At 60.1% G+C, this 57,671-nt stretch carries 45 protein-coding genes and 1 pseudogene (1 of these 46 running past the window's edge); 24 read left to right on the top strand and 22 right to left on the bottom strand.

Annotated elements, in window-relative coordinates; translation table 11 throughout:
- Nucleotides 1-311, top strand: a 311-nt coding sequence (locus NKJ32_RS05215; RefSeq protein WP_352826951.1) for a transposase, incomplete at its 5' end; no start/stop codon positions are given.
- Nucleotides 312-995: 684 nt separating this feature from the next.
- Here the strand turns inward: NKJ32_RS05215 and NKJ32_RS05220 are convergent.
- From NKJ32_RS05220 to NKJ32_RS05230, 3 genes and pseudogenes are all read right to left on the bottom strand, one after another.
- A pseudogene (locus tag NKJ32_RS05220) lies at nt 996-1,874 on the bottom strand (metallophosphoesterase); the annotation flags it as partial.
- 245 nt (nt 1,875-2,119) lie between these two features.
- Nucleotides 2,120-2,518, bottom strand: a complete 399-nt coding sequence (locus tag NKJ32_RS05225) for an ISAzo13-like element transposase-related protein (RefSeq protein ID WP_352569952.1) — start codon at nt 2,516-2,518, stop codon at nt 2,120-2,122.
- Nucleotides 2,519-2,868: 350 nt separating this feature from the next.
- A complete protein-coding gene (locus NKJ32_RS05230; RefSeq protein WP_352826954.1) occupies nt 2,869-4,425 on the bottom strand; it encodes a family 16 glycosylhydrolase in 1,557 nt (518 codons plus the stop codon).
- A gap of 1,511 nt (nt 4,426-5,936) precedes the next feature.
- On the opposite strand from NKJ32_RS05230, the gene NKJ32_RS05235 reads away from it, so the two are divergent.
- Complete coding sequence (locus NKJ32_RS05235; protein ID WP_352827123.1) at nt 5,937-6,764, top strand: class I SAM-dependent methyltransferase; 828 nt, start codon at nt 5,937-5,939, stop codon at nt 6,762-6,764.
- A gap of 128 nt (nt 6,765-6,892) precedes the next feature.
- Here NKJ32_RS05235 and NKJ32_RS05240 read toward each other — a convergent pair whose 3' ends face one another.
- Genes NKJ32_RS05240 through NKJ32_RS05260 form a run of 5 tightly spaced genes read right to left on the bottom strand, consistent with a single transcriptional unit; the run spans nt 6,893 to nt 12,371 of the window.
- Entirely contained in the window at nt 6,893-7,774 is an 882-nt protein-coding gene (locus tag NKJ32_RS05240) for an NAD-dependent epimerase/dehydratase family protein (RefSeq protein WP_352623047.1), read from the bottom strand.
- Nucleotides 7,775-7,780: 6 nt separating this feature from the next.
- Nucleotides 7,781-9,397: a Rossmann-fold NAD(P)-binding domain-containing protein gene (locus tag NKJ32_RS05245; protein ID WP_352786156.1), complete on the bottom strand. Its 1,617-nt coding sequence runs from the start codon at nt 9,395-9,397 to the stop codon at nt 7,781-7,783.
- Nucleotides 9,398-10,576, bottom strand: a complete 1,179-nt coding sequence (locus NKJ32_RS05250) for a glycosyltransferase family 2 protein (protein ID WP_352786158.1) — start codon at nt 10,574-10,576, stop codon at nt 9,398-9,400.
- Complete coding sequence (locus NKJ32_RS05255; RefSeq protein WP_352623050.1) at nt 10,564-11,085, bottom strand: glycosyltransferase family 2 protein; 522 nt, start codon at nt 11,083-11,085, stop codon at nt 10,564-10,566. The genes NKJ32_RS05250 and NKJ32_RS05255 overlap by 13 nt, the downstream gene beginning before the upstream one ends.
- Nucleotides 11,082-12,371, bottom strand: a complete 1,290-nt coding sequence (locus tag NKJ32_RS05260) for a glycoside hydrolase 5 family protein (protein WP_352826955.1) — start codon at nt 12,369-12,371, stop codon at nt 11,082-11,084. Before NKJ32_RS05260 ends, NKJ32_RS05255 begins: the two co-directional genes overlap by 4 nt.
- A gap of 333 nt (nt 12,372-12,704) precedes the next feature.
- Here NKJ32_RS05260 and NKJ32_RS05265 point away from each other — a divergent pair, with 333 nt between their 5' ends.
- The 11 genes from NKJ32_RS05265 to NKJ32_RS05315 all read left to right on the top strand — a co-directional run bounded on the left by NKJ32_RS05265 (nt 12,705) and on the right by NKJ32_RS05315 (nt 25,511).
- On the top strand, nt 12,705-14,384 hold the full coding sequence (locus tag NKJ32_RS05265) for a glucosamine inositolphosphorylceramide transferase family protein (protein ID WP_352826956.1): 1,680 nt from the start codon (nt 12,705-12,707) through the stop codon (nt 14,382-14,384).
- 689 nt (nt 14,385-15,073) lie between these two features.
- On the top strand, nt 15,074-15,892 hold the full coding sequence (locus NKJ32_RS05270; protein ID WP_352826957.1) for a glycosyltransferase family 2 protein: 819 nt from the start codon (nt 15,074-15,076) through the stop codon (nt 15,890-15,892).
- Complete coding sequence (locus NKJ32_RS05275) at nt 15,880-17,025, top strand: glycosyltransferase family 4 protein (protein ID WP_352826958.1); 1,146 nt, start codon at nt 15,880-15,882, stop codon at nt 17,023-17,025. The genes NKJ32_RS05270 and NKJ32_RS05275 overlap by 13 nt, the downstream gene beginning before the upstream one ends.
- Nucleotides 17,025-19,001 carry a putative glycosyltransferase family protein gene (locus NKJ32_RS05280; RefSeq protein ID WP_352826959.1) on the top strand — a complete coding sequence of 659 codons (1,977 nt, stop codon included), beginning with the start codon at nt 17,025-17,027 and terminating at the stop codon, nt 18,999-19,001. Before NKJ32_RS05275 ends, NKJ32_RS05280 begins: the two co-directional genes overlap by 1 nt.
- Nucleotides 19,002-19,101: 100 nt before the next feature.
- Nucleotides 19,102-19,746 carry a hypothetical protein gene (locus NKJ32_RS05285; protein WP_352826960.1) on the top strand — a complete coding sequence of 215 codons (645 nt, stop codon included), beginning with the start codon at nt 19,102-19,104 and terminating at the stop codon, nt 19,744-19,746.
- 14 nt (nt 19,747-19,760) lie between these two features.
- The gene (locus NKJ32_RS05290; protein WP_352826961.1) at nt 19,761-21,038 is read left to right on the top strand and encodes a glycosyltransferase family 4 protein; all 1,278 of its coding nucleotides are present in this window, start codon (nt 19,761-19,763) and stop codon (nt 21,036-21,038) included.
- Entirely contained in the window at nt 21,029-22,363 is a 1,335-nt protein-coding gene (locus NKJ32_RS05295) for a lipopolysaccharide biosynthesis protein (RefSeq protein ID WP_352591363.1), read from the top strand. Before NKJ32_RS05290 ends, NKJ32_RS05295 begins: the two co-directional genes overlap by 10 nt.
- 13 nt (nt 22,364-22,376) lie before the next feature.
- Entirely contained in the window at nt 22,377-22,667 is a 291-nt protein-coding gene (locus tag NKJ32_RS05300) for a hypothetical protein (protein WP_352591366.1), read from the top strand.
- Nucleotides 22,668-22,707: 40 nt separating this feature from the next.
- Nucleotides 22,708-23,889, top strand: a complete 1,182-nt coding sequence (locus tag NKJ32_RS05305; protein ID WP_352826962.1) for a GNAT family N-acetyltransferase — start codon at nt 22,708-22,710, stop codon at nt 23,887-23,889.
- An 89-nt stretch (nt 23,890-23,978) separates the two neighbouring features.
- Nucleotides 23,979-24,272 (top strand): hypothetical protein, encoded by a 294-nt coding sequence (locus tag NKJ32_RS05310; RefSeq protein ID WP_352826963.1) that lies wholly within the window; start codon nt 23,979-23,981, stop codon nt 24,270-24,272.
- 69 nt (nt 24,273-24,341) lie between these two features.
- A complete protein-coding gene (locus NKJ32_RS05315) occupies nt 24,342-25,511 on the top strand; it encodes an FAD-dependent oxidoreductase (RefSeq protein ID WP_352826964.1) in 1,170 nt (389 codons plus the stop codon).
- Nucleotides 25,512-25,638: 127 nt separating this feature from the next.
- On the opposite strand, the gene NKJ32_RS05320 is transcribed toward NKJ32_RS05315, so the two are convergent.
- A complete protein-coding gene (locus tag NKJ32_RS05320; RefSeq protein WP_352827125.1) occupies nt 25,639-25,911 on the bottom strand; it encodes a class I SAM-dependent methyltransferase in 273 nt (90 codons plus the stop codon).
- A gap of 465 nt (nt 25,912-26,376) precedes the next feature.
- Nucleotides 26,377-28,368, bottom strand: a complete 1,992-nt coding sequence (locus tag NKJ32_RS05325) for a polysaccharide biosynthesis/export family protein (protein ID WP_352826965.1) — start codon at nt 28,366-28,368, stop codon at nt 26,377-26,379.
- Between the two features lie 1,111 nt (nt 28,369-29,479).
- Here NKJ32_RS05325 and NKJ32_RS05330 point away from each other — a divergent pair.
- Nucleotides 29,480-30,298, top strand: a complete 819-nt coding sequence (locus NKJ32_RS05330; protein ID WP_352623056.1) for a LuxR C-terminal-related transcriptional regulator — start codon at nt 29,480-29,482, stop codon at nt 30,296-30,298.
- Nucleotides 30,299-30,634: 336 nt separating this feature from the next.
- Nucleotides 30,635-30,901, top strand: coding sequence for a hypothetical protein (locus NKJ32_RS05335; protein ID WP_352623057.1), 267 nt, complete (start codon nt 30,635-30,637; stop codon nt 30,899-30,901).
- A 114-nt stretch (nt 30,902-31,015) separates the two neighbouring features.
- On the opposite strand, the gene NKJ32_RS05340 is transcribed toward NKJ32_RS05335, so the two are convergent.
- The 4 genes from NKJ32_RS05340 to NKJ32_RS05355 all read right to left on the bottom strand — a co-directional run bounded on the left by NKJ32_RS05340 (nt 31,016) and on the right by NKJ32_RS05355 (nt 35,336).
- The gene (locus NKJ32_RS05340) at nt 31,016-31,774 is read right to left on the bottom strand and encodes a LuxR C-terminal-related transcriptional regulator (protein ID WP_352623058.1); all 759 of its coding nucleotides are present in this window, start codon (nt 31,772-31,774) and stop codon (nt 31,016-31,018) included.
- A gap of 550 nt (nt 31,775-32,324) precedes the next feature.
- Complete coding sequence (locus tag NKJ32_RS05345) at nt 32,325-32,981, bottom strand: Crp/Fnr family transcriptional regulator (protein WP_352623059.1); 657 nt, start codon at nt 32,979-32,981, stop codon at nt 32,325-32,327.
- A gap of 329 nt (nt 32,982-33,310) precedes the next feature.
- Complete coding sequence (locus NKJ32_RS05350) at nt 33,311-34,267, bottom strand: FAD-binding oxidoreductase (protein WP_352826967.1); 957 nt, start codon at nt 34,265-34,267, stop codon at nt 33,311-33,313.
- Nucleotides 34,268-34,478: 211 nt separating this feature from the next.
- Complete coding sequence (locus NKJ32_RS05355; RefSeq protein WP_352826968.1) at nt 34,479-35,336, bottom strand: LysR family transcriptional regulator; 858 nt, start codon at nt 35,334-35,336, stop codon at nt 34,479-34,481.
- Nucleotides 35,337-35,469: 133 nt separating this feature from the next.
- On the opposite strand from NKJ32_RS05355, the gene NKJ32_RS05360 reads away from it, so the two are divergent.
- From NKJ32_RS05360 to NKJ32_RS05385, 6 genes are all read left to right on the top strand, one after another.
- Nucleotides 35,470-36,552 carry an amidohydrolase family protein gene (locus NKJ32_RS05360; RefSeq protein ID WP_352591395.1) on the top strand — a complete coding sequence of 361 codons (1,083 nt, stop codon included), beginning with the start codon at nt 35,470-35,472 and terminating at the stop codon, nt 36,550-36,552.
- 11 nt (nt 36,553-36,563) lie between these two features.
- Nucleotides 36,564-36,917, top strand: a complete 354-nt coding sequence (locus NKJ32_RS05365) for a Rieske (2Fe-2S) protein (RefSeq protein ID WP_352591398.1) — start codon at nt 36,564-36,566, stop codon at nt 36,915-36,917.
- A 110-nt stretch (nt 36,918-37,027) separates the two neighbouring features.
- Nucleotides 37,028-38,635 carry an ABC transporter substrate-binding protein gene (locus tag NKJ32_RS05370; protein WP_352623061.1) on the top strand — a complete coding sequence of 536 codons (1,608 nt, stop codon included), beginning with the start codon at nt 37,028-37,030 and terminating at the stop codon, nt 38,633-38,635.
- A 100-nt stretch (nt 38,636-38,735) separates the two neighbouring features.
- The gene (locus tag NKJ32_RS05375; protein WP_352826970.1) at nt 38,736-39,782 is read left to right on the top strand and encodes an ABC transporter permease; all 1,047 of its coding nucleotides are present in this window, start codon (nt 38,736-38,738) and stop codon (nt 39,780-39,782) included.
- A complete protein-coding gene (locus tag NKJ32_RS05380) occupies nt 39,779-40,663 on the top strand; it encodes an ABC transporter permease (protein WP_352591408.1) in 885 nt (294 codons plus the stop codon). The genes NKJ32_RS05375 and NKJ32_RS05380 overlap by 4 nt, the downstream gene beginning before the upstream one ends.
- Complete coding sequence (locus NKJ32_RS05385) at nt 40,653-42,281, top strand: ABC transporter ATP-binding protein (RefSeq protein ID WP_352826972.1); 1,629 nt, start codon at nt 40,653-40,655, stop codon at nt 42,279-42,281. Before NKJ32_RS05380 ends, NKJ32_RS05385 begins: the two co-directional genes overlap by 11 nt.
- Nucleotides 42,282-42,487: 206 nt before the next feature.
- Here the strand turns inward: NKJ32_RS05385 and NKJ32_RS05390 are convergent, their stop codons facing one another.
- Nucleotides 42,488-43,528 (bottom strand): EscU/YscU/HrcU family type III secretion system export apparatus switch protein, encoded by a 1,041-nt coding sequence (locus tag NKJ32_RS05390; protein ID WP_352623064.1) that lies wholly within the window; start codon nt 43,526-43,528, stop codon nt 42,488-42,490.
- Between the two features lie 90 nt (nt 43,529-43,618).
- Between NKJ32_RS05390 and NKJ32_RS05395 the strand changes: the two genes are divergently transcribed.
- A complete protein-coding gene (locus NKJ32_RS05395) occupies nt 43,619-44,416 on the top strand; it encodes a tetratricopeptide repeat protein (protein ID WP_352826974.1) in 798 nt (265 codons plus the stop codon).
- An 83-nt stretch (nt 44,417-44,499) separates the two neighbouring features.
- Here NKJ32_RS05395 and NKJ32_RS05400 read toward each other — a convergent pair whose 3' ends face one another.
- From NKJ32_RS05400 to NKJ32_RS05430, 7 genes are all read right to left on the bottom strand, one after another.
- Entirely contained in the window at nt 44,500-44,949 is a 450-nt protein-coding gene (locus tag NKJ32_RS05400; RefSeq protein ID WP_352826976.1) for a hypothetical protein, read from the bottom strand.
- A 12-nt stretch (nt 44,950-44,961) separates the two neighbouring features.
- Nucleotides 44,962-46,320, bottom strand: a complete 1,359-nt coding sequence (locus NKJ32_RS05405; RefSeq protein ID WP_352591420.1) for a type II and III secretion system protein family protein — start codon at nt 46,318-46,320, stop codon at nt 44,962-44,964.
- Nucleotides 46,321-46,364: 44 nt separating this feature from the next.
- Nucleotides 46,365-48,533, bottom strand: coding sequence for a type III secretion system export apparatus subunit SctV (sctV, locus tag NKJ32_RS05410; RefSeq protein ID WP_352826978.1), 2,169 nt, complete (start codon nt 48,531-48,533; stop codon nt 46,365-46,367).
- The gene (locus tag NKJ32_RS05415) at nt 48,530-48,841 is read right to left on the bottom strand and encodes a tetratricopeptide repeat protein (protein ID WP_352826979.1); all 312 of its coding nucleotides are present in this window, start codon (nt 48,839-48,841) and stop codon (nt 48,530-48,532) included. The genes sctV and NKJ32_RS05415 overlap by 4 nt, the downstream gene beginning before the upstream one ends.
- A 25-nt stretch (nt 48,842-48,866) precedes the next feature.
- Nucleotides 48,867-49,298, bottom strand: coding sequence for a hypothetical protein (locus tag NKJ32_RS05420; RefSeq protein ID WP_352826980.1), 432 nt, complete (start codon nt 49,296-49,298; stop codon nt 48,867-48,869).
- Entirely contained in the window at nt 49,295-50,299 is a 1,005-nt protein-coding gene (locus NKJ32_RS05425) for a SctD/MshK family protein (protein ID WP_352826981.1), read from the bottom strand. Before NKJ32_RS05425 ends, NKJ32_RS05420 begins: the two co-directional genes overlap by 4 nt.
- 124 nt (nt 50,300-50,423) lie before the next feature.
- The gene (locus NKJ32_RS05430) at nt 50,424-50,606 is read right to left on the bottom strand and encodes a hypothetical protein (RefSeq protein ID WP_126092905.1); all 183 of its coding nucleotides are present in this window, start codon (nt 50,604-50,606) and stop codon (nt 50,424-50,426) included.
- A gap of 184 nt (nt 50,607-50,790) precedes the next feature.
- On the opposite strand from NKJ32_RS05430, the gene NKJ32_RS05435 reads away from it, so the two are divergent.
- Together NKJ32_RS05435 and NKJ32_RS05440 are read left to right on the top strand one after the other, a co-directional pair.
- Nucleotides 50,791-51,681, top strand: coding sequence for a MurR/RpiR family transcriptional regulator (locus NKJ32_RS05435; RefSeq protein WP_352826983.1), 891 nt, complete (start codon nt 50,791-50,793; stop codon nt 51,679-51,681).
- 76 nt (nt 51,682-51,757) lie between these two features.
- Nucleotides 51,758-57,671 carry the 5' portion of a LysM peptidoglycan-binding domain-containing protein gene (locus tag NKJ32_RS05440; protein WP_352826985.1) on the top strand. 2,003 nt of this gene lie beyond the right edge of the window, so the window shows 5,914 of its 7,917 coding nt (coding positions 1-5,914); its start codon is at nt 51,758-51,760; the stop codon falls past the right edge of the window.

Here is a 57,671-nt window from a genome sequence, read left to right on the forward strand (position 1 = left end):
AATGGCAGGCCAAATACCCGAAGCTGGTCAACTGGGTGGAAGATAACATCGAGGAGACGCTGAGCTTCTATCGGCTGCCGCTAGCCCACCACAAGCACATGAAGTCGACGAACATGCTGGAGCGGCTGAACCAGGAGATCAAGCGGCGCACCCTGGTCGTTCGCATCTTCCCCAACCCGCGGAGCTGTCTGCGGCTGGTTCGGGCATTGGCGGTGGAGATCCACGAGAACTGGCTCGAGGCGACCCGCTACCTCAACATGGATCATCTGCGCGAGCACAAGAAGGAGAGCCTGAGGGCCTTGGCCGCCTGAGCACCGTCATGTGTCCGTAAACACGGGGGCTGCGCGGCGGACACGCCGACGTCACCGCAATGCCACGCCATTTTGCAGAACTTGACGCACACAACTAGGCTCGGCTGAATGACAGCCCACCGCGGAACGCTGGATTTCAAAGAGGAATGTGTTCGGCGTGGTTCGGCCGACTATGTCCAGGATCACGGTTTTGATACGCTATTGCGTGCAACAGTCGTAGCATGCTGCCGGGCGCAGACCCCTTCAGGAATTTGAGTAGTCCTGAAACGCTGGTTCGCGCCGCCTCATCCAATAGGAGTATGCTCGCCGATGGCCCAAAGGAGATCTCGTGCAACCAGGGCCATTTGCATGCTCCAAGATGCGTTCTGCTCGGGCGCCAACAACAAGGATGGGGCTACAAGATGCCGTACCCATTCAGGTTTTCCCTTCCCCGAGAATGTGTCGAAGAAAGGTGTTTCGGAACGCCTGGCTCAGCTTCTTAAAGGCATTCTAGTGGATCGAGAGCTATCCGCCGACTCCGCCCGTCGGAGAAAGGGATGATAGACTGTGCCGCGTTCGTCTTGGATGCGATGGGAATACGGCATGTACACAACCATCAATACCCTCGTGCGAACGATCAACGGCGGACGGCAGGTCTCGTGATACAGCAGATGGTTCGTCTACAGGACGAGAGGACGTTTTCGGGCCGATATCGACGACCATGATCTCCGGCGACACGCCGAAGCGCACCGGCAGCCATGATACGCCCAAACCCCCGGATACGATCATGTGCCTCCCACCCTCGACGACATGCCCATAAGCGAAGCGCTGTCCGTAGGCTGACTTGATGATGGGGGGGCCAACGAATGGCAAGCGCACCTGTCCGCCATGTGTATGGCCGCATAACGTCAGGCTGACACGGTCAGGGACAGTAATGAAGATGTCCGGTTCATGCGCAAGGAGCAATATCGGATTGCCGTCGTTGGGTATTCCGGCCATTGTTCCAGGCAGATCGTCGACGCCCTTGTACACGCCGCGAGAAAACTGCATGGCCCACTGGTCGCCAAGACCCGCGAGCCAGAATGCTGGGCCATCCTGCTGACGGATAAGCGTGGCGGTGTTCTCGAGGACCGGAATGCCATTGTCGACGAGGGCTGCGCGGACACTATCGACACCGTGCCACCAGTCGTGGTTGCCGAGAATGGCGTGGCAGCCGAGTGGCGCCGAAAGTTTCGAAAGAGAATTCCCCCAAACAGTGTCGGGCACGATCCCGGTGGCATAGCGTGGCAGCACGCCCATCACGTAGTCGCCAAGGAGAAGGACGATGTCGGGCTGCAGGCTATTCGAAACACCAACGATCTCGTCGATCCTGGAAACCGGCATCCAAGGCTCGCAGGCATGGATGTCAGCGACCACGACGATGCGCAGGGGCTTGGCAGTGGTCGGCCAGCGCGGCGGAAGGAGCTTGTAGTGCGTGACACTCAGTCGAAACCGAGGCTCAATCGCGATGGCATAACTCGCCAGACCGAATGCCGCGAGCGACACGGCGCCAAAGAGCTTCAGGAATGAGCGCCGCGACGTCAGCACTTGTGTTTTCCAGCAGAACTAGGTTGGTACTAGAGATCGCTGCGTATTCAGCTGCGGCAGCCTGGACCACATCAACCGCGTGAGAGGCCTCGCTGGTCAATAGTTTCCCAAATTGGCGTCACCTGCAAGCATTGGTCTTTATTGCGCAGGGAAGGGAGCTCGGGCTAGGACCAGTCAACTGCTCCGAATTGCCACTGATCTCGGGCGGATGGTGCAGTTCCATTCCGGATGAATGCGTCGCCTTAGATGGCGAGCGCCTCCATCTCGACATCGTTCATTTGATCCCGTTTTTCGTCGGCCGCGGAATCGACCGCGCGCCCGCTTCGGGTCCGCTTGGTTGTCGTGACTGCGATCAGCTCGACCAGGGCCACGCGATTGAGGAGGCGCCGTCCGCGCCAGCTTTGCGTGATGCGGCAGAACAGGGGTGTTCGATGTTGCGCCACGTCGATATGCCCGTCGGATGGTGATGCAATGTGGAGCGCAAGGCCTGTCTCGCGAGTGAGTTGTTGCAGTTCGACCTTCCACAACCGGCTATGGTCATCCAGCTTCGAGCCGACCGCTTCCCGCCTTTGACCTATCGCCTCGACAAGATTGCGGCGCTCTCGAGTTGAAGCCGGAGGGCGAACTTTCGTCGGCTGCAAACCGGCTTCTTACCGCTCTCGCAGTGTTTCCTGCTTGTATCGCATCATTGGCGAGAGAAAGTAGCTGATGATGCTGCGCATGCCAGTTTGGGATGTTCATTCGGACCCGAAGCTTGGTAACTCCAGTCTCCTCGGTTCGGTCCGAATGGACAACCTGCGCAAAGCTCACAACTAGACTAGAGCGGTTCCATCCCGATGGCATCGGGATGGAACCCCATCTCTTTTGCTTGAGCAGATCATCGCCGAAAACCGGGCTCCCGCCTTTGGTACGCTGACTTCGGTTCGGCACCATGGCTTTGAGGTGCAGTTCATCCAGTCCTTATTTGGCCATGGCAGCCCCGCGTAGTCCTTCAGGTCACATAGAACGAGGCTGCGCTGAGCGACAGATGTGGGGAAAGGCTGGCGAACTGTATTTGAGATCCGCCGCCGGCCCCGTCACTGTCGAAAGAGAGCGCCCCGGTTGCACTGTCGTAGATGATGTGATCGGAGCTGTCATGCGCGGCGGCACCAATAAAGAAAGCTTTGGATGGAAGCCCTCCCGGCTGAAGCCCGGCAAAAACGGTATCGCTGAGATGGAACGTATCCTGGGAGCGCTTGAAGTCGGTGATCTTGTCGACATTACCGGCTCCAAGAGCAGTATTGAACGAGAAGGCATCGTGGCCTCCGTAGCCGGTCAAGACGTCGGCGCCGAGGCCGCCGTTAATGACATCGTTGCCGGCATTGCCCTGGATGGTCTGGGCGAACTCGTTGCCGGCGAGGGTCATTGCTTTCGTGCCTGACGCGTTATTGGTAGCGAGGAGCTCGATCTCCGAGCCGGCGGAAAGCGCATAGCTCACCGAGGCGAGCACACTGTCGTTGCCGCCGCCCACCGCCTCAACCACCTTCTCGTTGGCATTATCGACATAATAGGTGTCGTTGCCGCCATAGCCAATCATCGTGTGGCCGCTGGTTCCGTGTAATACATCGGCGTCGCTGGTGCCGTACAAGGTGCCATCGCTGGTGCTGACGGAAGAAGGAACCGTCCCGGTGCCAGACACGGGCTCGGTCCCGGTCGAGCCAGTGATTGGCGGAGTGACGTTAGGACCCGTCACCGTGTCACCGCTGCCTGCCTTCTGGTAAAGCTGAATCTGATCGACTTGCATCTGCATCGACGAAGGAGTCGAACCATCCAGAGCCGTATGCCATCCGGTCACGTTCGAATTCGCGACCCCATTGTTCATGATCAATTCCATCGGTTCATCCGGGATCGGCGCCTGTGCGCTGGTCACTTGCGCCATCTGATGCCCGTCGAGATACCAGGTGATCGATTGAGCGGGCACCCAGTTGATGCCGTACGTGTGGAAGCCGGCCGTGAGGTCGGTCCCCGTATCAATGCTGTTTCCTACCCACCCTGACGGCGAGTGGAGGTGCCAGGAGAACATCTGGTCCGCCGGCCCCGAACCGGTAAATCCGCCCTCCTGCATGTCGATCTCGAAATTGTCGCCGCTGCTGCCGGCGCCATGGCCGGGCAACAGCCAAAGGGCCGGCCATGCGCCATCGCCGCTTGGCGCCTTCATGCTGATCTGAAGGTAGCCGCCATTGAATTCGAAGTTGCCGTAGCTGCTGACCGCGCCGGACGTGACCGGGTATGTCTGTGTGGTCCCCTGATTTATGCCGCTGATGGGCTGCTTGATCGCCGTGAGATCCAAGGCCCCGTTGCTCACGGAGACTTGGCTCGGCACATCGTAGTCGGCATAATATTGCGAGCCTGCGTTGCTTCCTCCTGATCCATTACTATTCCATGGCCAGCCATTGGCGGCATTGCTGGTGATGTAGGTATGCCAGTCGCTGTCGAGCGCCGTACCGGAGAAGTTTTCCTCGAAGACGAGATCGCTAGAGGCAAAGCCTGCGGGGGCGGAAAGAGTCATTCAGTGATCCTCTTTGGTGTTGAAAACAGGGAATTCCACTGCCGCGCATCGCCAAGGCGCGCGGCAGATCGCATGCTCGCAGTTGGGCACTGCGAACGGAGTTTCAAAGTAGCGGAGAATTGGAAGTCCTCGCCCAGACATTATTGTCGAGCAAGCTGAACGTTGAACTCGCCATCCGAAGGCGAATTTTGTCGAGGGTGCTGCCGCGCACGCAAGCTGTTCGGCGGTTCCAGCCGCAGCCAAATTGAAGTCGAGCGCAGCTCTTCCGGCACCGCCGAGCTGTTTAGCAAAAAACACGGTGTATCCTTGGTTAGTTGTGTTTTTTTGTTGTAATTACGCCTGCGCCATAAGTAAAACGCAGGCATTCCCGCTCGTTGGACTTATCCCGCCTACCGTCTTATACTATCGAGAAGTGATTAATCAGAGGACGATGTATCGAGCTAACGCGAGCTTACTGCCATTTGCGGCGAGAATGAGGCTCAGTGAGAACTTATTAACACATTCTAATGTAGGACGTGTGTCGAACGGCCGCACCGAAGCGCCCTTCCGGACGTCCTACCAAAACCGTGTCCGTCGGCTGAAATGTTGCGCCGGTTTGAGCGCATGTGTTCGCGGGGTCGTTCGCATGTGAGGTCATCGACAAGGATGGCCGGAATGTCTTCCGAGTTGCGTGGCGGACGAGCCGTCGAACCTATGGCTGGCGCTGCCGGCCCGATGTTCGACCGTGCCGTTTGCGCGGCCGATGCAGTCTCTACGCGTATTGCTGAGGGATCTCGCCAGCGCCACGGCGGCGATGTCCCACATGATCCGCCTTCAATGATCGAAGGTGAGAGCTGGCCCTGCTATCGAGTGCAGGCCCTACAGCGCCGACAGGCCGTTCAATCGAAACGCCAGCGTGCCTGCATGTAACGCGCCGAACCTGCAACCGCATCCAGGGGAAGTGCGATCGCTTGAGCGGCTTGTTGAAGTGGCTGATACTTGACCCCTATGGCGCGGCGCGTTCTCGCCGCGTGGCGCCTGCCACGAGTCTGAACCGCGCAGCCAGTGGCCAAAGCTCCACCTGGGGCACAGTCGATTAGCGTGCTCTTTTGCTGCATGGTCGTCTATGCAGGTTGACCGTCGTTCAGAACGTAAAGCCGACAATGCGGCATCGCTTGTCCCTGATCCGCGAAAATTTCTGCCAGTCAGCCTCGCTGTGGAACGAGAGGAGTTGGATTCCCATGAGCTACCTCAGATGGGCCGCGTGCCTTACGGGACCTCCCCGGAAGCTTCGCCGCCGGCGGCTTGACGCCATCGAGAGTGTCGTTACATTTGTAATGGCTAGGTTTTGCTTTTATCCGGTTGCGCCCACTGAGATGCGCGGTTCGCATGTAGCGTGTAGTCCCGAGGCAACGGAGGAACCCTGAGCGACCTCAAGACCGGTGCGGCTCCCTAACATTCGTCCATTCCCGAAATGTGAATGCGATCGACAGGACGACTTAGGATCCCCTTCTGGACCTGGCCTTGTGGCCATGCAGCGACCTCGATCGCTGGTCGATTTCAAGCCAAAAGAAACTATTATAACACCGAAATATTTGAAGAGGCAACTTAATCTGGCTCGACCACAAAAGATGGCAGAGATGATGTCAAGTAATGACCTCTATACCGGAATAGATTATGCCGCTGCTAATCCTACTTGGCATGACGAAGATGGCGGTGTTAAGGCCGCGAACATCGCCAAGATCGTGCGCGCCAACAACATCAGTTGCCAGAAAATCGTCGATACAGGTTGTGGGACGGGAAGCGTTCTGGATGCTCTTCTTCGGCATGATATCTTCCGTGATTCAACAGCCATCGGCTACGATATCGCTCCCTACGCCATAAATTTGGCCAAACACCGAGAAAAAAACAACCTCAAATTTCACTGCGGCGACTTCTTTCAGACCGGCGAGAATTGCGATCTTCTTTTGTGCATCGATGTTTTCGAGCACGTTGATGATTATATTGGCTTCCTTCGAAGACTAAGAGGACGATCAAGATACTATACGTTCCATATTCCACTTGACATGAATGTCGTCGGACTTATACGTTGTCAGCATCTTAAGCAACGCAAGGAGGTTGGTCACCTGCATTACTTTGATCAGGCAACGGCGCTAGCGACTCTGCGCGACACAGATTTTAAAATTATTGACGCACAGTACACTAGGACCGCGGAAGATATTCTGCAGATCCATCCCGAATGGAGAACCACTACAGCCATCCTCGGTAATGCCGCCCGAGGCATTGTCCGGACTATGGCCGGAGAGGACCTGTCGGTGCGCTTACTCGGCGGCGCCTCGCTGATCGTCCTCACGAGCTGAGGTGGTGTTCGTGCGCGTCGAGCGCGAACCGACCTTTGTGTGCTGGAGGCTCACGAAGGTGAAAGTTGCAGTGCCCGGGAAGTGTCAAAACGCTGTCACCCGCAGGGCTGGGCAAATCTCCCATATTTTTAACGTCGATCTCCGTCCAGCGAGAAGCTTCGAAACCTGATTCCGAGCTGCTTGAGCTGCCCTACCCCGGGAACCTCTGCCGCCGGGTGCACGAGCCCCAGGATGGAGTCGGATCGGAAGGGTAGGGGGACGTGCAGGGCCTCTCCTGCCCGGAGCATGCAACTGACAAGCTGCGAGGGCACCGGGACGGCACGTAGTGTTCTGCCTTGTGACGCGGCGATCTCGTTCATGAGCCGTCGGAACGGCACGGGTTCGGGGTTGGCCAGCCCTACCGGTTCCGGCAGGGGCATGTCCGATTCGGCAATACGCACCATGGCGGCTGCCATGTCTGCCTCATGCACGGTGAACTGATGGGAGCGCGCCCCGATGAGAGGTGTAACCGGCAGTTTGGTGAGTTTGCGCAGCGCGCCGGCCATCCCGGCCCAACCGGGGCCGTAAACCAGTCCGAGGCGGGTGGAGACGCCTCCCAGACTGCTGGCTGTGCGCTCACACGCCAGCTTGGCCTGGCCGTACAACTGTCGGGTTCCCTTGTAAGCGGACATCGAGGAGATGAAAATGACCCGGCGAACCCCTGCGTCGGCGGCATTGCGGAGGAGGTGCTGCGAGCCGGACACATTGACACCCCATACATCGCCGGCACTGATGAGACTCAGGTCCCATGCACTATGTATGAGCACATCTAGGTCGCTGAATGCGGCCCCCGACGGCGGGCGCTTAATCTCATATGGGCGCCATTCGGCGACGCCGGCCATTGCGGCGGCAGATGCGGAGGTCGCCCGGTTCGGGCGGGCGAACGCGATGACCTCATGCCCTTGCTGGGCGAAGGTAGCACGCAGGATGGACCCGACATACCCAGTCGCTCCGGTGATGCCGACCCGCATTGATGCTCACCCCGTCAGTTCCATCGCCTCGCAGGCGATGCGATGAGAATTGGCCATCACAGTCAGCGTAAAGGTAGTCGCCGGAACATTTGGGAAAACCGAACCGTCGATAAGATGAATCCGGTCCCAACGCGCCAGCCGCCCGACGCGGTCTGTCGTCGCACTCCGGGCGTCCCGCTCACTAGCGTGGGGAAAGCTGCCGCCAAAGTGGTAGCTCTTGGCCCCACCCGACCACAGCATTTGCGACGTGACCGGCCACAAATCAAGGTAAGGTGCTGCCCTATAGATGCGCTTTATTACGTCAGGCAGCGTCGGAGGCACGTCTTTGCCCCTGACCCTGGTCTCGCTGAACCCCTCGGAAGTAAGGGTAATCCGGGGTAGCTCATCAGGAGCTGCGGGCACCTGGGCTGTGATCCGTATCTTGGGTGACGCCCAGGATGGCAAATAGCCGAGGCCCACCGTCAATCGGCTCAGCAGCCGATCTGTCGCGAAGGCGGCGGCGGGATGTTGGAGGAAGCCGGGCAGCGCATCGTAGTATGCGTGGTTGAACGGGTAAAAGTGAACCTGTGAGACGTCGAAGCCTTCGTCGTCCCGGCCGATGACCATGTTGAACTGGTTGAGTGTGAACTCGCGCCTTGTACGTGGGTCGGGAGTCGGCTTCACGGACATCATTGGAAGAATGAACTGAGCCGATTCCGAAAGATGGACCGGCTGGTCCGATCCGAGCGAGCCCAGGATCAGCCGAGTGGTGCCGATAGCTCCGCAACCCACGAAGACCCGGTCGGCTGCGAATCGCTGGATCCGGCCGCTGGATAGCTCCCGAGCCTCCACGACTGCCGTGTCGGCCTCCTGGCCGACTCGAACCGCGAGCAGCCCGCTGTGGTAGTCAATCCTCCCGCTGCGCCTGAAGCGGTCGAAGCTGTGCGAGGCCGAGTAGATCAGCGACCGCGGGCACCCAGTCATGCACAGGCCGCAGGGCTGGCATTCGCGCGCCGAGAAGGCGAGCCGCGCGCGCCCTATGGTTATTCCGGTGGAGCGTACACGATCGCGGTGCCGGTCGTAGTTGGCCAGCACCATCTGCGTCCGCGGTGCCAGCGGCGGAAGCGGGTGCGGAGATCCGATGAGCGGAAACCACTCATCGAGATCGTCGGACTCTCCGGCGAACGGAATGTGACCAAGGATCGTCCGATAGTGCTCTTCCATATCCGAGAAACCGAACGGCCATCTCTTGAATGTGGCAGCGCTGAAGGGCATGATCTGGGCCCCCCAGACGTTGCTGAACCCTCCGTAGGCGCATGAGATCACAGCAGAGTTGACTCTACCCTGGGAGTGGACTCCGTCGAGTTGGCCCTTGTTGACAAACGGAAAATCGGATCCGTAGCTTCTCTTTTCAGGGAGCGAATCCGACTGTACGCGCTTGGGTTGCAATCCGATCCGGCGGACGTCCTCCTCATCCCAGTCGCCGACACGCAGCTTGGACAGCCTGGAGATTACCTCTTGCGTCTGGACGTCCAGCACGGTGCCCGGATCGAACACAGTTATCTTCTCGTCAGACTTCCCGGACAGCGCCAACACGGCGGCGGCTGCAGCCGGACCCGAACCAATGATTATCGAAGAAGGCATTCACTTCTCTCGCCCATTGGCTCGCGCGGCTGTGTTAAATACCTGCCTGGTGGCCTGTCGGCGCTGCCGGCGCAATCGCCGCGCCCGCTCGACATGACCGGCGGCGTGGCCTGCCGCGGCCAGACCTATGCCAATAATTATGGCCGAGGACCGGACCAGCCCGTGGGGGTCACCCTTGGCGGCTTGCCAAATCCCTCGCGGTACGCCCTTGGTCAGCGCGTACCAGACGAAGCGGGTTTCCGCACCCAGAGTTGCGGCGTCGCCCATCTGGGCAAGAGCCTCGATCTTCCCCTTGTTGACGAAGAAGCAGCGGCGCCAGAAGTACTTCCAACTCGGCCGTGAGGCGGGTACAAAGTGGCGGACGGTCGCTGCCGGTTCGTAGATGACAGCCTCACTACCCTTGATCTGCGCCACGCGGTGGCACATGTCCATGTCGTCGTGATTGTCGGAGTGGAACCCTCCCACCTGCTCAAGGAGGGTTCGCCGCACCGACATGTTGGCACCTATAAGATGAGCCAAGGGGCCTCGGCTTGTCGGAAGACCGTCATAAGCGCATCCGAACACCCAGTCGAACTGCACGGGAAACCAGGCCGGGCGGCTAGACTCGAAAACCGGTAGGGGGCGCCCGCCGACGGCGCCGATGCGCTCATCCTGGTACGGGTCTGTGAGAATCCCGAGCCAGTCCTTGTCGGCCGCTGCATCGTCATCCAAGAACGCCAGAATGTCTCCCGCAGCTGTGTCGGCTGCCGTGTTTCGGGCCGACCCCAGGTGCCCGTCGTACTTGTTCTGGATCACCCGTATCGGAGGGGTGGATGCGGCGAAGCCAGCCCAGTACGCGGCACAACGGTGAAACAGGATTTCATTGTGGTCGATGCATACGATGATCTCGCAGGGTTGCAAGGTCTGCTCCTGAACCGAGGCCACCGACTGAAGCATCAGCTCCCATCTGTCCTCGGTGTAGGCACAGATAATCACCGAGATCGTGGGGGCGCGCGGGACCTGCCGGCGTTCGCTGGTGACGCCATGCTCGGTCTGCCCGGTTTTCGATCCAGGCTGACCGGTTGTGGCAACGGCAACGTCATTACCGCGGCAGGCGAAACCGATACTTAGGTTCCGGACGTGGCCCCGCTGGCCAACGCCAATCGGCGTACAGGATTGCGCAAGCATCAGAATACGCATCTAGGAATTCTCCCGACTTGAGCTGCCAATGTCTGCCCCAAGCTCTTCGATAGACGATGCGATAAAGCCAGACTTCCACGCGCTGGATTCGGCTTACCCGGAAGCCGGCTCTCAGCATAAAGAAACCACGAGGGCCGAGGTTTGCGCCACAGAGGCTCGAGGCGGCCGCCGACGCCAAGCACGCGCGGGTCGGCGTAGGGCATCAGCAACTCGTCCAGCCAGCGCTCATCGGCGATCGCATCGTCATCGAGAAACGCCACGACCGGCGCGGGCGCCAATCCGGCTCCCGTCGTGCGACCGCCGCACAGTCCACGCACGTTGGTATTAGGTGTGACGACGACACCCTCGATCTCGCGCCGGGCGCGCTCCAAGAGCGCCTCATCGTTGTCGACGACGAGGACGATCTCGCGGGCCGGGCAGGTCTGGCGGCGCACCGACGCGATGGCCGCGTTCAAATCGTCCCAGCGATCGAGTGTGTCGGCGCAGATCACGACGAAGGCTTCGGTCATGGCAACTGCCGGCTGGTTTCTGAGGCCGGGCTGGTTTCGCGTGTCTGCGTCGCCCGAGCCGTGGCGGCTTTGAGGATGTTCCAGAGCGGACCTCCGTCGTTGTGAATATCGAACTTGTCATATTCGTCGACGGGATAGCGTCCGCTGTCCTGCCGCGACACCAGCCGCCACACCATCCAGCCGGCGCAGTTGCGCTCGCGCGTCAGCGTGTCGAGCCACATCGCGTAAGCCTGGGCAAAGTTCTGATTGGAGCGGGCATAGCCGAACTCCTCCAGAAGCACCGGCTTGCCGGCGCGAACTGCCAACCGGCAGAACTCGGTGATCAAGCTGTCGAACTGCTGGACGGTGAGCTTGTAGTAGAGCGGGTAGCCGTGCCAGGTCCCGAAATCGAGAGTCGGGATCGTCAGATCCGATAGCTTCGACTCGACGTTAGCGTGCCCTGAGGTGACGAGATGGTTCGGATCGAGCGACTTCACGTAAGCCGTCATTTCGGTGGTCCAAGCCAATCGTAAAGCCTCCGGCTGCGCATTGCCTTCGTTCATTAGCTCCCAGGCCATGATGGTCGGATCATCCCGGTAGGCGAGCCCGGTGAGCGGGTTGACTCGCTGCACGACGTGGCTGACCCAGGTCCTGTAGTCGCGCTTCGTGCGCGGATCCTGGAAGAAAAACTCCGACTTCTCTTTGCTGAGGTCGGTGTCGTACTGGCTCTGCACGCCTGGGGCGTCCCGGCTCCCATACCAGGCTCGCATCTGCTGGGCGCCGCCTGTGAAGGCCCAGAAATCCAGGACGGCGATGATCAGCCTCAGGCGTCGCTTGCCGGCCTCGGCGATGAGGAAATCAACCTTCTGCATGCCGTCGGCGCCGTCATTGATCGCCATCCTGTTTTGGCTCGGGTCCCAGTAGAGCAGGTACGTGCCCTTGACCGCGAGATTGCTGGCTTCGCCTTCAAGCCGCCAATCCCAGATCGTAGGCTTGCTTCCGTCGAGCGACCCGATCACCGGCTGGAGGAAGGTGCGGACCACATTGGCGCCCATCGCCACCGCGTCATCGAGAACGCGGGTGACCTCATCCGGCGACCCGTAGGTCAGATAGTGGTTGTTTACGCCGGTCACGAAGAACGGCTTGCCGTCCAAGGTGAAGTTCGTTCCGGAAGTCTTGATGAAGGACGTTGCCGACGGGTCATCCGCGGCGCTCACGATTGCCGGAACGGACAGCAATGCGCACACCAGCACCCGCAGTCCGGCGTTGCGCAGCCTATTTTTCACTCGTTGCCAGCCAACAATCACCCGGGCATGTGGCTCTCGCCGGGCGCCGAGTGCAACAGCCCCGAGGGATTACCTCCTCTGACCTCGCACAGCCGGGCGTCGTTCGGGCATAGTGGTGCTTGGCCGATTCCGGTCGCTCGAGTATGGACCCGTGCTGTCAGACATCGCTCCCAACCAAGAGTTCGGCTCCTCTTATTGGCGAGTCCCCGCGGTCGTAATAGGTGGGAAATATTCTCGCGCTGTGACACGCGCCATCGCTTTCCATCTACCTCCCTGGCCCGCGGGCCCGCGGCGGAGTCTTGGTAAGGCGGATCGCCGCAGGCGGTTCTCGTCAAGCTGTGAGCCGGCGTCCTTTTGAAATCCGCGGTCAGAACAACAATGCGCATTTGCCTGAGTCTCGATCCATCGCGGCTACTTCGGTGGCACCTCTGGCTGGCAGAAGCGCTTGCTGAAGTGCCCGGCAACGAGGTCTCCTGCGCTTTGGCGGCCGGTCGCCGCCCGCTGCCGTTGACCTGCCGTCTGCTGCTCGAACTCGAACGACTGGTCTATGGCTTTCGCGGGAACGGCGCCACTGACTCCGTAGAGGCGGCGCTGCGGTCCCTGCCGCCGCCTCCGTCCGACCAAGTGGACGTGGTGATCGATTTGAGCGGAGAGGAGACGCGCCCGGCGGGGCTGCGGGTGCTGACGCCGCTCTTCAACGGCGTACCCGGCGAGATCGGCGTCATGGCGGCCGTGGCGAATGATCAGGACCTTCTCGTCGACCTGCACGACACGGCGCGCCCGTTGCGGCCGTGGATGGCCCGTCCGGCCAGTGTAGACCGTGGAGTGTTCTCAGCGAGTCTAGACAGCGTCCTCTCCTGCGCTGTGCTGCTGATCCTCAAAGCCTTGCGCGAGGAAACCGGTTCAGCTGCGTCCGGTGTCCCCGGTTCACGGACGGCCGTGCCTTCACTTGGCGCATCCTCGGCCCTTGCAAGGGCGACCGGCACGGTGGCATCGAAAGCGATCAGGTTTTTGGACGTCCTGGCAAGAGGCGGCAGGATGTGGGGGGTTGGCTGGCGCTTCGATGAATCGGCGAGCCTGCTCGACAAAGGCGAAGCAACCTTCTCGGTGCTCACCGGAAGCACCGATAGCTACCTTGCCGACCCGTTCCCGTTCCGGCGCCAGGGGCAGGATTTCATTTTTGTCGAACAGTACCTCTACTCGAAGAACCGGGGGTGCATTGCGGTCGTGGCAGCGGACCGGGACGGGACCGTCGGCGCACCCCAGATCGTCTTGGAGGAACCGCATCACCTCTCATACCCGTTCGTGTTCGAACAGGACGGGCAGATCTGGATGATCCCCGAATCGGGGACGGCCAGGAATGTTAGCCTCTACAGGGCAGTGGAATTCCCTTACCGCTGGACGCGGGAGGCCTGCCTCATCGAGGGGATCGAGGGCTACGATACCACGCCTCTCTGCTATGAGGGCGGCTTTTGGTTTTTCGTCAGCCCAAGGCGGTGGAGGTCCACGTCTTGGGATGTCCTCAGCCTCTACCGTGCCGAGAGCCTGACGGGGTCTTGGACGCCCCATGCCGCCAACCCGGTCCTGATTGATGCCAGGCTCAGCCGCCCCGCAGGCGCCGTCATCCGACACGGCGGACGCACGCTACGCCCGGTCCAAGACTGCGCGCGCGGCTATGGCAGTGCGGTGACGTTCTGCCAGATAGATGCGCTCGGGGCGTCGGAGTTTGCCCAGACCCCGGTCGGTCGCATTTGGTCCGGAGCGTTGGGGTGTCACACCTACAACCGCCGGTCTGGCTTGGAGGTGATCGACCTGTTCGGGCATATCCGGGGTTTGCGAGAGGTCACGACCTCCTATCGTTTGCTGGTACCCGACGCGCCGGTCTCGGGACCGCGTGGGGTCTCGGGACCGCGTGGGCAGTCCCTCTCTTGGGCGGTCTCGTCCGGGTCAGCCACCCGTAGCCAGGTGGTCGAGCGCAAGGTACCCCGCCCGCGCAGGGTCGGGCGCGCCCGACCCTTCTCGGGCACAGAATAAGCTCGGAAATCACGGCCGAGTGAAGGAGCGAGCCCACCTGCACATTGCAGCTTCTGGCCAGTGGCAATGTCAGCGTTATCTGGACGTTCATTTCTTCGCGCCGACGATCTTCGCTGCCTTCCGCACGGTTCGCTCAGTAGAAAATTGTCGCTTGTGAGCTAGTGCCGGCCGCGGGTCGATGGATGTCCTCGCCGGCGTTGGAAGTGGCCCCAGAGGTCTGAACGGGTTTGGCAACGCTGCCAACACAGCTGCTGAAGTGATCGGTGCCGCTGCCGTGCTATCCGCGCTGGTGGGATGGGCTGGAAATAACCTGAAGAGATACCCCAAAAGAGCTAATCATCTATTGTCTTTTCCTAACCATCCATCGTCCTTTCATTTAAGATATGCATAGGTAATGCTCGCATACAACCTAAAATTAGGGGGCTGCAACAGATCTTATTTCATCTCATCTTCATTCTTCTTTCCACTATGGCCGGGAGCCCGCATATGATTGGATCAAGCACATCCGTGGATGTGGCGGTCATTGGAGCTGGCCCCCACGGCTTGTCGCTGGCCGCGCATTTGCGCGCGCGCGATGTGGAGCACCGGACGTATGACCCGGTCCATCATCTCGCCCGATACCTATCGCCAGTCCTGGCGCGCTTTCAGCCCGCCCCCTGGGTTCCATCGTACGACCTTAAAGCGCTGCCATGAACGCCCGTCTTTCCAGCATTGTCGCCCCCATCGGTGCCGCATCGCCGCCTGACTCGATCAATTTCGCGCTGCGGCGATCGTTGATTCTGCCTCGAGTCAGCTTTGTCGTCCCGACGCTCAATGAAGCCGAGAACCTCCCTTGGCTTCTGCCGCGCATCCCCAACTGGGCGCATGAGATCGTTATCGTGGATGGCCGTTCCACCGACGACACGGTCGCGGTCGCGCGCCGCCTGCGCGAGGACGTGAAGGTTGTCATGGAGCCCCGCCGGGGCAAGGGCGCTGCACTGCAAGCGGGATTCCTGGCCGCCACAGGCGACATCATCGTCATGCTGGACGCCGACGGCTCCATGGTCCCGGAGGAGGCGATCGTGTTTGTCAGTGCGCTGATGGCCGGCGCGGATCTCGTTAAGGGTTCACGATTTATCCAGGGCGCCGGCACCGGTGACATGTCGCTGTTCCGGATGTTCGGCAACACGGGCCTGACCCTGTTCGTGCGGCTGCTCTATGGCGGTTGGTTCTCCGATCTATGCTACGGATACATAGCCTTCTGGACCAAGCACGTCGCCACGCTGAACTGCGATTGCGACGGGTTCGAGATCGAGACCCTCATCAACGTGCGAGCTTTGAAGAACCACCTCAATATCGTCGAGGTGGCAAGTTTCGAGGCTCGGCGCATCAGCGGTGTGAGCCACCTGCGCGCCATCCCGGACGGCTGGCGCGTCCTCAAAACCATCCTGCGCGAGAGGCTGCACCAACAGCACAGGCGGAGCGCCACAGCCTGTGATGACGGTGGACAACCCCGATGCGAATCCTGATGGTTGCCGCTCGCTGCTACCCCTTCATGGGCGGCATCGAAACTCACATCCAGGAGGTCGGCCCTCGCTTGGCTGCGCGTGGCCACGCTGTTGACGTGCTCACTACCGATCCTTCGGGGCAGCTGCCGGTTGAGGAGGCGGTGCGCGGCATGCGCGTGCAGCGCGTGCCGGCCTGGCCGAGGGAGCTGGACCTCTACGTGGCGCCCCGCATTTATACCGCCATCCGGCGCGGGGTTTGGGATCTGATCCATTTCCAAGGTTACAACAGCTTCGTGGCGCCGATCGGGCTGCTGGCGGCCGCCCGCGGGGACCTTCCGTTCATCCTGACCTTCCACAGCGGCGGGCATTCCTCCCGGCTGCGCAACGCCATGCGCGGCACGCAGCACGCGCTGCTCCGGCCGCTAGTGGCCCGGGCCGCGCGGCTGATTGGCGTCTCCGAATTCGAAGCCAGCTTCTTCAGCGCGAGGATGGGCGTGCCGCGGGAACGGTTTGTGGTCATCCCGAACGGTGCCGCGATGCCGGTTGCGAGCCCCGGCGTCAAGGTCGATCCGCACCTGATCGTCTCGGGCGGCAGGTTGGAGCGTTACAAGGGCCATCACCGGGCGATTGCGGCCTTGCCCGAACTGATCCGCCGGGTACCGGATGCCCGACTGCACATCGTCGGAAGAGGCCCGTACGAGGGAGAATTACGACGCCTCGTCGCGACGCTCGGCCTCGAAAAGCGGGTCACCATTGCGGGAATCCCCGGATCCGAGCGGCAGAAAATGGCAGACCTCCTGGCGAGCGCCGCGCTCTTCATACTGTTCAGCGAATACGAAGCCCATCCGGTCGCCGTGATGGAAGCCCTTTCACTTCGCCGTCCGGTCCTCGTCAGCGACACGTCCGGTCTGCGGGAGCTGGCCACCAATGGCCTGTGCCGGGCAATCCCGTGCAACGCCGGTCCGGGAGAGCTGGCCGCCGCCATGGCCGAGGAACTCGAGTCCCGTCGGGAGGTCCCGGATTTGGCGCTGCCCGACTGGGATGCTTGCGCGCACGCGCTTAGCGACGTCTATTATGATGTCCTCGGCAACCGATCCACTGTCCCCTTTCCCCCCGGTGGCCTGACATCCTGGTCTCCTGCGAGGAGAGTATGATGCTGATGTTGCCAGCTCATTTCACCGCAGGAACCAGGATCAACCCGCTCCAGGTCGGGATCCGATTCGTCTCGGCCGTTGTCGGTCCCGACCTTCGCGACGGCAGCGCCGATGCCCCATCGCAACGCGCCAGTTCCGGATGGATCGCGGCTCTATGCCTAACGATCGCCGCGGCTCTACTCCTGGTCGTGGCCGGGCACGCAGCCGGGCGCCGGGACTATGACGTGGCGGCGCCGCTCTTCTGGTCCGGTGTCGTTCTCCTGGTCGCTCCGATCAGCCTTCGCATCGCCTGGCCGACAACAGCCAGGGGTGAGCGCCTGGTGCTCCTGTTCCTGCTTGCCGAAGCCCTGTTCTACTGCAAGCTAGTCTATTCCCCGACAAGCTTCAGCGGTTACGACGAGGTTTTGCACTGGATCGCGGCCGAGGATCTCATCACGGCCCGGCGGCTGTTCCTGTCCAACCCGCTTTTTCCTGTCGGGTCAAGCTACCCCGGCCTGGAAATCCTGACGACCGCGATCGTCGATTTGACGGGACTGCCCTTGTTTGTGGCGGGAGCGCTCTTGTTGGTCATCCTTAAGGGCACGTTCATCGGTGCACTGTTTCTGTTCCTTGAAAGCATCGCCGGATCGCCGCGTATCTCGGCCGTCGCCTGTCTGGCCTATATGGGTTGCTCAACCTTCTTCCTGTTCGACTCGATGTTCTCTTACGAGAGCCTCGGCATGGTGCTGTGCCTGCTGACTTTCGCGGTTGAAGCAGCGTCCAAGGATCTCGTCGGGCAACCGAGGCTGAAGTCGCTCGGGTTGATTGCATTGCTGTTGGCAAGCCTCGCGGTCACGCATCACCTCTCGGCCGCCTTCGCCGCCATCTATTTCGGAGCGCTAGCGGCCCTCGAGGCTTTGCGCCGGCAAGACTCCCTTCGGATCAAGACCAGCATTGCCGTGGGTCTCGCCGCCATCCTCGCCATAGCCCTGCCGATCCTGTGGGTGCAGGCCCGTGACGTCCCTCTCACAGGCTATCTCGGTCCGGTGATCGAGTCCGGCTTCGACACATTGCTCGGGAAGATCCGAGGCGCGCCCACCCCGCCGTCGGAGCACCTCGGAGCGCCGGACAAGGCCCTCTACATGCGGCTCACCACTTTGCTGGCGCTCCTGCTGGTGGCGCTCGGACTGGCAACGGGATTCTTTCGGTCGCTGGCCCTGGCAGCGCCGAGCGGTGCGCGATCCGGTTGGCGTCCCATCCACGGCATTCTCAAACGCCGCTGGCGCGACAGCCGCCTCGTGCTGCTCAGCTTGCTGGCCTTCGGCCTCCCAGTCTCGGTGGCCTTCCGACTGACCGTCGCCGGCTGGGAAATCGGCAACCGCATGGGAACGTTCGTGTTCATCGGCGTTGGACTGGTCGTCGCGGTGAGCATCGTCCACTTCTGGCAGGGTCGCGCGCCACGCGGGTGGCGCCGCATCGCGCCTGCCGTTGCCTTGGTGATCATGGTCCTAGGCGGCGTGACGAGTTCTTCGATTAATCCGATCCATGGGCGCTACAGGGTGGGTGCAGATCAGGAATCGATCGAGCCGATGGGGATCGAAACGGCACTCTGGGCCAGGGAATGGCTCGGTCCCGGCAACCGGTTCACCACCGACCGTATCAACCGTCTTCTGCTTGCGGGTTACGGCCGGCAGGACGTCAGAGTCACCATCGTCAAAGGGATCGATCCCGCGCGCATATTCGATGCCGAGACATTGGGGCCCGACGAGTTTTGGGCGTTGGCGCGAAGCGACATCGATTTCCTGCTCATTGACCTTCGCCTGACCACGGCTCCGCCGGTGCTCGGCTTTTACTTTCAGCCGTGGCAAGCCCAGCAGGGAACTCCGCTCTCGGGCGCAGCGCTGCTCAAGTTCAATGACGTCAAGGGCGTCACCCGCATCTACGACAACGGCTGGATCGTCATCTACGATGTGAGAGGATTGCATGAGAATTGGTAGCAAGTGGGACCTTCTGGCCGCGTGCCTGTGGGCGGGGGCCGCAGTGGCTGCCGTTTCGGTTAGCGACAGCTTGCTCCTGCGTACTGTCCTGGGCGCGCCCATGGTGTTTTTCGTCTCGGGCCACGTGGTGCTGCGGGCCATGGGTGTCAGGACCACCTCCGCCTTGCAACACCTGGTCTACGCGGTCGGAGCAAGCCTCGCCGCCGGCATTGCCGGGGGCTTTGCCCTGAACGCCGCAGGCTTCCTTACACCGCTCGGGTGGGCGCTGTGGTTCTGGGCCGTGACGGCCGCCGCGGCGCTGCTGGCGGCCGGGCGCCGCGACACTCCCGATCTGCCAGCCTGGCCGGCACCAGCGCGGATCCGGTTCTGGCAGGGGGCCGCGCTCATGCTAGCGCTGCTTGTGGCGACCGGAGCCTACGCGGTTGCTGTCCGGGACGAAGCGGCCTACCGGGAATTCAAATACACCGCGTTCTGGTTGTTGCCGTCGGCCAGTGGCGAGTCCGGCCAGATCACCGTCGGCATCAGGAGCGCCGAGACCCAACCTCAGCGATTCGACCTGGAAATCACCCTTGATGGGCAGCCGTTCGCCATCTTCCGATCGCTCACCATCGCGCCGGGCGACACCTGGACACGGAAAATCGCGGTGCCCGTCTTGGGAACTCGCCAGACGGCCGAGGCGCGGCTCTATCGACCGGAAGACAACCGGCTCTATCGCAGCGTTTCGACGATGGTGCCGCGCATCTAGAACGAGGCTGGACCATGCGCATCCTGCTGCTATCACAGTTCTATCCTCCGGTGATCGGGGGAGAGGAGCGGCACGTCCGCAATCTCGGCGCGGCGCTGGCGCAGCGGGGCCATCATGTCAGCGTCGGGACTTTGATGCATCCTGGATCGCCTGAAACCGAGCTGGACGGCGCGGTCCGCGTGCATCGCCTGCAGGGAACGCTCCAGCGCCTGTCGGGCCTTCACACCGATCCCGGGCGGCGCCATGCACCGCCCTTTCCAGATCCCGAATTGGTGCTTGCCCTGAGGCGGCTGGTCGCTCGGGAGGAGCCGGACATAGTCCACGCCCATAACTGGATCTACGCGTCCTTCCTGCTGCTCAAAGGTTGGAGTAGGGCGCGCCTCGTGGTTACGCTCCACGATTACGGCCTTGTCTGCGCCAAGAAGAACTTCATGCATTTGGGCGCCCGTCTCTGCAGTGGCCCAGCGCCGGCCAAGTGCCTGCCCTGCGCCGCAGGACATTACGGGGCGGTGAAGGCAGCCGCCACCACTTTGGGCAACTGGGCGTCGAGTTTTGCCGCTCGGCGCGCGGTGGACCGTTTCATCGCGGTGAGCCACGCGGTGGCGCGCCACACCGGACTGATCGAAGGCCGCGCCCCCTACGAGATCATCCCCAACTTTGTGCCCGATGATGTTGCGATGCTTGGCCCGGAACATCCCTGTCTGCGTGAGCTACCCCAGGGTGAATTCATCCTGTTCGTCGGTGATATGATGCGCCTCAAGGGCATTGACGTTCTCCTGCAAGCCTATGCCGGCCTGGAACGGGCGCCGCAGCTGGTCCTGATCGGGCGCCGGGTCGCCGATACGCCAACAGAGTTTCCGCCGAGCGTTCGCGTCTTCAATGCATGGCCGCATTCCGCCATCATGCATGCGTGGCGGCGCTCACTGTTCGGGGTGCTGCCGTCGGTCGGGCCCGAAGCCTGCGCGACGGTCATCATGGAAGCGATGGCTTCCGGCAAGGCGGTCGTCGCAACCGGCGTGGGCGGCATGCCGGATCTCGTCGATCATGGCCAAACCGGGCTTCTCGTGCCGCCCGGGGATGCGCACGTCCTTGCCCACGCAATGCAGACCCTTCTGCAGGACCGCGCCTTGCTCGCTCGCCTGGAGGCGACAAGCCTCGCCCGAGTCGGGCGCCTCAAGGCAGGAGCGGTCGTGACTCGGATCGAGCAGGTCTACCGGGACGTCGTGTGCCCAGCCGCTAGCAGGTCAGCGGTACCGGCGCAGCAAGGTTCGGGGGAGCCATCATGCCAATAGGTCTCGTGGGGACAGCCATTATTCGCGTCCGGCGAGAGCTTCAAAAGAGCGCCGCGCTCGTTCTGAATTCCGGCGCTGTGGCGATCGGAACGATTGCAACGGCCGGTCTTGGGTTTGTCTATTGGTGGCTCGCGGCCCGGCTGTTTCCGCCGGAGGTGATCGGCAAGGCCTCCGCCCTCCTGTCCGTGATGGCGCTCGTCGGCCTGCTGGGCGAAGCCGGGCTCGGGACCCTGCTGATGGGTGAAATCGTACGGCATCCCGGCAAGGGGCGCGGCCTCGTGGCCGCTGCAGCGTCCGTCGGGGTGGCGCTGGGGGTCGGCCTGGCCTTGTTGTTTGTCTTCGGGGAGGCGTACCTCAACAGCTCGACCGGGCCGATCGGCGGCTGGTTCGAGGCTGTTACGTTCGTCCTCGGCTGCTGCCTGACCGTACTCTGCGCGATGGTCGATCTGGCGCTCGTCGGCAACCTGCGCAGCACCGGCAGGATGATCCGGCAGGTGCTGTTCTCCACGTTCAAGCTGATGCTGATCGCCGTCGCCGCTGCCGCTGGCTACACCTCCAATGCCGCGCTTCTTCTGAGCTGGGTGGCCAGCCTGGTGGCGTCCTGTATCGGCGTCGATCTCTTGACCCGGGGCGGTGCGCGTCGCCTCGTTGGGCCTCCCGATTTCCAGCTGCTCCATACGCTCCGAAGCAAGGTCTTCGACCACTACGCGCTCGATGTCGCCTCACAGGCACCAGTCGTCATCATGCCCTACCTTGTGCTGGTTCTCCTGTCGCCGATCACAAATGCCGCCCTCATGCCGTTGTGGATGCTGGTCTTCACGGCCTCGTTGATTCCAGCAGCCATGGCCACGATCCTGTTCCCTGTGATCAGAACAAGCCCGAAACAATCCAGACACGACATCCTTGTGTCGCTGTCGGCGTCATTGCTCTTCTCGCTGGCCTGTGCCGTCTTCGTCTTTACCTATTCGCAGGAGATCCTTGCGGTCTTCAATCCGGTCTATCCTGAGATCGCCGGTTCGAGCCTACACTTCCTCGGCTTCAGCCTGTTGGGATCAACGCTCAAATTTCATGCCTGTACGCTGGCGCGGTTGGGCGACAGGATGCGCAAGGCATCTCGCTGGTTCGCGCTTGGCGGATTGCTGGAGCTGTGCTTCGTGGTCGCGGGGGCGAAGCTTGATGGACTTCAAGGCCTGGTCCTAGGCTGGACGCTCGCGGTCAGCATCGAGGGTGCATGTGCCGCCCTGATTTTGGCCTTCGCGATGAAACTGGATTCTGCGGCCGGCCCCGCACACGACCGACCGACCGCGTCGCCGCTCCAGACTTGAGGAGACACCGATTATGGCGCTGGATTGTCGACTGCAATTGGATGGCCCGTGGGCCATCGCGATCGGACTCGTCGGCGTCGAGCACTTCGGCTGGCCGTGGGTCAAAACGCACTTCCGCATCGGGGCGGGAGCGCTGCGGGTCCAACTGTTCTTCATTTTGAGTGGCTTCCTGATCACGCGCAACTTGCTGTTCAGACTGGAGCAGCCTGCGGGCGAAGTCATCCGCAAGTTCTTCCCTATAATTCGATCGGCGACCCGGACAAGGCACGCTACCTTTTGGGATTTCAAGCAGAACATTCTCTAGCAGCAGGACTGGCTAAACCTCTGTTACATAGGCACACCCAATGACGACGACGAATATTGCTCTGCAAATTTTCACCGATATGGACGCGGTGGAAGCTCAATGGAGAACATTAGAGCAGCATGCGGATTGTACCGTATTCCAATTGTTTGATTGGCAGATGGAATGGTATCACCACATCGGCTCCAAAGAGAGACTGATCCCGGTGATCGTGCTGGGTCTCGACGATACCGGCGTGGCGGTTTTTATTCTGCCATTGGCGATCGAACGCCATAGTCTGATCCGCCGGCTGGTCTGGTTTGGATCGGAATTGTGCGATTATAATTCGCCCATTCTGGCGATAAATTTTAGCGATCACGTGAAACCTGGGCGATTCGGCCGCCTGTGGAAAGACATAATTCGGGCGATTCAAGACTATCCTCGACTTCGTTTCGACACTGTTGAATTTTACAATATGCCCAGTGTTGTCGGCTCTCAACCTAATCCCTTTCTCGAGTTGCCGGTCTTGCTGGCTAATTGCGCCGGACATGTCGCAACCCTCCCGGAAGCGAACTGGAATCGGTTTTATGCGTCAAAGTTTTCGAATTCGACGCTGCATACCCACCGGCGCAAGGCCAAAAACCTCGCCAAGCAAGGTGGCGGCGCGATTCGCTTTGTAGACGTGCAAGATCAGACCGAGGTCGAGTGCACCATTGCAAAGCTGATCGAACAAAAACGGAGCAGCTATGCCCGAATGGGTGTTCATGATATGTTCGAACGTCCGGGTTTTCGCGAATTTTATTTGGCGATTGTCGCCAATCCTCGGTTGCGCGAGGTCATCCATGTCACGCGGCTGGATGTGGATGGGATTCCGGTGGCGACGGGTCTGGGTCTCCGGTTCAATTCCAGTTATTCACTGGTGATGTCGAGTTATCTGGAGGAGTTTGCCAAATACAGTCCCGGGCGTCAGCATATTCAGGAAATGATGCAATATGCCATTGGCCGGAAGATTCAGAAATTCGATTTCACGATCGGCGACGAGCCTTATAAGCTTTCGTGGTCCGATATCAATTTGCTTCTGTTTTTCCATTTTGATAGCAGAACTTTGCTCGGTCGTATTTTCGTTGCGGTGCGAATGGCGATCCATTATATAGATACATGGTATGCCAAAACGCCGTTAGTAAAGCCGCCGCTGCGGCAGGTTTTTCGCAAGACAAGACGATCCTTGCATCGCATGTTTCTCTGACTGGACGATCGTGAGTTTGAAATGGTGTGGGATACATCATAGCGCTTCGCGAAAAAGTATGGTATAATGCGGTTTATCTGCGGTAGACGATGATGTATAGTGCAGATATTGGGATTGTAGGAGGCGGTCTGGGGCGGCTCTATCGCCGCCGCGACGCTCGGGCGAGCCGGATTTCGATCGTCCTGATCGACGTGCATCATCCCTGTGCGGAGGATTTTTGCTGCGAGAAAATTGAGGAGAAGCACTTCAAGTTGCTTCGCGAGACTGGCGGGTCGATGGAGGGGATTGCGTCAAAGCTGTTTACCGAACTGTGGATTGCGCGGTTTGGTCGCGTGATAAACGAGCGCGCTAGTTTGGTTTTGCAGCAAAAGACGGAGTCTTGAATTTTCTTCGACACCGTTGGTGCCGTCATGATCGTGCTGTCAATGAAGTGGTGAGCGGAGGAGCGGGAATTGAATAATATTGATGTAGCGGTCCTCGGGGGTGGTACCGCCGGCTCGTTAGTCGCTGCGATGCTTGGCCGGATGGAGATTTCGACCATCCTTGTTGATATCCATCAAGTCTATCCAGTGGAGTTTCGCTGCGAAAAACTCGATGACGATCAAGTCGACTTGCTCAAAAAAACCGGGCTGGCGGATGCCGTATTGGCGGCTGCGACACCGATGACTGAGATATCGGTGGCCCGTCACGGTTATGTCATCGGTAAAAAGCATGGGAAACACGGCGAGCCTTGCGAATATGGGATGGCTTATCAGGATTTGGTAAATGTTATTCGCCGCCAGATTCCAGATAGTGTCCAATTCATCTGCGCTAAAGTGACCAAAATAACGACGAGCTCCGACCGGCAGAAAGTTACCCTGTCAAATGGTGACACATGGTCGACCCGATTGATTGTGGTGGCGACCGGCTTAAACAATGTCGTCCGGGGTGCGATCACGCGATCCGAGATCAGTAAATGCCACTCGATCAGTGTTGGTTTTGATCTCACCTCTAAAGCTGGTTTCAAATTTCAAGCTTTAACGTATTTTGCGGAAAAGCCAGGGCCCATGGGTTATGTGAGCATGTTTCCGATTGGTTCAAGAATGCGCGCCAATGTGTTCGTCTACCATGGTGATATACGCCATCCGTGGTGTCAGGAAGTGCGCACATCGCCGTTATCTGCATTGTATGCGGTAATGCCCCGATTGAAGCGTCTCCTTGGTGATGCTGTCGTGTCAAGCGATATTCAGATTCGACCCGTTGATCTTTACGCCGCGCAGAATCACGAACAGCAACCCGGTCTGGTATTGGCTGGTGACAGTTTTGCTACCAGCGATCCGGCGGCGGGTACCGGTCTCAATAAAGTGCTAACCGACGTTGATCGGTTACGCCATCATATTCCGACATGGTTAGCCACACCCGGAATGGGGGTCGAGAAAATCCGGACATACTACAATGACCCCGTCAAAGTTGCCTGTGATGAATGGTCGCTTGCTGAAGCATCTTACAACCGATCACTGGCGTCCGATACAACGCTTTTATGGCGTATTCGTCGGATGGGCAGGATTGGTCTCGACATGATGGGAATCTCGATCCCACAACTTCGCTTGGCGGCAAGCGCAGTTCGTTGGGGAGCAGGCTGAACTTGGCGGTATCGACAGCGTTGTTGGCAGCAACGAGCTCATTAACGCCCCATGGCCGAACAGCACAGCCTGCTTTCGAGGCCAATCCCCGTAAACGCGCGTGACAGCTCACGATAGCTATATTCCTTCAGGTGGAATCCACATGCAACTTTGTCAAAGTATACCGAATGTCGTGAGGACCCGTGACCGCGTGTGTAGTGATGCAGTAGTAGGCACCGCCAGGTACAAGAACACGGTATAGCTGCGAAAGCTGCCTTACTGCGTCATCGGGGTGGAGGTGCTCCATCAACCGACCACTAAACACAAAATCAAGACTATTATCGGCGAAAGGTAGATGGATACCATCGATCTTGGCAAATTGAAAATTGGCAGGCTTCTCCCAGGTGGCGGCACGCGTCAGTTACGTCGATTGCATCTGATGAGCAATTATTGCACATGCGAAGGCTAAGCTTACAATAACCGCTCCCCAATTCGCCGAAACCCGCGCCTTTCTGGACAAAAAAGCTTGCTGTACACTTTAGCATGGAGGCTGAGCCGAGCGTCTTGATCTGAATTCAGCAGCTGAGTAGCCAGTGCGCAAATTTCGCTCGGGCGTACGCGTCGTGACAAAATTCCGAGATCTTTGACCAATCCCCCTTGATTGGCACCTGCATCCCGTTCGATGTCATCTCACTGCAACCTTTGTCAGTGGTCCGAACTCCTGAGCGGAGGCGGACATGCAAGCGGACAAGCGGAGGCGGACATGCTCGATCATGAATCGGTTCAAGCTGTCGGCGACGGCGAGTGGTCGGTTCGCGCTTCCCACTTCGTGCCGACGAGTTCATCCACGCAGACCAGCCATGCAGACCAATGTCCTTGCCGGGCGTCAATTCGGACCGACCCTCTCCTCCCTCACCACGCGGGCAGGCTCGACATCGTTGGGATTGCACGCTGCCGGCAAGCTCTCGCAGCTCGGCGACACGGTTGGGACCGACGAACCGGCCGGCTCTCTTGGCTCGCTTTCGCCTATGATGATGTTGACGAGGTCGCCTGGCTGTAACAGGGTCATCCCAACGGTCTCGATGCTGACCGGCCCGGCAGCCGATTGCCGCACGATTTGATAAGTTGCGCTGTTTGCGTCCTTCGCAAACTGGGCGCGGGTCACCGGCAACGTGTACAGGACGCCTTCGCTGGCGTTCAACTCGCGCTGATTGGCCGCGATCTGACTCTCCATGGTCTCGATCTCGACCTCCAGATCGATCCTGAGGTCGGCTCTGGTCCGCAACACCTCAGACTCCAGCGAAGCGAGGCGCTGCTTGGCGGCCGCGTACTGGTTGAGGGCGTCCTGCCGGCGCTGTTCCGCGTCGGACAATTCGCCCTGGACTTGATCCATCACGGTCATGCTGACAACTTTGCGGTCCACGAGCGTGCGCATGCTGTTGACGCGCTCCTGGCGCAGCTTGATGAGTTCGTTGAGCGACTCCATGCGCCCATACGCGACAACGTCCTGCTTGGCCGCGTCCAGCGCACGCAGGGTCGCGCGCTCACGATCCTTGCGGGCCGTGGCGACGGCCTTGCGCCGGTCCCTCTGCTCGTTGACGAGTTTGGCAGCTTCGGTCGCGCCGGCCAGCTCCAGCAACTGGCGCGGGATTGTGGGTCTCGTACCGTCGCGCTCGGCCTTCAGCACGGCCGCGCGCGCGAGCAACTTCAACATGGCGTCGATTGCCCCGCTCCGCTTCTGGATCTCGCGTACGGCTTCCATCTTCTGCCACGGCTCGCCCTCGGCCCGGTCCAGTCCGCCTGCTAGCGCGATCGCGTGCAGGACGGTCATGCCGGCCGCGTACTTGAACGAGCCTGAATTCTTGACCGGCCCCAGCACGTAGATGGGCGGGCGTTCCAGCGGCAGGACGTTGACCAGTCCCTCGCGGCCCAGCAGTTGATTGAAGGTTTCCACCAGGTCGGCCTGTACCTGTTGCGTAGACCTGTTGGCGACCGGAATGGAGCCAAGCAAGGGCACGGAAATCGTGCCGTCCTCTTGGATAATATATTCGCCGCTCAGTTCCGGACGCTGCAGGATGCCGCGCAAGGCCGAGGGCGCGCGCCCCCACTTGTCTTCCTCGACCTCGACGCGCTCGTAGAACGCGACCTTGAGGCGATCGCCGACGCCAAACAGGTATCCGGTTGGCACGCTTGGTGCCTTGCTGCGGGTTTTGGGGAGTTCGGCATTGGTTTCGACACTCCGTTCGACTGACGCCACGCCCGCCGCATTCGGTCCTGACGCGATCGCACGGGAGGGTTCGGCCATGGCTTGAACCGGTTGTTCTTGCCAGCCATTGATGACAGCAGATACCTTCTGCATCACGGCTCCCGCGGCTCCGGAGACATCCTCGGCCTTCTGCATCACGGCTCCGGAAACATCGTCGGCCGTCTCCATCATGGCCCCGGAGACATCCTCGACCCTCTGCACAACGGTTGCGGAGACTTCCTCGACCTTCTGCGCCGCGGCTGCGGAGGCAGCCTCGACGTTTTGTACCACGGCTGCGGAGGCCGCCTCGACGTTTTGTACCACGGCTGCGGAGGCAGCCTCGACCTTCTGCGCCACGGCTGCGGAGGCCGCCTCGACATTTTGTATCACGGCTGCGGAGGCATCTTCGACCTTCTGTCTCACGGGCTGCATCACGGGTCGGGAGACTTCCTTGACCTGTGCCACGGCTCTGGAAACAATCTCTAGTGCCCCTAAGTTTTTGGCCGCGGCCCCGCCCAAGGCGGCGACCCCGGAGAGCCCGAAGACAAGCAGGATGGCCTTCAATCCCCTGCGCTGGGCCGCCTGTGACGAGGGAGCGACGGGCTCGCAATTGAATTCTGTATTAACGGCCATGGCGTGTGGCTTTCTGTTTCGATGGTGGCCATCCCGCCCGATGCGTCCGATCCGGTCGAGCAAGGCTCGACCGGATCGTGACCCTTCACCGCCGGCAGCACAACTGTCCCTTTGTGGGCACTCCATTCGGATAAAGGAGAATCTGGGGCAAACTCGTCCAACCGGATTGCTGCGCTCCAGGAGAGCTTCCTCGATGGTGACAGGACAAACGCGATCGAACGAAACGGGGGGCCGGAAACTTGGTTTGCCGACGTGCGTCTCTGTGGCTCCGACATGCATTGGCAGGATAGCTGGGCCGTTTCCCACTATGTTGTCCGGGCCCAGAAGAACGACGCGACGAAGCCGTCAGTCTTGGCAATCCTATCGGGTAATCATAGCGAAACTGGCCGCATCGCGTTTCTTTCGTCGGCTCTCACGTCTGGCTAGAATTCCGGCCCCGACAAAGCAAGATCCCTTGCAGCGTTACCCTAAATCGGCCGCGGCAGGCAACGCGTCCATTGCGGGCCGCAGGGGTGCTGCAAAGGAGCGACTTGGCAGACTTCCCCATTTTTTTAAGCCGAAAAGCATCTGCGCTGTGTGTCAGTGCTGCGTCGCGCGCTTGACTCACACCCAGTTCGCTTCGCCACGGCCGGCCGCGGCACGCATTGCCTCAGCTGCTAAAGCTCGGCGTGTGCGGCGTGTGCTCAGATCAGCGTGCCCGCGTCAGTGTCGGCTTCACCCGGCCCTGCGCGACATCCCCGAGTGGTCGACTGCCGCGGGGCGGCTCGCCTGAGCCCGCCGCTCGCCGCATAAACCGCGACCCTCTCCCGCCAGATCGGAGGCACCACCACGCCCACCGGAAAACAAGCCCTGGCAATCCTCACGGCCGCGCAGTCCTTTGCTACGATGGCCGCCTCCCTGAGCTGCTGAAACCAAGAGCTCGTGCCCTTGACCAAAAGCCCCAGGTTGAAGAATTCGGATACGCCTCGATGATGCTGCCCTACGCCTAAAGATGGTATTTGGGTGTAAGGGTTTCCGAGCGTAACATTAAGAACACAAGAAACTGTGCGGCTGGCGCTTTGGAGCATCCCAATCGACATGTGTATCCCAATCGCGCCGAGCGAGAGCGATGATGACAAGAAAATCTTTCATAACGGTGCTTGTCGAGCCGAGCGAGTTGCTTCGAGAAGCGCTTAGTCGAACCCTGAATGCGGCAAATTTTCGTATTCTTTTCTCCGCGGCGACTGTTCACGATCTTCTGCAGAAGCCGCTACCCCAGCACCGTTCCATCTTGCTCATCATAGATGTCGGCGATACTGACGCGGATGCTGAGTTCGCACAAATTGCAGACTTTAAGGCGATCTACCCGACCAGCCATGTCGTTGCGCTAGCCGATCACTGTCGAACGACCAATATAATCTCAGCTTTTCGTGCCGGGGCTAACGGGTATCTGACAAAGGTCGCTGCTTACGACACGTTCATTAAAGCTCTCGAATTGGTTACGCTAGGGCAAATCGTGTTGCCTACGGAAACTTCGATGGTAATTGAAGATTTCAGACAAGGGTTGAGAAATGATGCTGTAGCTGCTGAGTTACCGAGCGCTGCAGTTAAAGTGGAGATTGAAGGTGAAGAACTAGTGATTTTGTCAAATCGGGAGAAGTCCATTCTGCGTCGCTTGATCGGAGGGGAATCCAACAAAGTCATCGCGCGCGAGATTAATATCGCCGAGGCTACAGTGAAGGTACACGTCAAGGCCATCCTTCGAAAGATTCGGGTTCGCAACCGAACACAGGCCGCAGTTTGGGCAATGAAGCATGGTATGGTTACTCCAGCGTCTGGCGACGGCCCGACGGGGAACGACACGATAGAACCTCAGTCAGCTCACCATCCGCATGACCTGCCTGAAGCACAAAACGGATACCTCTTTCTCGATGATGATCATCCAATATGACCTGCGATAGATCTTCGTTCGGGCTGGCGCATCCATGTGCCAGACTTCGTTGCCGATCAACAAGGCATAGGGCTCAAATCGTTCCCGGGCTGGGCGAAGGAGCGCGGTGGAGACCGCACGCATCATGCGGACGGCGCCGATGTGACCACGACCCGGCCCTTTGTATTGGCGGCGGTCGTCTCAGATCCGGTTTCGTTACGCGTTGTCGCCTGTACTCAATAGCGTCGATTGCCGAATTAGATCGCCTCAAACGGCTCGAACTCACTGCGTGATTTGATAACAAATTGCAAAGCTCACGGATTTTATTGCCATTTTGAATCTGAGGAATTCATCAAAATGGGCGAAGCGAAGACTGTTTCTGGATTGTCATTCAGCGAAGTCCGGATCGGAACGGTTGAAGGCGGAGAATCCGGGGTGCTGGTGTGGAAACGCGACCAATTGGTGGCGGTCCTTACCCAAATCGACGAGGAAGCATATTCCACGAAAGGCAAATGGTTCCTCGAAACGGGATTCGGGCTGCTGAGCGGTCAGCACAAGAATTTCGATACGATCGAGGAGGCCATAGGATGGGTAGGAAGCCACACCTTCCCCGAGCCTGCTTAGACAGCCGATTAGCCGCCGATTCCGCCCTTCGACTTTCACAATACATGTTTGATAGGGCGAATAGCCGAACATGGCCACAGGATTCACCCAAGGTGGGCAGTGTTATGCTTGGGCTCACTCTTCAGGCAGAGTTCCTTCTGAGAGAAGATCGTTGACCTTGCAGGCGACTTCCGTGCGGTTGGTCGCCTTTAGCTTCTTCATGATATTGCGGATGTGGACCTTCACCGTGCTTTCGCGCAAATTCAGTTCGTAGGCGATGATCTTGTTCGCCTTGCCGCGCCGGAGCGCTAGCGCAACCTCGGCCTGCCTAAGCGTGAAAATGCCCGCCAAAGGCTCCGTGTCGCGGCGGCCCGACTCTATCAGGTGCCGCATAGCAAGGACACTGCTCGCCGGCACGAAGATGCCTCCCGCTGCCGCGAGGTTGATTGCCTCGACACAGACATCGATTCCAACAGAGGTCGGAATGTAGCCGCGTGCACCGCATTCGAGAGCGGTCAGTATCTGGGCAAGGTCTTCTGTCTCGGCCAGGACGACCACAGGGACCGATTTGAACTCGGATGAAATGTGCCTGATCTCGTCAGCGAGGCCATAATCTGTAACCTTCCGACTGCCAAGGTTGAAGAGTATGGCTGCAAGGGGAGGGGCAGAGCTCTTTCCGACGCGCCATTCCTCGACGGAACGCCACGCGGTGACATCCATACCGAGTTCGTGGTCCACGAGAGCCGATGCGAGACACTCGCGGTCTAGTGCCCTTCCGTCCAGAATGAGGAGGCATTCCCTGCCTGTCTGCCCGCGGACGGTTTCCGTTCCACCGGACGGGACTCCGGATCGATTTGCCGAAGTGTAATTGTGCAGTCCTGCTGTGGAGCCCATATCAATACCCGCTCTTCCACACAAGCCGCCTTGCGCCGGCCGATATGGTTTCCGCATTCTCTGGCATTGAAAAACTTGGTATTGCGCCTTGTGAAACGTCGAGGCTCGATTACTCCATTTGCGTCCTGTTTAGTTCCCGACCCAGCAGACACCCAACTTGGGTAAGTGTAGGGTTTATTTATAAGCAGTCTCTAACATAGGTTGCTTTTTTCATAATTTTCAGGGAACCGACGCCAACCCGGACCAAAAGGGCTGCAATCCGCCTGAAGACGCATGCACAGGACCACTTGGCCATCTCACCTAGCAGGCAGCCGAATGTTGATCGGCTGGTACCTGCGGCGATTCCCGTGGTAGACCAGAACTCCTGAAGGTGCCGTTGACATGGTTAGCGCACAGCGCTGATAGCCATGGCTCAACAATTTAGCTTGAGCCCCACCCCAGGATCTGCCGCAGTAAAAGGGGCTCCGCGCATATTTCAGCAACACACCGGCCTCGGTGCGACAGGCCGAGTTGCCGCCCGTCATGATAATCTCTTCAAGAGAGATAGCCGCTACCTGAGATACTCGCTGTCGAATCCGGCTGTTTCGACCAGCTTCTTGCGATTGATCACCTCTACATGGCCTGACTTGAAAGAGACGAGATCGGCCTTGCGGAGCTCCCTTAACGTTCGGTTGACGTGAACCGTGGTCATGCCGAGTATGTCGGCCAGTTCATGCTGGGCAAGAGGACACTCATACCTTCCATGCGCCGACAGCCCAACCCTGGAGAGCCTCACCTCCAACTCTAGCAGGAAGTGGGCGGTACGCCTCATCGCGTTCCGCCGCCCGGTATTCATGAGATGTTCGGCAAGGATGGCGTTCAGGCGCGCCAGGGAGCAGGCGATCTTCTTCCCGATTCGGCCTTCCGACAGGATGGCCTCGACCAGTTCCTTACTGGAAATTTCATAAACAGCTAGTTCGGTTATGGACGCCAGCGACGCAAGACGGGGTCCGTCCAAGCCACGGAAACCGACGACATCCCCCTTGAGGGGAGTGTCTATGATCTGCCGCTCTCCGTCCGGCAGTGCCTGATAAAGTATGCCCCAGCCCGATTTTACAATGAATATCTCACTGTTGTCGTCCTCCTGGCGGCATATCACCGAATGGGGTTTATAGATTTTTGCGGTAACACCGAGAAAATTGTTGTTTCCCCACTCATTCTTCGACAACGTCCCCCCTATGGGATGAGAGCACATGAACTGCAATAGTGTCTGCATGGAGGATCGCAAGTTTGCTTCCGTTTCCGCAAGACTGACAATAGTATCCCCCGTATAGAATCGACAGAACGACCTCTTACCCTAACGGCGGGTTGGCCTACTGTCCTCGTCTGTTTGAATGAGGTAACTGCCTCTAACTTAGAGTGTTCGGGGGCGGTCAAGTCTCCGGGTAAGGCCGGACAACATGCTCCGAAATGCCAATCACTTGCGGCGCAGCAGTGCGGCTTGATTGTGCAACGCAAAGGCTGATCCGATTTGTCCCGCGATGCGGTATGTGACAATTAGAGATCAAGCAAAACGTCGCCTTGCGGCCGGCTGCAGCACGCCAGGACGTAGCCTGCCGATTTGTCCTCCAAGGTCAGCCCGCCTACGTCATCCATGACGACTTCGCCGGACAGCTTGGCGATCCGACAGGTCCCGCAAACTCCCTGCTGGCAAGCGGTCGGGACGTAGACGCCACATTGGCGCGCCGCTTCGAGCAAGGTCTCTCCGGGCGCGCAGTCATGCGCAATGCCAGACCTGACGAAGTGGACCGAAGACGAAACCTTTGAAGCCGGTACCGAACGCGAACTGTTGCCGCCTCCGAAGCTCTCCTCATGATACTGTGAACGGGCGAGGCCGATTGCCTCCAGGCAGCCGCGTGCCGTCTTCATGTAGGATTCCGGCCCACAGGCGAAAATGGTGCGGCTATGGAGATCGGGAACCAGGTTCAGGAGCATTTGACTGCCAATGCGTCCAGTTGGACCCCTCCATGCCGCGTCTTCCTGACTGCAAATGCAAGTCACTTTAACATTGGGAAAGCGAGCGGCAAGTGCGTCCAGTTCAAGCCGAAAGATGATGTCTTCCGGCGTTCTCGCACTGTGAATGAAGCGGATATCCTGGTCGGCTGCGCGGTCGGTAAATGCGCGCAGCATCGACATGACGGGAGTTATCCCGCTGCCACCTGAAAGGAAGAGGGACTTTGCATGCGGCAGATCGTCGAGATTGAACGAGCCGAGCGGCCCTTCGATCTCGATCCCGTCGCCCGGCATCAAATTGTCATGCAGCCAATTCGAAACGAGCCCGGCCGGCGTCCGTTTGACGGTGATCTGTAGGTCGAGCGGTCGCGTCGGCGGTGACGAAACGGAGTAGGAGCGCGTCACCGCGGCACCGTTGATCCTAAGGTGCACCAGAACATACTGGCCAGCGCTGAAGCAGAACATCCGATCTGAAGTGGGTGTGAGAACGAATGTTTTCACATCGTGCGTTTCGTCGATCACGCGCCGGCAGAGCACAGGCTGCGGTGTTGTCTGTGCCCAATGCCGGTGACGCTTTGTTGGGGCGAAGCCGGAGGCTGCAAAGGCCGCGTATGCATTCATCAGTCAACTCGGGTTTGAAGTCGAGCCAAGATGCCACGTCAAACCCCGCTGAACAGCCGCGCAATCCTGCCTTTATGATCGGTAATTTCGATTAGACTTCCAGTGACATTACAGCAACCTGGAGAGCTCGGATGCCTTTGCGAATAATTGGTTCATGTTTGCGGCGCGCGAGTATCGCGGTGTGGACTGGCTGGTGCAGCGTCGGCGCTCCCTCGACGAGAAACGATGGGAGCTCGGCCGTGAACCGGCGCGCATCGTCGCTACGCATATAGCAGGTGCCGCCCGTTCGTCGGAGCATGATCTCCGCCAGAGTTTCCGATCCCGTCGAAAGCCGACAGATCGCCAACTCGGCCAGCAGCTCTGCGTGCGTCTTTTCCAGCACGGCGGTGTAGCCCGGGCGAATGTAGGTTTCAGGGTCGACGTCGGACAGCGTTCTGGCAGCCGTCGAAACCATCACATATTCCTCGACCATCAGATGCTCGTAGGCGATCTCAGGCAGGTAACGAGGCGCATAAAGCACGGCGATATCAAGATTTCCCATGCTTAGGTCGCTGACCATCTGGTTCGAATAATCCGACTCGACATGGATCGAGGATGTGGGAAGCGCCTGGCACAGTGTCTCGACCCATCCCGGCAGGACCGAACGGGTCATGCCTACTTGAGCGGCGATGCGCAAGGTGCCCTCGAAACGGTTGAACGCTCGCACGTCGTGGCGAGCTTGCGACCACGTCGACAGCAGGGATCTGGCGTACGCTTCGAACCGCCGCCCTGCGGCTGTCGGCTCAGCACCGGCACGCCCGCGCTGAAAGAGCTCCGACCCGATCGCACTCTCCAGATTCTTGATGCGGGTGCTGATCGTCGACTGGGTCAATCCCAACCGATCGGCGGTGCGATTGAAGTTTCGCGACTCGATAATGTCGAGAAAGGTTTCGATGTGATCTAGCTGCACATGACCTCCGATCGAAAAAGTCGATCATATTGGGCCGGATCATAAGCTTGATCAAACAATACTCAAGGCGGAAGCTGCACACGGTGAAATCGGCCGGCAGATCGACCAGGCTGAAGCTACGGAGCTGAGCAACGTGTTCATAGTCGACTGCGATTGTCACAATTACTGGTCAAGCGCGACCGTATTGGAGCCTTATCTTTCCGGCCTATGGAAGGACATGTTCGTCGAAGGCGAGAAGACAGGTCCCGTTGGCGCCTTCCCGCATGGCCATCGTCCCTGGTTTCATCCGCAGGACTTCTCCCGCAAGGACGTCCGTCCGAAAACAGAAGCCGACAACTATCTCATCATGAAGGAAAAACACCTCGACAAGTACAAGGTCGATGTGGCGATCCTGACCGGCGACGAGCCGATCGAGGCTTCCACCCTCGCCAATCCCTATTATGCCAGCGCCCTCGTCAGCGCCTACAATGACTATCAGATCGACCACTGGCTGCCGAAGGACGATCGCTTCATGGGCTCGATCATCGTCGCGCCACAGGATCCGAAGCTCGCGGCCGCCGAGATACGCCGTCTGGGCAATCACCCGCGCATGGTTCAGGTTCTCGCTTCGCAAGGCTCCGTCAAGCCCTATGGCGATCCGTTTTACCATCCAATTTATGAGGCTTGCGCCGAGGTGGGGCTGCCCTTTGCCATTCATCTGGGCGGCCATGGCGGCGTGAATTCGACCGCGATTGCTCCGGCCCCGACGACATTCTTCTGGGAGACCCATGCCATCCTGCACATGTCGGCGATTTCACATGTCGCAAGCATGATTGCGCATGGCGTCTTCGAGAAATGGCCGGATCTCTACTTCGTAGTCATCGAGTGCGGCGTCGCCTGGGTGCCGTCGGTATTATGGCGCCTGGACGCCGATTACAAAGCTCTACGCAAAGAGACGCCATGGCTGAAGATGCTGCCGTCCGAATACTGCCGGCGCAACATCCGCTTTTCCACGCAGCCGCTGGAGCAGCCCGCAAATATTCAGCATCTCTGGTCCACTCTCGAGGCGATGGACGGCGAAAATACGCTGATGTTTGCCTCCGATTATCCGCATTGGGATTACGACGACGCCAACACGCTGCAAATCCCTCCCGCCTGGAAGAGCAAGATCATGGGGCTGAATGCGTTGGAGGTCTACAAACGCATCCCCCGCGCGCAAGCGGCGAATGCCGCCTGAGGAAGCAGACGATGCCTGAGAAGACATATATTTGCCGTGTCGACGAGATCGAAACCGGATCTCCCTTCATCACCAAGATCCGCAGCCTTTCGGTCGGGGTTTTCCGCATCGGAGATTCATTCCACGCGCTGCTGAATGTTTGTCCGCACCGCGGCGCTCCGCTTTGCGAGGGGCCGCAATGCGGAACAACTGCACCGGTCGAAGGGGCGCAATTCATCTATCACCGCGAAAACGAGATCGTGCGCTGCGCCTGGCATGGCTGGGAATTCGACATCAAATCAGGCGCGGCCCTGGTCGATCCGTCCGTTCGCGCGCGCACATTTCCAGTCACCGTCGAGGCGGGCAGCATCTATGTGACAGCCTGATCGAGGTGCGGATTTGAGCGGTCAGAAGAAAGGGATCGCGGCTGACGAGCAGATTTCTTCACAGGTGCTTGACGAACAATAACGCGGAAAATCCGCAATGGGAGAGTCAAATGTCAGAATCTGAATACAAGCTTGGTATCGCTCAAAGCCAGACTGGCCGCGGCAAGATTTCCCGTCGCGACTTCATTCATCTTGGGCTGGCCGCTGGGCTGACGCTTACCGCTGCGGACAAGCTCTTCGTCAGCACGGCCCGGGCCGAACCGCTGCAGGGCGGCTTCGCCAAGCTCGGCATGGCACATGGGGCAACAACGGATTCGATCGATCCGGCCGGCTACCCGGACACATTCACACAAACCGTGTTCTCGGGCTCGATGTCCAACAGCCTCACCGAGGTCGACGCCAAAGGCAACGTCCAGCCGGACCTTGCCGAGAGCTTTGAATCGTCGGATGGCGCCAAAACCTGGGTCTTCAAGCTGCGCAAGGGCGCAACCTTCCACAACGGCAAGAATGTGACGGCGGACGACGTCGTGACTTCGCTGCGCTACCATATGGGCGACGAAACCAAATCGGCGGCGAAGCCGCTGCTTGAACCGGTCGCCAGCATCAAGGCGGACGGCCCGGAGACGGTTGTCTTCACGTTGAAGAGCGGCAATGCCGACTTCCCCTACATCATGAGTGACTACCATCTGGTCATCATGCCGGCCAAGGACGGCAAGGCGGATTGGGGATCGGGCGTTCGCACCGGTGCTTTCGTGCTTGAGAACTTCCAGCCCGGAGTTTCGGCCAAGCTCAAGCGCAATCCGAACTACTTCAAAAATGGCAAACCCTATCTCGACGAGGTGGAGTTCATCGCCATCACCGATCTCGCCGCTCGCATGGCCGCGTTATCGACAGGGGAGGTGGACTATATTGGCCGCGCCGACCTCAAGACCCTCGGCATGTTGAAACGCAATCCCAAGGTGGAGATCGTCGAGGTCACCGGCTATGGCCACTATACCTTGCCGATGAATGTCACGATGGCGCCGTTCGACAATCCGGACGTCCGAATGGCTTTGAAATGGGCGATCAACCGTCAGGAGATCGTCGACAAGATCTTTCTCGGCCACGCCACCGTGGCCAACGACAACCCGATCGCGCCGGCAATCAAATTCGCCACGAATCCGCAGCCGCAACACAGTTTCGATCCGGAGAAAGCCAAGCATTATCTGAAAAAGGCCGGAATGGAAAAGCTGAAGGTTGACCTGTCGGTCGCCGATGCCGCCTTTGCAGGCGCGGTGGACGCGGCTGCGCTCATCCGCGAGACGGCAGCCCAGTGCGGAATCGACGTAAACGTCGTGCGTGAGGCCGAGGACGCCTATTGGGACAATGTCTGGCTCAAGAAACCTTGGTGCGCTTCCTATTGGAGCGGTCGCGCGACGGCCGACTGGATGTTCACACAAGCCTTCGCCGCAGACTCCAGCTGGAACGAGTCGTTCTGGAAAAATCCCCGCTTCAACGAGTTGCTTGTCCAAGCGCGCGCCGAGACGGACGAGGCCAAGCGGGCGGCAATGTATGCCGAGATGCAGCAACTGACCCATGATGATGGCGGCAGCATCGTACTGGTCTTCAATAATTTCGTCAGCGCCAAATCCAATAAGCTCGCACATGGCGAGGTGGCGCCGAATTGGGAGAATGATGGATTGAAGATGGCCGAACGCTGGTGGATCGCCACTGCGTGAGAGTGCGGGCCGGACCCGCGATGGCTACTGGGCTCCGGCTTGCAGCCGCGTGCCCTGCCGGATGTGGCAGGGCAGCGGCCGCAACGGGAAACGCGTGCAAATGAACCCCGTCGCAAGAACGGTTCTGCAGCGCCTTGGCCTCGGCCTCGTCACGCTGTTCATCGTGTCCATCATCATCTTTTCTGCGATTGCAATGCTTCCGGGCGACTTCGCCAAGGCGATGCTCGGGCAATCCGCCACACCCGAAACGGTCGCCGCCTTCCAGCGAGAAATTGGCATCGACCGTCCGCCTGTCGAGCGCTACTTCGTCTGGGTCGGGCAGATGCTCCACGGGGATTTCGGCTCTTCGTTCGCGAGCCGCACCGGGTATCGGCGCACTGTCGCCGAGATCATCGCGCCGCGCCTCTACAATACGATGTTCCTTGCATCGATGACAGCGCTGATAGCAGTTCCGCTGGCCCTGGGACTTGGCATCCTCGCTGCGCTCTACCGCAATGGCTGGTTCGACCGGCTGGTGAACGCAATGACGCTGACAGCCATTTCGTTCCCGGAGTTTTTCGTCGCCTATATGCTCGCCTACCTGGTCATCTCGCGCGACACGTTCATCGGATCCGAGTTTGCACAATCCCTGCCGCACTGGCTCGCAGTGTCACTGAACTGGATGCTCAACGCAGTTCCCAAGTTCCCGACTTTGTCGAATGTGAACGACCAGACGCCATTCTGGGAGCATGTCTGGAGAGTAGCCTTGCCGGCAATCACACTTACGCTCGTCATCGTCGCCCACATGATGCGCATGACACGAGCGGCGATCATCAACATGCTGGCAAGGCCCTATATCGACATGGCGCGTCTGAAGGGAATGTCGCCCATGGCCATCGTACTCAGGCATGCGTTGCCCAACGCCTGGGCTCCGATCGTCACGGTGGTAGCGTTTAATCTCGCTTATCTGGTCGTCGGAGTGGTCGTGGTCGAAGTGGTGTTCGTCTATCCCGGCATTGGTCAGCTGATGGTTGATGCGGTCAAATCCAGGGATGTTCCGGTTGTCCAGGCCTGCGCCCTGATTTTCGCGGCGACCTACATCCTGCTCAATCTGACCGCCGACATCATTTCGATCGCCACCAATCCAAGGCTCTTGCATCCACGATGACCAGCTACGAACCCATCGCTCAGGTTCACAGGCTGAGGCGCTCGCGCGCCACCCGGGCCAAAACGGCGCTGAAGAAGGCACCCTTCAGTGCCTGGTTCGGCATCCTCGTCATCATCGGCTATGTCATTGTTGCGGTGTTCGCGCACTGGATCGCCCCATACGGCGAAACGCAGGTCTTCAGCGAAGCCTTCGCACCGTGGAGCGAGCAGTTCAAACTGGGAACCGACCAGCTCGGCCGCGATATGCTCACACGCTTGATTTACGGTGCGCGCAACACCATCGGTATCGCCGTCGCGACCACACTGCTGTCCTTCGCAGTCGGCGTCTCGCTAGGTCTTCTAGCCGCATTGTACAGAGGATGGCTCGACCAGATACTGTCGCGTGCGGTTGACGTGTTGATGTCGATCCCAAGCCTGATCTTCGCCCTGGTGCTGCTTTCGATCTTCGGGTCGTCGATCACCAGCCTGATAATCATAATTGCGCTGCTCGATTCTACCCGTGTCTTTCGGCTCGCACGCGCCGTCGGGCTTAACGTGGCAGTGATGGAATATGTCGAAGTGGCGCGATTGCGCGGGGAAGGCCCGAAATGGATCATCGCCAAGGAAATCCTTCCCAACGTGATGCCGCCGCTGGTCGCGGAGTTCGGCTTGCGATTTTGCTTCGTATTCCTCACGATCGCGGCACTGTCCTTCTTGGGCGTCGGCATTCAGCCGCCGACCGCCGATTGGGGATCGATGGTGCGCGAGAATGCAACCCTGATCACCTACGGCGATGTCACGCCGCTGCTGCCGGCCGGCGCGATTGCCCTCCTCACGGTATCCGTGAATTTCGTCGTGGACTGGTTCCTGCACGCAACAAGCGGGTTGCGGGATGAAAGGTAGCGGTCCGGCCTCGCGCGAAAAAGGCAAGGATCTACTGCAGATCCGCAATCTCCATGTGGAGGGCTTCTCGGACGAGCGATGGCATCCCATTGTCCGCGGGGTCGATCTGGCGCTGAAGCGGGGGGAGGTTCTTGGCCTGATCGGCGAGTCAGGCGCCGGCAAATCCACCATTGGCCTCGCCGCGATGGGTTACGCCAAGCCGGGCTGCCGTATTACACAGGGCTCGATCCTGTTCGACGGGATCGATCTTCTGGCACTCAGCGAAACAGGGCGGCGTCGCCTCAGAGGCTCCCGTCTCGCCTATGTCGCGCAAAGCGCCGCGGCCTCTTTCAATCCGGCCCACCGGCTCCTCGACCAGACTGTCGAAACTGTGGTGGCGCATGGGATTGCCAGCCGAGAGAAAGCGAACCGGAGTGCCGTCGATCTTTATCGGCGTCTTCAGCTTCCAGACCCGGAGACCATCGGCTTTCGCTATCCTCATCAGGTTTCCGGCGGACAGTTGCAACGGGCAATGACCGCGATGGCGATGGCCTGTCGTCCGGACCTCATCGTCTTCGACGAGCCAACGACGGCGCTCGATGTGACGACGCAGGTCGAAGTTCTCGCCTCCATTCGCAATGTCGTGGAGGAATTCAACACGGCTGCAATCTATGTGACGCATGATCTGGCGGTGGTGGCGCAAATGGCGGACCGCATCATGGTTTTGCGCGATGGACTTACCGTGGAGGAGGCTGAAACACGCCAGATGCTCGCCTCGCCCAGCCAGGAATATACCAAAACGCTCTGGGCCGTGCGCAAGCTCGCCAAGCCCGAAGTTCCGGCCGATGAATATCTGCTTACGATAGACAACGTCACCGCGGCTTACGCGCGGAGGGTCAAGGTGCTCCAGGATGTCTCCATCAAAGTTCCACGTGGACGAACAGTGGCTGTGGTCGGCGAATCCGGTTCCGGGAAATCGACGCTCGCTCGCGTCGTTACCGGCCTGTTGCCGCCGCTTTCGGGGTCGATTTCCTTTGCCGGCCAGGCCCTTTCCAAGACCCTGGAGACCCGCCCAAAAGAGATTCTGCGTCGCATACAGATGATTTATCAAATGCCCGACAACGCGCTAAATCCGCGCCAGACAGTCGAAGAAGTCATAGCTCGGCCACTTGAATTCTATCTTGGCCTCAAGGGAGCGCAGCGGGATCGGCGGATCGGCGAACTCATGCACATGGTCGAGATGAGCGAAACTTACTTGGATCGTCTGCCGGCCGAACTGTCGGGGGGCCAGAAGCAGCGCGTTTGCATCGCCCGGGCGTTGGCCGCCGATCCGGAACTCATCATCTGCGACGAAATCACATCCGCCCTCGACCAGATTGTGCAGGAGGAAATCCTGAAGCTCTTGATGCGGCTTCAGCGCGAGCTCGCCATGAGCTACATTTTCATCACCCATGACATTGCCACCGTGCGAGCGATCGCCGACGAAATTGTGGTCATGCACCAGGGGAAAGTCGTTGAGCAGGGATTGAAGAGCGAAATTCTCACGCCGCCGCATGCCCCCTATACCGAACGGCTTTTATCCTCCGTGCCGGAAATGGATCCGGATTGGCTGACAAGGCTGCTGGCCAGCCGGGGCTGAGGACGCATTGTTATTCAACGCGAATGAACGCAAGCTGCGGATCGGGCGGCATGACAGGTCTCCGAAACGCCCTCATTGAATCGGCCTGCTCGGTCTTCCGCCGTGCCGCCTTGACACTGACGGATGCGCGACCAGCGGACTTCCGCTTCGCTTCCACCAGCCGACAGGGCTAGACTGGCATAGAACGACAATCGCAGGATTTTGGCTCAAGTGAGCCCGTGCCGGACGAGGTGGCGAACGACCGGGGAAAACATCTGCTGGCCGATATAAGACCCGATGTTCGCATTTTCGAAGATCGCTTGGGCGGTAACGGCATCCTCGACTATGGGGATACCTGCCTCGCGCGCCTGAGCCATCATATCTTCGGCCGCACGGCCCTGACCCTTGCCGACAATTGTCGGCACAGGCGTTTCGCCCTTGACGTAGCGCAACGCCACGGCGCGGTCGCCTGACACCAAGACGATGACCGCGTTTTCCACACCTAGCTTCGCAGGCTGCATCACTGCTTCGCGCCGCTGTCGCTGCTGTTCACGGCGGATCAATGGATCGCCTTCGAGATCCTTGTGTTCGCGCTTGTATTCGGTTGTTGTCATGCGCATGTCCCGTAGGAACAGCCAGCGCTGAATAGGAACATCGATCAAGCCGATGACGATAAAGGCCAGGGCGGCGGCAGTCCCGAGAGGTGTCATCACCGCCTTGATGATCGGCTCCAGGCATGTCTGACCACAGCCTGGCGCATCGAAGAGAGGCTGTAGCCAGGCGATCAGGATGAATACGAAAAGGCTTGCCAGGAACACCACCTTGACGAGGCCCTTGGCGAACTCGATGACATTGCGGAGCGACAGGATCTTCTGAAGGCCCTTCGCCGGGTTTATGCGATCGAACTGCGGCTTGAGCGGCTCGAACGAGAAGACCGGCCCGAACGTGGCCAGCATGCCGAAGGCTACGGTGAGAACCACAACGATGCCGACTAGCGGCAATGTGGCAAGCATCAGCAATGAGAACGAGTGGTGGATGGCACGTAGGCTGACCTCCTCGAAAGAGCCGCCGGGCACCGTCACAGTCTGCACGAGTTCCGAAAGATATTTGAAGAGCAGCGGCCAGCAAAAATAGAGATAGCCAAGCGCTGCGAAAAGAGTGAAGCCGGATACCAGGTCGCGGCTTTGCGAAACCTGGCCCTTGCGGCGGGCGTCACGAAGCTTCTTGTCGGACGCCGGTAATTTCTTTTCCTCAGCTTCTTCGGCCATGTTGCAATCTTACCGCACTATCGTGGTTCCAGTCGGCCGATGCCCTGTGTAAGGTGGGACAGGCTTGAATACGGAGAGGTGGATTTGCGGTTGCGTGTCGTATTCATGCCAGTCGTCGTCGCGCTGGCGCTGAGCGGTTGCCAGACGACCCAAACCGGCTCCGTGCAGGCCAAGGCGCAGGGCCCATCGTCTCAATCCGAGCGCCTGATCAAGCTTGCCGACGATATTGATGCGCGCGGAGAAATTGATACCGCCATCGCGCTCTACCAGCGCGCCGCAGCAATGCCAGGCGCCAAGGCGAGCGCGTTCGTCAAGACAGGCGACGCTTACATGCGGGCAGGCTATCCTGCCGATGCCGCCAAAGCTTATCGGGCCGCGCTCGCCAAAGCTCCCAATGACGGGGGAGCAATGCTTGGGCTTGGCTCGGCGATGATGGAGGTAGGCGATATCGATGCAGGCATGCGCGCGCTTGCGCAGGCAGCGCCGCTGGTCAACACCAGCGGCGCCTACAACCGATTGGGCGTTGCGCAGACTTTCGCCGGGCAGACAGGGCAGGCGCAGGAGACTTTCGCCCAGGCGTTGAGACTTGCGCCGGGCGATCTTGACGTCGAGACCAACATGGCATTGGCGGCAGCCCTCGAAGACAATTCCGCTGCGGCGCTGCCGCTGGTGCAGAAAATTGCCGCCGCTCCCAATGCGCAATTGCACCACAAGCGCAACATTGTGGTGGTGTACGGGCTTCTTGGCCAGGCCGACCAGGTCAAGGCCTCGCCGCCAATCGGGCTGACGACCAAGGAGGTGGCCACCCTGCTTGCCCGCGCAAGAACCATTCGGCTGAAGGGCAGCACTCAGGCCAAAGCGAAGGCGCTCGGCTCCATCCTCGGCTAGCGAATCGGGCCGGAGGGCCTGAAGCGATCTTCCGCCAAGCGCGACGCGTAGGGTGACACTACGCGGGCGAATACCGCGCCGGCTCACTCGACTGGGAGCGTTGTTTGCGGCACCGACGGCGCGCTGTTGGCGCCGCCTATCGGAGCCTCCTCGCCATCGAGGTAGCGACGGGCCGCGCGCGCGGTCGGTGCCGCCGCCGCCGGGCCCATGCGGCGGCCTTCTACGAGGTCACGCTGGCTTTCGGACATCCGCTGAAGATTGAAGGCATTGGCGCAACCGGGCGGCAGATGGGAGCCGACGCCGGAGACGATCGTCAGATTCGTCTTGGCAGCAGAGTTGTCGTCGTCGGCTGGCTCGGCCAGACAGGCATCGGGAGCAAGAACTGAGCCGCCGACACCTTTCTCGGAGCCGCCTGCATCCGTCGAAACATAGTTGTAGCTAGGCGAATAATCCTGCCGCTGTTGCGGGCTGCTCGCGCAGCCGGCCAGAACCAGCGCTGGAACAACGCAGAAAAATGCGATGGGGGATGTCATATCCGGTCCTCGTTACTTGATGATCAGACCCGTCGCCGATGCGTCATTGGCGTGCTTGCGGCTGCGGTGCTTGGCTGCCGGACGATCAAGCGGCGTGGCGAGGCTGTCGCGCACCGGTTCCACCAGATAGGGCGTAATCAAAATGACCAGTTCGGTCTCTTCGTGCTGGAAACGCTGTGATTGAAAAAGCGGGCCAAGCACCGGTACATCGCCCAGCACCGGAAACTTTTCCAGATTGCGCGAAGTCCGCTGCTGGAAAAGGCCGGCGATCGCAAATGTCTGACCGCTCGCCACTTCGACCGTGGTGTCGGCCTTGCGCACGACGAAACTCGGCATGGCGAAACCGTTGGCGCTTACGGATCCGGTCTCAGATAGAGAACTGACTTCCGGCTGGACATGGAGCGCGATGCGGTTGCGGCCGATCAGCGTCGGGGTGAAGCCGAGGGACACGCCGAAGGGCTTGTATTGGACGGTGACGACGTCGGTTCCTTGCGGGATCGGAACCGGAATTTCGCCACCGGCGAGAAAGCTTGCCGTCTGACCGGTCATGGCCGTCAGGTTCGGTTCGGCCAGTATCTTGACGATGCCGTTGCGTTGCAGGGCTTCGATCAGAATGTCGAAGTTCAGGCCATGCGCCTGGTCCATGTTCAAACCGAAATTCCCGTTGCCCGAGGGCACACCGTTGTCCTGGAACATGTTGAATTCGAAGCCGCCGCTCCTGTAGCCGACGGACCAGTCGACGCCGTAGGACTGCAGTTCCGTGCGCGAGACCTCGGCGAAGCGAACCCGAATGTTGACTTGCTGTGAGCCCTGCACGGTCATGTTGTTCAGCGGCGGCTGTTCCGGTGGCGAGAAGGTCCGGGCGACATTGTCCAGATCCGTTGCCTCATCGACGCCTCGCGCCTCGCCTGTTGCAACGATACGGGTCCCGAAAATGTGGAGATTTGTCGCCGAGCTCGGCTGCATTGCTTGCTTGGCCTCGGTAGCAGGCGTGACATCGGGGGTGACGCGGAACTGGGCCGTTGCCTCGATCCGTTCATCGGCCGTGATCGCAATGAGGTTGGTCAGGCCGGGTTTGAGGCCGAACACATAGACCATGCTCGGCGACACGACCTGAAGGTCCGCGATCGTGGTATCGGCAATCAGCACGGATTCGACCGGTTCATTGAACCGCAATAAGCGTCCTTGCCCGACCGGCAAGCCGACCGTTGGTTTGCTCGGCAACGCTGATATGTTCTGTGCCGTCGCATCGGCCAGTGTGAGCAACAACGCCAGCAGGGCGCCAATCGTCGCGATAGCGAGCCGGCCTAAATCTGCCCGCCGGGCGAAAGCGGCTGATCCTGCGCCTGCCGCGGTGTTGTGGATGGTCATGCCATTTCTCTCCTGAATCCCCAATGTCGTCCGTCCGGCTGGCGTCAGGAGGGCGCCTCCTGCGCGGCATTCGCCTGAGCCGACGGGAGCGAATGGGAGACGACGCGCGCGCCGGCTTTGCCGGAGCGGCCGGCGATCGTGGCCAGCGGCTGGACGTTGAATTCGTGTGCGAGTTCCTGGAAGGACAGGACCGGAAGCTCGATGGCATTGTGTGCCAGCAGGCTGCGCATGTGACGGCGCACATCCATCGCGGCGAGGACGACCGGTGAAACATCGGTGGCGTTCTGCGACCGGGCTCGCTCGATTTCGGTGACCAAAGCCTGCGCATCATCGTCCGACAGATTCAGGAAGGTGCCGGTCGATGTGCTTTGCACCGCGTTTCGCAGGATGTCTTCGGCCGACCGCTGCAGCACATAGGCCGCGATGATGTTGTTGCGGCCGGCGAAGCGGAAGCTGATCTGGCGCTTCAAGGATGTGCGGACATGTTCCGTCAGCAAGAGGACGTCCTGTTCGCGTTGGCCCCATTCGATGAGTGCCTCGAGGATAAGGCGCAGATTGCGGATCGGGACGTTTTCCCCGACGAGCCGGCGGAGCACTTCCGCGATCTTCTGGAGCGGCACGGTCTCCTGCGCCTCCCTGACCAGATCCGCATAATCCGGTTCCATGTCCGAGAGCAGCCTGCGTGTCTCCTGAATCCCGACGAAATGGCCGGCATAAAGACGAAGTGCATGGCCGGTCCATTTGGCCGCTATTTGCACCGGCGTTGAGAAGACGAACCCGGCTCCCTTCAGTGCTGACAGGTAGCTGTCATCGGCCCATACGAATTTACGCAGACCGGCAATCGGAGAACCTTTTTCGTAAGGTATTTGGAGCAGATCGAGATGCGTCGTGTCCGCTTCGACAAGAACACGGTTGGCAGGAATTTCAGCATCCAGGATGGGCGCACCTTCCAGATCGACGCGGACGCTTCGTTGCGAGAGCATCTCGTCGACCTGCATGCCGATGGCCGGAACGTCGACACCGAGATCACCGAAGAGTTCACGGCGCACGCCGTCGGCGAGCGCGGCAAATTCGGGCTCCGGGACTAAGTGTGCGAGCTCGGTTCCGAAGCGCACGACGACGCGGTAGGATGGAGATAGTGTTGCGGTGGAGATTGCCGAAAGCGACGCGGAATTCCCCCGCTGTGCAGGCGAGGCGGTATGGCCGATGTCTTGAGGCTCGGAATCCTGGGCGGAGCGGCGATTGATTGCATAGGCGCCGGCGCCGCAGCAGCCACCAAGGACCAGGAACATGATGGAGGGGAAGCCTGGCACCATGGCAAGGCCGACCATGATCACGGCTGCGAGTGCGAGCGCGCGGGAGTCGCGGAGCAGTTGGCTGGTTATTTGCTGGCCAAGATCGCCCGTTCCGTCCGCGCTGCCGACGCGCGTCACCATTGTGCCGGCGGCCACAGCGACGAACAATGCGGGTATCTGCGCCACCAGGCCATCACCCACGGTGAGCAACGTGTAGGTCGCAGCCGCGTCGCCGAGCGACATGTCGTGCTGCAGCGTGCCGACTGCGAAACCACCTATCAAGTTGACCAAAATGATCACAATGCCTGCAATCACGTCTCCCTTGACGAATTTCATGGCGCCGTCCATTGCGCCAAACAGCTGGCTCTCGCGCTCCAGCTGCTGGCGCAGATGGCGTGCCTCCGCCTGGTCGATGTCGCCGTTGCGCAGCTCGGCATCGATGCTCATCTGCTTGCCCGGCAGCGCATCGAGCGTGAAGCGCGCGGCCACCTCGGCGACGCGTTCGGCACCCCGCGCAACAACGATGAACTGCGCAACGGTGATGATCAGGAAGATGACGAGGCCCACGGCAATGCTGCCGCCAACGACGAAGGTGCCGAAGGCGGTAATGATGTCGCCTGCGTCGGCCTGGAGCAGGATCAGTCGCGTGGTCGTGATCGTGATCGCCAGCCGGAACAAAGTGGCGATGAGGATGACCGACGGCAGTGACGAAAACTGCAGTGGATGAGAGACGTAGAATGAGGCCAGCAGAATAAGCACGCTGATGGCGATGTTTGCAGTGATGAGACTGTCGACGAGAAACGTCGGCAATGGAATGAGCATCATTACCACCGCGACGAGCATCAGAATGGCAATGACCAGATCACTGCGGCGTGACAGCCTGGCAAGGAATTGCATCAGCCGTTCCGAGACGGTCATCGGATGCCTCGTTGCGACAGGAAGCTAAGCAAGGCACTGCGCGCCTCCGTCTTGCGCCCGGCCACGAGCAAGGCGCGGCTCTTCAGCAATGTAAGCACCGGGTGATCCATTCCTTCCAAGGTCTCCAGCCTGGCAATCGTGGCAAGCGCCTTTTCCGCCTCGCCATCGAGTATGAGAAGGTGCGCCAACGTTCTGAGGACGCCGGCATTTGCCGGCGAGAGCTGTGCAGCAATAAGCAGGTAGGCCGCGCCCCGCTTTGCCTGCCCGTGACACCCGTAGAGATAGCCCAGGACGTGCAAAAGATGCACGGTGTCACGCGGGTCGGTCAGAGTTCTATCCTTCCTGCATGCGACCAAGCAGATCGCGATGACGCTCGATTTCATCCTCCATCAGCGTTCTGGCGAGCGTCTTGAGTTGCTCCCCGCCCTCCAGGCCTGGGACCAGGTGCGTTACAAGATGCTGGAGAATAGGCATGGAGCGACGCAGGATGGCTGGTTCGGGAATATTGGGCATGACGAAATTGGCGAGTATCTCGTCGAGCGACTCGCCGGCCGCACCTTGAGAAGCCTGGAATTCCGCCGTTTCCGGCCTTTCTGCGCCGGCGGCTGATTTCGTCCCCTGAGCACGGTTTGCTGCTTTGTCGACTCCATTCATCCGTCGCCGGCTGATGGCCTGGCCCCGCACACCTTCCGCCTGCCGCCCCTCGCGGCCCGACGTGTCAACCCGTGCCGTGTCGAATCGTGCCGCTTCAAGCGGCCGGTTCACGGATATTTCAGCGCGACCGTGGCGCCGCCCTTGGTCAGGAGAAGTTCGGTTTCGCTGATGTGTTTGACGGCCCAGCCGTCGTCGGTGAACGCACCTTCGTGATAGCGCGTGCCATCGGCTGCGATGACGTAGGGCCGCTCGCCATACCAGATCGCCTGCAGCCTCAGGCGCGGGGCCTGCTGCGCATTGCCAACCATGACGTTTGAGATGAGGGGAAGGTGAGCGCCGAACGACTGATCGAACCAGGATTGCGTTTGTGCCCAGACATCACTCTTGTCATTCGGGATCATACCCGAGACCACGAGGCGTCCCTCTGATTGCAGAACCGTTAATGTGCTTATGCCGAATTGCTCGAGGCGCAGCTTGAGCTGGCTTTCCGCTTCGGCGGCAGTGTGGATTTGCGCTGGCGATGAATCGTCCAGGATTTTTTCCCCTGCCTGGCCGGCGAAAGCCACTCTGACTGGTTGCCCGTCTTGAGAGGACGCCTTTGCGCCAATCTCTTGCTTGGCGAAAGAAAACCCGTTCGCGGCGACGGAAATTGCGAGAACCGCACAGAGAACGCTGCTCGCGACCAGCAGCGGGCGATTGGCAAAGGACCATCGATTGGGTACGCGTTGCAGGCTGACCAGCTTGATGCGCGCCTCGCCAACACTTATGGTGAGCGGCAGCCTGCAGCGGCTGCCATGTCCCTCATGGATGGTCTCGCCGGTGGCCAACGTGACATCGCCGCCGACGGCTTCGATTTCAACTTGGCTGCCCTTGCGCCGCAGCCTTGCGTGAATCGGTGCGATGCCGGCATCGCGCAGGACAATGTCCGACTCATTGCTGGAGCCGATCGTATATTGTGGCTCGACCAGACTGACTTCGGCGCCGGCGTGAAATCCGTGGGTCACGCTCAGCGCAATGGAATGTCCGGTGTCCGGGGAGGGGGCGATGATCGATCGGAGTCGGCGCGCCGGCGCTGCTGGTTCCAGATGTTTGCTGATAGGACGAGCGGTCATGCCACTTCATCTCCCGCCGATGACCATTTCAAATTGCAGCCTGATGACGGCGCTCAAAAAATTGCGCCGTGCAAGGTACGCCGCCGGGTGGTTGCGGCGGCGCATGGTTCGGGAATCCGCCGCCTTAGGCCTTTTCAGCCGACTGGCCGAGCGTCCTGGCGGTGCTCATCAGCATGTCATGCTGGGATTTCGCGATCTCTTTCGTGATCTCCAGGCCAAACATGCGCTCCTGGTGCTTGATCATCTTGTCCAGGTTCTGTTCCGGCGACCCTGCAGAGCCGGAGGTAATGGGAGGGGTAGCAGCCATCATTGTCTCCTTGAGGGACTATTCAAGTTGGAAACTCCGGACTCACATCGCTGCAGTCCGGAGGGTTGCGAAGGCAGCTTAAGGCAGCATGGCCGAAAATGAAAGTCCAGTTGGAATATTTGAGGCACTTCGGTTCCAAGTGTTGCGTCGCCTGCGTTCAAGGAGTACCTTGGCAGGTGGGTGAATGGGGTATTTCAGAATGGAAAAAGGTCCTTTGGCCGAGCTTTTGGTCGACCGGTTCGAGACCATGCCACCGCAGTTGCGGGTCGCCGCACGTTTCGTGCTGGATCATCCCAAGGATGTCGCACTGATGTCGATGCGCGAGCAGGCGCACCAGGCCGGCGTTTCGCACAGCACGATGATGCGGCTGGCGCGATGGATTGGCCTTGAAGGCTACGAAGATATGCGCAGCCTTTATGCGCGCGCGCTGCGCGAGACCAGCGCGGGCGAGCCGGCGCGACAGAGCATCGGACAGCATGGCGATCCGGGATATTCGACTGCCGGCGTCGTTGCCGACACGCTCGCCGCCCAGATCTCAAGCCTTGGCGAATACCGCAACGCCATGCAGTTCATTGCGGCAGCCGGTCTGCTCGCCCGGTCACGCGATCTGTTCGCTGTCGGCTCGCGCGCCGCCTATCCGGTCGCGAGCCACTTCGTTCACATCATGTCGTTGCTGGCTGGTACCGACTGCAAGGTGACGCTTGTCGGCGAGATGGCCGGACCGGGCCTGGATGCCCTCCAGCACGCGGGACGTGGCGCGGTGCTTCTTGCGGTGGGCATATCGCCCTACGAGCGCACGACGATCGACGTTGCGCGCCAGTCGGCTCGGCAGGGCATCGGCGTGGTGGCGATCACTGACAGCAGCGTGTCGCCGCTGACACAGATCGCGCGGGAAACAATTATCGTTACGTCAAATTCGCAGTCGTTCTTCCGAAGCATGGCGCCGGCGTTCGCCGCCGTCGAGATTCTGGCGGCGCTGGCGGCAGCGCAGTCTGAAACGAACGCCGCAGAACGGGTAAAACAGTCGGAAGAGCAGCTTGCTGCTTTCGGCATTTATTGGAAGCCCCCTCGATAACATCCGAAAGGTTGCGATCGGGCGGGCGTGACGGCAGCCAGGCTGCCGGCAACGTTAATTTCCGGAGGTCGTCCTCATGGTTCGCCCGATAACGCCCACCAAGCCGCCGGTCCAGCCGCAAAAGGTCAATGCCAAGGCAAACGCCGCGCAGATAGCGCGGCTGGAGGCCCAGGCTGCCAAGCTGCGGGAGCAGATCAGGCTTGCCAACAGGATGGGCGAGCGTGATTGGGCGGCACAGGCCCGCCAGGAACTGGCCCATGTGAGCACGCAACTGGATTCGCTTCAGTCGCCGCCGGTTGCGGCTTCGGCAGCGCCGAGGGTCAACGTCGTCAACGCCAGCAACGGCACATCCGTCAATGGCAGGACGGTGACGCCGGCTCTCTACACGCAGACCAATGTCGCGGCACTGGCGGCGACACCGGTGAAACTGGATGGCAGCACGCCCGAAGGCAACGCCGCCGAAGCGACAGCTGCGCGCAATATTGTCAGCGACGTTACCGGCGGCAAAAGCATCGACCAGATTGCATCTGCCCGGGGCATGACGCGCGAACAGGTTGTCGCCGCGCTCAGGTCCGGCGGGATGACCGTTTCGACCGCTGACCCGAGCGGCAATGGCGACGTGCTGACGACGAAAATCACGGATGCCAGCGGCCGCACCATCACGCAATATTACGACTACCAGCACGACAGCTACTACACGAGCGTGGAGCAACCCAACGGCACGGCAACCACCACGCCGATCCGGGATGGGCTCGGGCGCAAGGAAACCAGCAGCTATAATCCCGACACCGGTGCCATCACGACGCGTTACGAAGACGATCTGGGCACCGGAACCGTCACCGAGCGGACCACCTTGCCGAACGGCGCTTCGGTGGAAGCCGTTACACCCGGGAACGGGCCGGCCTTGCCGGTCACCACCGTCAACGGTCCAGATGGTCGCAAGACCCTCCTCGCTGCATCTCAGGATCCGGGCGGGGCAACCACCCAGGGCATCAAGGATGATCTCGCGGACGGCAAGAGCATCGAGCAAATCGCGCAGGAAAGGGGTCTGACCAACGAGCAGGTGATCGCCGAGCTGAACGCCGCGGGCTATCAGGTCACGACGCGCGAACCGACGAGCGACAATGGTGACGTGCAGTCGGTTGAAGTTGTCGATCCGCACACCGGCGTCAAGACCGTCTACTATCACGACTACCAGCATGATGAGCGCACCGTCGTGACGACGTCTGACGGCAAGGAAACGACGGTGTCGGAGGGCGGGAACGGCAGGACGCGCAACAGCGTTCGCAACACCGAAACGGGCGAGACCACAACCACAATCGTCGATCCGAAGGCCGGAACGGAAACCACGATCGTCACCGACAAGGACGGTCGGGTGACGACAACGACCACCGAGGAGATCAATGGCGGCGAGCCCGTCGAGTACGAGGTCAAGCCAGGCGACAACCTGACCCTGATTGCGCAGCAATATGGCGTGTCGCTGGACGATCTGAGGAGAACGAACCCTGAGCTCGTCAATTCGCCTCGTGACCCCGACATCATTCACCCGGGCGAAAAGGTTACCATCGAAAACGGTGCCCGCACGACCGTGGAAGTCACCTTCAACGGTTATACGCTGACCACGAGCCCTGATGGCAGCATGACGCTGCACAACAACACCACCGGGACCGACCTGAAGATCGAAGCAGGAAGTACGCAGGAGGCGTTGGCCAGGACGCTGTTGGCGGTGAACCCCAACAGCAGTGATGCCACGGAGGCAAAAGAGGGCGAGGTCGTAAAGACCTTCGTCGAAGGGCTGCTGGCGGGTGAAACCTTGCCCAGTCTCATCGACGCGGCAGAAGAAGCCGGACAAAACAAGCAGGACCTGATCGAGAGATATGGTCTAGGTACCGTCGCCACGCCCAAACTGGACGGCGAGAACAGGGTTGTCGATCCATTCGGCGATCCGCCACAGGGTAATGCACCCTCCGGCGGAAAGTGGACGCCGATGAAGATCGATGGCGTCTGGACCTGGATCGATCCCGAGGTAGCCCAGGCCATCATTGCTGAGAACATCGCGCTGTCCCAAATTACGGAGACGCGAGCTCTGGCCGGTCAGCGGCAGGAACAGTTCAACATCTATATGCTCGACCCCGCCTACAAGGATGCTGTTGATGGGGCGCAGACAGTTATGAATGAGGCGTTGGCAGCCCATGGTCTGCAATGGACCCCGCAGAAACCGGAAGGCACGCTTGCCGATGCGCAGGAGCGGCTTACCAAGTCTAACACCTTGCTGCAAAACGCGCAGGATGCCCGTGGCGAATATGAGGCTGCCGGGCGGATTCTCGCCGACGCGATCGCCCAGCAGAGCGAACTTGCGCCGCTGATTGATCCCAATGCAGACGTTGCATCCGCGCAAGGGCAGCCAGGTCCCAATCGGCAAACGCAGTACGCGCAAGGCCTCGCGGATCATGCGGCTGTCGATCAGCTGTTCTCCGAAGTCGGCCTGCATCTGAGCAAGGGCGACAAGCTCACCATCGACTTCCTGGTGGGGCAAGCCGAACTTGACGGCATTCCGACCGACTCGAAGGAATATCAGGACCTCAAGGCGCTGCAGACGACAGCAGGCAATCAGCTCGAATTGGCGGAAGCCTATCAAAACTACTTCAACGCCCGTGCCGAGGCCACGCAAGTGGGTGCGCAGCAGACGGACCTCGAGCAGAGACTGCTCGCCGAATATAATAGCGAGCACCAGTTTCTGTTCGAACAGGGAAAGAAACATCAAAGGGTCAGTGGCGATTATCTGGGTCTCTTCCAATCGCAAAAACTTGAGGTCCGCGACGGCCAGCTGTGGGTGGTCAACCAGTTCGAAGAGGGCACGACCGAGCAGCAGCTCACCTACAATCTGAGCGAAACGAACGTCAGGGATGAGTACCGCGATCGGCAACTCAACAAGGACTGGCAGCAGCTTTTGGGCGGCAGCAGTTCCACCGGGCCGGTGTGCACGGCAAATGGCCTGGAAGCGGTGAGGGCCAGCGAGGCGCAGGCGGCGCAGAATCTCAACGATGTCCTGGATCGGCAGCTCGGCGACAGCATTGAAGACCTGAACTCCGAGCTGTCAACGCTGCAGACCAACTTCAACAATGCGTTGACGGAGCACGGGCCAGGAACAGTCGATGCTGCTGAAGGCACCCTGCCCGATGGCGTGCAGCCTGTCGAGATCAACGTCGGCGGACAGACAATCAAGGTGGCGCCGGAGGTTGCCCAGACATACAACGAGATAGGGATCGATGCGTTGACCCAGAGCGGGAAGGCAGTCTGGATCGACCTGGATACAAAAGATGACGATGCCAGTGGACGCTGGGTTGATCCCGAACTAGCGGTCGCCAAACTCAAGCTGGACGCGACAAGGCTTCAGATAACGCAGGCCGAGGAGCTGCGCGGGCTGGTGCAAGGCTTCAGCGACTATCATGAGCTTCGGTCCAGCGATCCCTCGTTGCTGGTTGACCGCAACGGCACGGTGGATAAGACCTATCTGGACGAGCATGAGCAGCAGACGCTTGACGGCATCTATCAGCCGAAGTTCCAGCAACTGCTCGACAGCGGCTACGACAACGAGTTCCGTGAACAGCGCGGCACGGCCCTTGAGGAGACGGTCGCCAGAACGCTCGGCATAGATCGTTCGACCGAGGAAGGTCGCGAGGCGATCGAGAATGTGACGGAAGAGATCCGCGATATCGGCGGCGACAATCCTTATGTGCGCAGCGTGCCGATTTTCTATGTTGACGACGAGGTCGGGACACAGCAGGTCGCGCTGTTTGCTGTGCGTGACGGAGACGGCAACACTCGCTATGTCGATGTGACCGGCAAAAAGTTCGACGACCTCGGAGATTTCCAGGACAACAACAACCAGTTCGGCGAAGATGGCAAGCTCGTCGTCCCCAAGGGTCTGGAGATGAAGGCCGGCGATGACGGCAGGATCGAACTGGAAGTCGTCAAGTCGCGCAATGTTTCTGCTTGGGACAAGGTCGTCGATCCGCTGGTTGGCATCGGGACGGGTATAGCCACCATTCTGTCGTTCACGCCGGCCGCGCCGATTGCAGCACCCTTGGCCTATACGGGCGCTGCCTATCTCGGCACCCGAGCGGTCATAAACCAGGTCAACCATCTGGAACATGGCGGCGAGTGGGACGATACCGAGTCGCTGATGAATGTCGCCAGCGTGGCAACCACGGTTCTGCCGATGGCTTCCAGCGGTCTGCGCACCATTGGATTAGCAGGAAGGGAAATGACGGCCGCCGGATTGGCGGGAAAGGAAATGACGGCCCTGCAGGCCTTCCGTGGCAGCATAGGCGCAACACGGTCCAGCTCGCCCCTGGCGCTCGAAACCCGAACCTACATGCAGTCGACCGCTGGTTTGAACAAGGCGGCCTGGGGAATGGATGTCGGCTCCGTGATTGTCGGTGCACCTTTGCTGGCGACATCGGCCTACGATCTGGCTGTCAACGGGGAGCAGATGAACGGTCTGCAGCTTGCCAACGCGCTTACGGGTCTTGGCACCGGCATTGCCGGCACGGGCCTCGGCATTCACGGACTGCGGGCACTGCGACCTGGAACGGGCACGCCGGCAAGCGTTTACAGGCCGACCGGGGAACAGGGATTTCAAGATCCTAGTCATCCTGTGATACCTGGAGAAGTGGTCAACACCAGTGACGCCAGCGGTGACGGTCCGACGATGCAGCCGGGCCGCGATCCGCATGGGTCGACTGGGCGCAATTCACCGCCTCCCGCTGATAGCGGTCCCATCATTGTGCCGAACAAGCCGGCAGGAAAAGACGACTCGATGCGCCTCGTCTGGGATCCGGAGACGCGCAGCTTCACCGGCATGCCGGAACCCGACACAAGCGGGCACACGTCTCCGGGCAGAACCCTGCGGCTCCAAGACAAGAACGGCGAGGTGATCGTCGCGGCGATGTTGGGCACGGAGCCCAGGAGCCCGGAACAGGTGTATGTGCCGCCTTCCGACGGACCGCGCGCGCCGGCCGATGCGCCGGAGGTCGCGGACAAGACGCACATACTGGTATACGACCCCAATACGGGCGAACCCGTGGTGCTACCCTGGATACGTGGTGCTTCCGACGACCATGGGCCGGGGAGTCTTGGGTATCCCGAGGAGGGCAATCAGCCTGTCGAAGGCGCGGACGATCCTACAAGACCCTTGCGCGGCAATGTCGGCCCGTTTGTGTTCCGGGCCGATACCCGCTCGCCAACCGAGATCAGGGACGCGGGAGGCTTCTCGCCACCGCCCCCGACAGGAATCTGGGTGGACAATCCGCAAGGCATTGCCCTGAGCAACTATGTCATGGGCAATACCCATGGCCGTTTCGTCGGCACGAGCCAGTCAATCTCGGGAGCCAAGGCTTTCGTTTCGGAAGAGTCACGAGCCGCTCGGCAGCAAGGTTACACCTATCTCTACACGCTCAATCCAAGCAGACCGCGCCTCCACGTCCCGACTGAATTCGAGGCAATGGGCCGACCCGTCAGCGACAGGATGGCCCGCGTCGACGAGACCGCAGTCGACGGCAGCATACCATGGAGCGAGGTCTATGGCTGGCGGATGATGGATCCGGACGGGAATTTCGTCGGTGAGTTCACGCGCAATGAGGATGCCGTCGCGCCCGGCACATCGACACAAAAACGCCCACAGGTCATCTTGCGGCCGGCCGACGAGTTCTGGGATGTCAATACGCCAGCACAGACCGAAGCGCCGCCGCCCCCAGTGGCCGAGGTGGTCAGCAACGAAGCCCCAGCTGTGACTGGCGAAACGCCGCAAGCGGTGAATATTGCTGCCGAAACGCCGACAGCCGCTACATGGCCGCCGGCGCCCGACCGGGGCAGGGCGGTTTTTGACCCTGACAGCGGAAAGATCGTCAGCCTTGAGCTTCCGGTGAGCTCCGCCGCGGAACCAGGATATGCGGAACCGGTGCGGGCGCCGACCGGGCCGGAGGTCA

The organism is Mesorhizobium sp. M0159 (genome assembly GCF_040322295.1).
Lineage (GTDB): Bacteria > Pseudomonadota > Alphaproteobacteria > Rhizobiales > Rhizobiaceae > Mesorhizobium.

What these genes read in the sequence shown, in the direction of transcription:
- NKJ32_RS05425 (WP_352826981.1), bottom strand. Translation starts at nt 50,299, where the DNA reads ATGACCGCTCGTCCTATCAGCAAACATCTGGAACCAGCAGCGCCGGCG.
- NKJ32_RS05255 (WP_352623050.1), bottom strand. Translation starts at nt 11,085, where the DNA reads ATGACCGAAGCCTTCGTCGTGATCTGCGCCGACACACTCGATCGCTGG.
- NKJ32_RS05295 (WP_352591363.1), top strand. Translation starts at nt 21,029, where the DNA reads ATGCCAATAGGTCTCGTGGGGACAGCCATTATTCGCGTCCGGCGAGAG.
- NKJ32_RS05340 (WP_352623058.1), bottom strand. Translation starts at nt 31,774, where the DNA reads ATGGGCTCCACAGCAGGACTGCACAATTACACTTCGGCAAATCGATCC.
- NKJ32_RS05250 (WP_352786158.1), bottom strand. Translation starts at nt 10,576, where the DNA reads ATGCGTATTCTGATGCTTGCGCAATCCTGTACGCCGATTGGCGTTGGC.
- NKJ32_RS05280 (WP_352826959.1), top strand. Translation starts at nt 17,025, where the DNA reads ATGCTGATGTTGCCAGCTCATTTCACCGCAGGAACCAGGATCAACCCG.
- NKJ32_RS05405 (WP_352591420.1), bottom strand. Translation starts at nt 46,320, where the DNA reads ATGACCATCCACAACACCGCGGCAGGCGCAGGATCAGCCGCTTTCGCC.
- NKJ32_RS05365 (WP_352591398.1), top strand. Translation starts at nt 36,564, where the DNA reads ATGCCTGAGAAGACATATATTTGCCGTGTCGACGAGATCGAAACCGGA.
- NKJ32_RS05285 (WP_352826960.1), top strand. Translation starts at nt 19,102, where the DNA reads ATGGTGTTTTTCGTCTCGGGCCACGTGGTGCTGCGGGCCATGGGTGTC.
- NKJ32_RS05290 (WP_352826961.1), top strand. Translation starts at nt 19,761, where the DNA reads ATGCGCATCCTGCTGCTATCACAGTTCTATCCTCCGGTGATCGGGGGA.
- NKJ32_RS05240 (WP_352623047.1), bottom strand. Translation starts at nt 7,774, where the DNA reads ATGCGGGTCGGCATCACCGGAGCGACTGGGTATGTCGGGTCCATCCTG.
- NKJ32_RS05390 (WP_352623064.1), bottom strand. Translation starts at nt 43,528, where the DNA reads ATGGCCGAAGAAGCTGAGGAAAAGAAATTACCGGCGTCCGACAAGAAG.
- sctV (WP_352826978.1), bottom strand. Translation starts at nt 48,533, where the DNA reads ATGACCGTCTCGGAACGGCTGATGCAATTCCTTGCCAGGCTGTCACGC.
- NKJ32_RS05230 (WP_352826954.1), bottom strand. Translation starts at nt 4,425, where the DNA reads ATGACTCTTTCCGCCCCCGCAGGCTTTGCCTCTAGCGATCTCGTCTTC.
- NKJ32_RS05275 (WP_352826958.1), top strand. Translation starts at nt 15,880, where the DNA reads ATGCGAATCCTGATGGTTGCCGCTCGCTGCTACCCCTTCATGGGCGGC.
- NKJ32_RS05400 (WP_352826976.1), bottom strand. Translation starts at nt 44,949, where the DNA reads ATGACATCCCCCATCGCATTTTTCTGCGTTGTTCCAGCGCTGGTTCTG.
- NKJ32_RS05300 (WP_352591366.1), top strand. Translation starts at nt 22,377, where the DNA reads ATGGCGCTGGATTGTCGACTGCAATTGGATGGCCCGTGGGCCATCGCG.
- NKJ32_RS05335 (WP_352623057.1), top strand. Translation starts at nt 30,635, where the DNA reads ATGGGCGAAGCGAAGACTGTTTCTGGATTGTCATTCAGCGAAGTCCGG.
- NKJ32_RS05310 (WP_352826963.1), top strand. Translation starts at nt 23,979, where the DNA reads ATGATGTATAGTGCAGATATTGGGATTGTAGGAGGCGGTCTGGGGCGG.
- NKJ32_RS05430 (WP_126092905.1), bottom strand. Translation starts at nt 50,606, where the DNA reads ATGGCTGCTACCCCTCCCATTACCTCCGGCTCTGCAGGGTCGCCGGAA.
- NKJ32_RS05380 (WP_352591408.1), top strand. Translation starts at nt 39,779, where the DNA reads ATGACCAGCTACGAACCCATCGCTCAGGTTCACAGGCTGAGGCGCTCG.
- NKJ32_RS05270 (WP_352826957.1), top strand. Translation starts at nt 15,074, where the DNA reads ATGAACGCCCGTCTTTCCAGCATTGTCGCCCCCATCGGTGCCGCATCG.
- NKJ32_RS05370 (WP_352623061.1), top strand. Translation starts at nt 37,028, where the DNA reads ATGTCAGAATCTGAATACAAGCTTGGTATCGCTCAAAGCCAGACTGGC.
- NKJ32_RS05385 (WP_352826972.1), top strand. Translation starts at nt 40,653, where the DNA reads ATGAAAGGTAGCGGTCCGGCCTCGCGCGAAAAAGGCAAGGATCTACTG.
- NKJ32_RS05245 (WP_352786156.1), bottom strand. Translation starts at nt 9,397, where the DNA reads ATGCCTTCTTCGATAATCATTGGTTCGGGTCCGGCTGCAGCCGCCGCC.
- NKJ32_RS05235 (WP_352827123.1), top strand. Translation starts at nt 5,937, where the DNA reads ATGCAGCGACCTCGATCGCTGGTCGATTTCAAGCCAAAAGAAACTATT.
- NKJ32_RS05305 (WP_352826962.1), top strand. Translation starts at nt 22,708, where the DNA reads ATGACGACGACGAATATTGCTCTGCAAATTTTCACCGATATGGACGCG.
- NKJ32_RS05325 (WP_352826965.1), bottom strand. Translation starts at nt 28,368, where the DNA reads ATGGCCGTTAATACAGAATTCAATTGCGAGCCCGTCGCTCCCTCGTCA.
- NKJ32_RS05375 (WP_352826970.1), top strand. Translation starts at nt 38,736, where the DNA reads ATGAACCCCGTCGCAAGAACGGTTCTGCAGCGCCTTGGCCTCGGCCTC.
- NKJ32_RS05330 (WP_352623056.1), top strand. Translation starts at nt 29,480, where the DNA reads ATGACAAGAAAATCTTTCATAACGGTGCTTGTCGAGCCGAGCGAGTTG.
- NKJ32_RS05435 (WP_352826983.1), top strand. Translation starts at nt 50,791, where the DNA reads ATGGGGTATTTCAGAATGGAAAAAGGTCCTTTGGCCGAGCTTTTGGTC.